The sequence below is a fragment of the Nocardioides carbamazepini genome (assembly GCF_024614185.1).
Lineage (GTDB): Bacteria > Actinomycetota > Actinomycetes > Propionibacteriales > Nocardioidaceae > Nocardioides > Nocardioides carbamazepini.
The window spans coordinates 192,439-248,105 of sequence record NZ_JAHTLF010000018.1 but is presented as its reverse complement, the minus strand read 5'-3'; the positions used below and the strand labels follow the sequence as shown (position 1 = coordinate 248,105).

The window sequence follows — 55,667 nt, the reverse complement described above, 5'->3', positions numbered from 1 at the left end:
AAGACCGACGTACCCGGCGACGGCGTGGAGGTTCGGAAAGCGCTCCTCCACCGCCGGCATCCCTCGGTGGCTCGTCGACCGATCGTGGCTCCTGCCCGGGCCGGCGAGCCGATCCCCGAGCAGCACCGGGACGGCGTCACGAACGTGGTCGAGATAGTCAGGCTCCCCGAACGCCAACGAGCTGAGGAGCCGTGGGTGGCCGCAGATCCACGCGGTCGTGCCCGTGATCCGTCCCAGCTCCTCCCAGTCCGCCAGCTCGAGAACCTCGCCGAGACACCGGCCCACGACCGTCGCGAGGACGCCGGGGTCCAGGTCGTCCCGCCACGGCTGCGTGGGCGACCGTCCCCGGCGGCCGCCGGCGACGACGGTCATGGCCGGATGCGGTCGAGGACGCGCAGGAAGGACTCGTTCGCCTTGGCCAGGATCTCGTCCTGGTCGAGGTTCAGCAGCCGACGCTCGCGCATCACGACCTGGCCGTCGATGATGCTGGAGTTGACGCAGCTCCCGTTGGCGCTGAAGACCAGGTGGGAGTAGATGTGGTCCGGGTCGCCGTGGATCAGCGGGGTGAACATCTCGTTGCGCAGGTCGAGGGTGATCACGTCGGCCTTGCGTCCCACGGCCAGCTGGCCGGTGTCGTGCTTGAGCGCGGCCGCGCCGTTGCGGGTCGCCATCCGCACCACGTCGGGGGCCTGCTGGAGGCTGGGGTCGACGCGGGCGGCGCGGTGGATGAGCGAGGCGAACTTCATCACCTCGAACGGATCCCGGCTGTTGTTGCACTCGGCGGCGTCGTGGCCCAGACCGACGTTGATGCCGGCGTTGAGCATCTCGGGCAGCCGCGCGATCCCGTTGCCCAGCTTGGCGTTCGAGCTGGGGTTGTGGGAGATGTGCGTGCCGGTCTCACGCATCAGCGCGATCTCTACGTCGGACAGCCAGACGCAGTGCGCGGCGATGCAGTCCGGTCCGAGCAGCCCGGCCTCGTAGGCCACCTCCGTCGGCCGCTTGCCGAACCGCTTGACGCTGTCCTGGACCTCGGTGAGCGACTCGTTGAGATGGATGTGGATGCCGGTGTCCAGCTCGTTGGCCAGTGCCCGTGCGTCCCGCAGCAGACCCGGGTCGGCGAGCGGGAGCCACTCGATCCCGACGTAGACCTGGATCCTCCCGTCCCCCCAGCCGTCGACCTCCCGGTGGGCGGCGAGGTTGTCCTCGAGGGTGTCCAGGTCGTGCTCGGCGAGGGCGACGTCATTGGAGAGCACGGCCCGGATGCCGATGTCGCGCGCGGCGCGGGCGAGATCGGGCAGCCGCCGGTACATGTCGTTCACCGTGGTCACGCCGCACCGGATCGACTCGAGGTAGCTCGCGGCCGCGGCCCAGTAGGCCGCCTCGGCGTCGAGGTTGCGGATCAGCGGGTACCAGCAGGTGTCGAGGTACTCCCACAACGGCAGGTGATCGCTGTATCCCTTGCCGATGGCGGTGTGGTAGTGCAGGTCGACCAGGCCCGGCATCACCAGCTGCCCGGACGTGTCGATCACGACGTCACCGGACTGGGCCGGAGCGTCGCCGGCGCCCACGTGGACGATGCGGTCCTGCTCGATGACGACGTGGCCCTCGGGGTGCACGGACGCGTCGTCGTCCATGGTGAGGACGGTGCCGCCGTTGAGGACGATTCTGCTCATCGGAGCCTCCTAGGGGTGTGGGGGTGGGGGATGTCTCTCACCAGACGAGGACGTTGCGGCCGTTGACCTCGCGCCGACGCAGGCGCTCCAGTCCGGTCCCGATCTCGTCGATGGCGTACCTGGTGTCGATCTGGGCCGAGAGCTGTCCCCGGGCGGCCAGGGCGATTGCCGTCTCCAGATCCTGCTTGGCCGCGGCCACGGACCCCATCACCCGGACCTCCGAGAGGATGAGCTCGACCGGGTTGATCACCAGGTCCTCGCCGGTGTAGCCGATGATGACGGCGCTCCCGTGCCGGCCGAGTCCCCGGATCCCCGCCAGCATGCTGGCGCTCGTGCCGACCAGCTCGAAGAAGTGGTCCGCGCCGAGCCCGTCCGTGGCCTCCTTGATGCGGTCGGCGACCGGCTCGTAGCCCGCGTCGTCGAGGACGATGACCTCGCTCGCCCCGGCCTCCCGAGCGAGCTCCGCCTTGGCCTCGGAGTCGGCGATCGCGATGACCCGGGCACCCGCGGCACGGGCGACCTGGATCACCATGAGGCCCACGCCGCCGACGCCGTCGACGACGACCGAGTCGTCGAGGGCGACCTCCGAGAGGCGCAGCGCGTGCACGGCGGTCATCCCGCTGCAGCTGAGCAGGGCCGCGTCCTCGAAGGTCACGTTGTCCGGCAGCTTGATCAGGTTGGCCGCCGGTACCGGGATCACGTCGCGGAAGGTGCCGTCCTGGGTGAAGCCGATCTGGCCGCCGGGGTCCGCGCACACCTCCTCGCGCCCGGTGCGGCACCACAGGCACTGTCCGCAGCCGATGAAGTTGTAGATGGCGACGCGATCACCGACAGCGACCCCCGTGGTGCCCGGGGGAACGTAGCGGACCACACCCGCGCCCTCGTGACCGAGGATGAAGGGGTAGCCGGGCGGCTCGAGCATGCGGTCGAGGATGTGGAGCTCGGTGCCGCAGATGCCGGCGGCACGCGCCTCGACGAGGACGAGATCACTCTCGTCCGGCTCCGCCACCTGCTCGACGTCGAATGACCCGTCGGCGCTCATCACTACGGCTTTCATGGCTGTCCTTTCGCAAGCAAGAGTGTTGGGGGTCAGTCGAGATTGACCCAGACCGTCTTGGTCTGGAGGTAGTGGTCGAGGGCCTCCTGGCCGAGCTCCTTGCCGAAGCCGCTCATCTTGAAGCCCCCGAAGGGGACGGCCGGGTCGAAGTAGCCGTAGGTGTTGGCATAGACGGTCCCCGCGTGGATCGCGGCCGCGATCCGGTGCACCCGGGCCACATCGCGCGTCCAGACGCCCGAGCAGAGTCCGTACGACGTGTCGTTGGCCGCTGCGACCGCCTCCTCCTCGGTGGAGAACCTGCCGACCATCGCGACCGGGCCGAAGATCTCCTCCCGCATGATCCGCATGTCGGGGCGCACGTCGGTGAAGACGGTCGGGCGGACGAAGCTGCCGACCTCGGGGACCGCGGAGGCGGCGTCCGAGACGATGCTGGCGCCCTCCGCGAGGCCGGAACTGATGTACCCGTTGACCCGCGCCTGCTGCTCCTCGCTCACGAGCGGCCCCATCGTGGTGCTCGGGTCGAGGCCGGAGCCGAGGCGGACCTCGCCGACCCGCTCGACGAGGCGCTTGGTGAACTCGTCGTAGACGTCGTCGTGGACGTACACCCGCGCACCGGCGATGCAGCACTGGCCCTGGTTGAAGAAGACCGCGCCGAAGGTGCCCTCGACGGCGGCGTCGAGATCGGCGTCGGCGAACACCAGGCTCGGCGACTTGCCGCCGAGCTCCAGCGACACCTTCTTCATGTTGCCCTTCGCGGCCTCCATGATCCTCTGGCCGGTCGAGGTCTCGCCGGTGAAGGTGACCTTGTCGACGTCGCCGTGCGCGGCCAGGGGGGCGCCGGCCGAGGGGCCGAGGCCGGTGACGATGTTGACCACGCCCGGCGGGAACCCGACCTCGTCGAGCACCTCGGCCAGTCGCAGCGCCGAGAGCGGCGTCTGCTCGGCGGGCTTGAGCACGACGGTGTTGCCCGCGGCCAGGGAGGGGCCTAGCTTGTAGCCGCACATCAGCAGCGGGAAGTTCCACGGGATGATGGCGCCGACGACGCCCACCGGCTCCCGGCGGGTGTAGACGTGGAAGTTCGCTCCTCCCATGGGCGCGATGGTGCGTCCCTCGATCCTGCTCACCGCGCCCGCGTAGTACTTGAACAGCCCCGCGGTGAGCGGTACGTCAACGGCCAGCGACTCCGAGGTGGGCTTGCCGTTGTCGATGGCCTCCAGCTGGGCGAACTCCTCGGCGAGCTCCTCCAGGCGCGCACCGAGCCGCCACAGCAGCTCGCCGCGCCGGGCGGCCGGCAGCGCCGCCCACCCCGGCAGTGCCGCGCGGGCGGCCGCGACGGCCGCGTCGACGTCCTCGGCGTTGGCCGAGGCGACCGTCGTCAGCAGGCCCCCCGTCGCGGGGTTGTGCACGTCGATGCGTTCGCCTCCTCGCGACGCGACGAACTCTCCCCCGATGAAGAGCTGGTGCTCCCGGGCCGAGAAGGCCTCTACTGACTCGAGCAGTGCAACCATGGCGCATCCTCACATGTAATATCTGAGATCTGACATCCACCTTAGGTGGGCCATGAGATCTGCGTCAACGAATTGCGGCGAGCAGTCCCGCCCTTCCTCCGCCCGGCCCCGGGTACGCCGACGCGCCCGCCCGCCGCTCGGATCCGACAGATCCGCGTGGCGGGCGAGCGACAGGCGTCGGCACCTTCGCGAGGCCCGGCTCAGGCCTCCTCGACGCGGAAGCTCCGCAACTGGTCGGTCATGACCGACCGCACGTGGGCACGCATCCGCTTCTCCGCCGCGGCGGCGTCGCGCTTGAGGATGGCGGCGCAGATCTTCTCGTGCTCACTCAAGGAATGCTCGATCCGGCCCGGGATGCCCACGGTGAGTCGTCCGATCCGCCGCTGGTGCCCGTCGAGGTCGTGGATGATGTCGTTGATCCACTTGTTGTCGGACCCGGAGTAGATCAGGCGGTCGAAGTTCTCGAAGAGCTCGATGACCCTCTCGAGCCGGTCCTCCTCCACCGCCCGGCGGGTCTCCTCGACATTGCGCTGGAGGTCGGCGTGCAGCTGGTCGTCGTCGGCCTCGGCGGCCCGCGCGGCACAGCGCCCCTCGAGCAGCTCGCGCACCTCGTACATCTCACGGAGGTCACGCTTGCTGTAGCCGGCCACCACCGCGCCACGGTAGGGGATCAGATCGACGAAGCGGTCCTTCTGCAGGCGGACGAAGGCCTCCCGCACGGGGGTCTTGCTGACCCCCAGGGACGTCGAGATGTCGACCTCGCGCAAGGCCGCGCCGATGGCGTAGTCGCCACCGATGATCGCGTTGCGGAGGTGCTCGTACACCCGGTCCTTGAGCTGGAGGTGGCGCAGCTCCCCACCCACCCGTTCAGTCGTGCTCATCGTCGGCACCTCCTCGAGATCCTCGTGATCCGGACCGGCCACGGAGGGCCGTTACGATCTCACATTGGAGATACAATATTCTACTTGCCGCTCACCAGGACGCCGTCGACCATCACCGGCCGGTCATCGAGCTCCAGCGTGGCGCGCTGCATCACGCAGTCCAGGTGCGCCGCCGCGTCCACGGTCCCGCCGTAGGCGATCGAGTTGCCGAGCGCGACGTGCGCGCTCCCCAGCGTCGACTCGGTCTCCATCGGTACGCCGCAGACCCGGCCGTTGGGGTTCAGACCGAGGGAGACCTCGGCCAGGTTCTCCATCCGGCCGTCGGCACACCGCTCGATCATCGCGGTCAGCCGCTCGCCCTCGGCGCCCTCGACCTGCCGCAGCGCACCGTCCGCGAAGTGCAGCGCCACCGGCTCCGCGACCGGCCCGCGTCCCATGAACAGGAAGTCACCGTCGACCACCACGACACCCGTCGAGCTGCCCTCCACCGGTGCTGTTCCCGACTCGACGTCCGGCGGGCACATGTAGGCGCCCGGCTCACGGGCGATCCCGTACAACGCCCGTCCGCCCCGGCCCCGCACCGAGCCGCGGAGGTCGGTTCCCGCGGGGGTGGTCAACCGGTAGGTGTCGGCCGAGGCCCACGCCTCGGCCAGGCGCTCGGTGACCGTGCGGAGCTCGTCGAAGTCCACGTCGAGGGGACCGCCCAGGCGGAAGGTGTCGGCCACGACCCCGGGCATGCACAGGTAGCGAGTGCCGCCCGCCGTCGCCTGCTGACGAGCCCGGCTGGACCCGATGAACGTCGAGGTCAGCTCGATCGCCGCCGAGGCGCCGTCGAGGATCCGCGCCACGGCGTCCGGAGGCTCGCTCCCCGGCACGGCGTAGCGGGGCATCCGGGCCACCACCGCGACACAGCCGCGGTGGTCGAGGCCCCCCACCAGCGCCTCGACCACGACGGGATCGGTCTCGTCGTCGACGAGGAGCACCACCTCCTCGCGCGCCCCGACGCCCAGGCACTGGTCGAGGACGGTCGCGAGGGTCCGCTCGGGCACCGGGTCAGGAGACACGGGTCGCACCCACGACCTGGTCGAAGACCCCCTTGAAGCTGCGCATCGTCGCGAACCGGTCCTCGCCGAGCGGGAAGACCGTGATGCAGTCGATGCCGAGGTCGAGCATGTTCTCGATGTGCGCGCGGGCGCGGTCCTCACCACCGGCGAGGGCCATCCGGTGCACGAACTCGTCCGGCAGCAGACGCGCGGCCTCCTCCGCCTCCTGGAACTCGCCGCCGACGTACATCGTGCGCACCTTGTCGATCAGCTCCCGCGAGAGACCGGCCATCTCGCAGTAGCCCGGGGCCGTCTGCGGGAACCAGGCGGCGATGGTCCGGCCGGCGGCCAGGGCCGCCTCCTCGTCCTCGTCGACGGCGCCGTAGGCGAACACCGTGATCTTCGGTCGCTTCGAGCGACCGGCCGCGTCGACACCCCGGTCGATGTGGTCCAGCGCCCACTGCAGTCCCTCCGGGTGCAGACCCGCCAGCAGGATGACCCCATCGGCCACCCGGCCGGCGAGCTCGAGCGTCTTGGGGCCGCTGCAGGAGATGTAGATCGGGATGTCACGGTCGGCGGCGACCCGCATGTGTGCGTCGTCGAGGCTGAAGCCCGCACCCTCGAGGGTGACGTGCTCACCGGTCCAGAGCTGACGGATCGCGTCGATGGAGGACTCCAGGCGGGCGAGCGTCGCCGGCTTGGACCCCAGTGCCAGGAGCGGCCGGTCGCCGGCGCCGATCCCCAGCGAGAAGCGGCCCTCGCTGATCTCGTCGATCGTCGCGGCAGCCGTCGCCGTCACTGCAGGATGCCGGGTCACCGGGTTGGTCACCGCGGTGCCCAGGCGCAGGGTCGAGCTGTGCCGCGAGGCGAGCGCCAGGTAGGCGTAGACGTTGCGTGCGTGCAGGGAGGAGTCGGTCAGCCAGAGCTCGTCGAACCCCGCCCGTTCGATGTCCTCGACCGCGCCCTCGAACTCCCGAGGCGGGTCCACCGGCTGAAGAGCGACACCACTGAGCATTTGTTCCGTCCTTTCGAGGTCAAGCTGACCGTTCGGTGATGGTACGAGCGAGTGCGTGCAGACCGAGCCGGATCGCGTCGGGATCGATCCACTCGTCCTCGGTGTGGGTGCCGTCGCCGTAGGTGATCCCCAGCGTCACGGCTGCGATCCCGGCCGCGTAGGCGACATTGGCGTCGGTGCTGGCAGCGGTGAGGTGTGCGGTGATGCCGACCTCGGCCAGGGCGCGCACCGCCGTCCGCACCAGAGGGTGCTCCGGATCGATCCGACCGGCGGGGCGGTTGCCGAGGGGCTCGACCGCGACGTCGACGCCCTCGTGTCCCCGGCCGATGATCTCGTCGACCGCGGCGTCCAGCTCGGTGAGCGCCGTAGGGTCCTCCGCACGGAGATCGACGTCGAAGCTCGCCTGGATGGCGCGGGAGTTGATGGACTCCCCGCCCTGCAGCAGCCCGACGTTGCGCGACGACCGGACACCCCGCGGCTCCGGCAGCTGCGCGATGGCATGCACCATCGCGGCGGCGGCGTGGACCGCGCTCGGCGCGTCGGCGTCCTCCCACGCGTGACCGCCCCGACCGGAGACCCGCACCCGCTTGCGCACCGAGCCGACCCCCACGACGTTCACCCGGCCGAGGTAGTTGCCCTCGAGGGCGACGAACGTCTCGACGGGCTCCGGCGGGTGCTGCAGGGCGGCACGGGCACCGGCCAGGTCGCCCAGCCCTTCCTCGCCCACCGTCGCCAGCACCCAGACCGACGCCGCGGTCCGGGCCGGCAGCAGCACGTCGAGGACCGACAGCGCGGCCACGGCGACGGTGTCGTCGCCGCACCCCGGTCCGACGACCCGGCCGGCGTCGCGGCGCAGCCCGTGGCGCACGTCGCGGCTGAAGACGGTGTCGAGATGGGCGGCCACGACCACGGCACCCCGCCCCGGATCGGCCCCGACCCGTAGGCGGGCCCAGAGGTTGCCGACCGGCTGACGCTCGACGTCGAGCCCGTCGGCGCGCCACCAGTCGGCGACGCGTGCGGCCCGGTCGCGCTCGTCGAGCGGCGGCGCGGGGATCAGGGCGAGCTCGAAGGTGCGCTCCAGCACCCGGACCGCCTCCTCCGCGCAGTGCGACAGTGGCACACCCGGGTCGGCGTCCACGTCCCGGTCGGTGCCGCTCACCGGACACCCGGCCCGGTGCGCAGCTCGGCGAGGATCTCCTCGGTGTGCTCGCCCAGCCGCGGCCACCGCCCCCCGCTCGGGAGCGGCCCGTCGACCTGGAGCGGAACGCCCAGGACGGGCGTCATCCCCGGCGCTCCCGGATCGGCCCGGACGAGCTCGAGGTGGCGCACCTGCGCCGAGTCGAGGACCTGACCGAGATCGCGCACCTCGGCCGCGGGAACCTTCGCCGCATCGAGCAGGCTCAGCCAGTGCGCCCGGTCGCAGCGCCCCAGCCGGGCTTCGAGCTCCTCGGTCAGGGTCGCGCGGTTCCGGACCCGTGCCGCGTTGTCGGCGAAGCGTGGGTCCTCCACGAGCTCCGGCGCGCCCAGCGCCTCGCACAGCCGCCGCCACAGGGCCTCGCTCCCGGCGCCCGCGATCACGAGGTGGCCGTCCCGGGCCCGGAACGCACCGTAGGGCGCGAAGGTCGGCGAATGGCTGCCGATCCGGCCCGGCACCTCCCCGTCGACGAAGTACGACGGCGCCACGCTGGTGAAGGTCGCCACGGCGAACTCGAGCAGCGACGCGGCGACCCGCGCTCCCCTGCCGGTGCGGTTGCGCGCATAGAGCGCAGCCACGACGCCGAGAGCACAGGAGACGGCACTGCCGATGTCGAGGGCCGGCACGCCCACCTTGACCGGTCCGCTGTCGGGCTCGCCGGTCACGCTCATCAACCCTCCCTCGGCCTGGAGGATGAGGTCGAAGCCGCCACGCCCGGCGTCCGGACCGCTCTGGCCGTAGCCGGAGATCGACCCGTAGACGACGTGCGGGAAGCGGGCGGCGACGCTCTCCGCGTCGAGGCCGAGCTTGACCAGCGCTCCGGGCCGGCCGTTCTCCAGGAGCACGTCGGCGGTCTCCAGGAGCGCGTCCAGGTCTGCCCGGCCCTCGTCGGCGGCGAGATCGAGGAGCATCGACCGCTTGCCGCAGTTGAGTGCGCCGAAGAGGGCGCTCTCGCCGTCCACGAACGCCGTGCCCTGCTGGCGGTAGGGGTCGCCCGTCTCCGCCAGCTCCACCTTGATGACGTCCGCCCCGAGTGCGGCCAGCAGCCTCCCGGCGTACGCGCCGGACACGAACCGGGTCAGGTCCACGACCCGGACGCCGACCAGCGGCAGGTCGCCGCTCACCACGGCTGTGGCTCCCGGTAGACGCCGAAGACCTCACGCATCGTGTCGGCGATCTCGCCGAGCGTGGCGCCCACGCGGCCGGCCTGCATGATGTGGGGCATGCTGTTGGTCCCCTCGACCAGCGCCGTCCGCAAGGTCGCCAGTGCTGCGGCGACCACGTCGCCGTCACGGTCGGCGAGACGCGCGGCCAGTCGCTCGCGCTGCCGCGCTGCGCTCGCTGCGTCGACCTCGAAGAGCGGCGGCACGACCCCGTCGTCGTCGACGTACTTGTTGACGCCGACCTTGACCCGCTCGCCGGAGCGGACCTCCTGCTCGTAGCGGTACGCCGACTCGGCCACCCATCGCTGGGGAACACCTTGCGCGAGCAGCTCGACGAGGCCCCCTCCCTCCTCCACCCGACGGACGAGCTCCCAGGCCCGCGCCTCGATCTCGTCGGTGAGGTGCTCCACGAAGTAGGAGCCCGCCAGCGGGTCGATGACCTTCGCCACCCCGGACTCGTGGGCGATGATCTGCTGGGTCCGCAGAGCCAGGCGCACCGACTCCTCGGTGGGGATCTCCAGCGCCTCGTCGTAGCCCATGACATGGATGGACTGCGCGCCACCGAGCACCGCGGCGAGGCACTGCAACGTGGAGCGGACGACGTTGTTGAGGGGCTGCTGCGCCGTCAGCGTCGCGCCCGAGCAGCCGGAGAAGAAGCGGAGGCGGGCGGAGGTCTCCTTCTTCGCCCCGAACCTCTCCAGGGCCAGGCTGCTCCACATCCGGCGCGCCGCGCGGACCTTCGACGCCTCCTCGAACAGGTCGAGCTGACTGGAGAAGTGGAAGGAGAGCCGCGGCGCGAACGCGTCGAAGTCCAGGCCGCGCGCGAGGAACGCCTCCGTGTAGGCGATCGCCGAGGCCATCGTGAGGCCGATCTCCTGGATCGCGTCGCATCCCGCCTCCCGCGCGTGATAGCCCGTGATCGAGATGCCGTTGAACCGCGGCAGGTGCTCCGAGCAGTACTCCACGACGTCGGCCACCAGGCGGATGGAGTGGTCCGGCGGGAAGATGAACGTCTTGCGCGCCAGGAACTCCTTGAGGATGTCGTTCTGCAGCGTGCCGGCCACCTGCGCCATGTCGGCGCCCTGCCGCTCGGCGGCCACCAGGTAGAACGCCAGGATGATCGGGGCGGTCCCGTTGATGGTGAAGTTCACCGACAGCTGGTCGATGGGCAGGCCCGCGAACACGGCCTCCATGTCCTCGACCGAGTCGATCGCCACACCGACGCGGCCGACCTCGGAGAGGACCAGCTCGTCGTCGGAGTCGTAGCCGAGCTGGGTCGGCAGGTCGAACGCGACCGAGAGCGCCGTCTGGCCCTGGTCGAGCAGGTAGCGGAAGCGCGCGTTGGTGTCGTCCGCCGAGCCGTAGCCGGCGTACTGGCGCATGCTCCACAGTCGCTCGCGGTACATCGTCCGGTAGGGACCGCGGGTGAACGGCGGCTCCCCCGGCCGCCCGAGGCGGCCCTCCAGGTCCTCGGCGACGGACGCGGCGTCGTAGATCGGGTCGAGCGGGATGCCGGAGTCGGTCACGACGGCCCGGGGCTCACTGCTCATCGGACACCTCCTCGGCGGCGATGGCGAAGATGCGCGCGACCAGGTCATCGAGCGGCGTCCCGACCGGGAAGACGTCGCGGACACCGAGCTCGCGCAGACGGGTGACGTCCGCGGGCGGGATGGTGCCGCCCACCACCAGGGGTACGTCGCCGAGGTCCTCGCCCGCGCAGGCGGCCAGGACCTGGCGGGCCACGTCGACGTGGACGCCGGAGAGCACGGAGAGCCCGATCACGTCGGCGTCCTCGGCGGCCGCCGCGCGAGCGATCTGGGCGGCCGTCTGCTGGAGCCCGAGATAGACGACCTCGGCGCCGGCGTCCCGCAGTGCCATGCCGACCACCTTGACCCCTCGGTCGTGCCCGTCGAGACCGGGCTTGGCCAGCACCACCCGGGGGTGCGGACGCACCCCCGTGCTCACGCCGATTCCCGAGGCGTGAGCGCGCGGACGGCGAACTCGGTGTAGACCCGGGTGGCCTCCACGATGTCGGCGACGGAGAGGTGCTCGTCGGGGCAGTAGACCGGCTCCCCACCGGGCCCGAAGATGACGGTCGGGACCTTGTCACCGAAGCTCGCGGTGTCACCCAGCCAGCCGGCCGCCTGCAGCGGGGGCTCGGCACCGCCCCGCACCGACCGCACGGAGTCACGCATCAGCTCGACGACCTCGTCGCCGGGCTTGGCGAGATAGCCATTCTTGACGTCGACGAGCTCGACCTCGGCGCGGAAGCGGCTGTCCCGCTCGCGTGCGGAGGCCAGGCACTGCTCGATCTCCGCCCGGACCTGCTCGACCGTCACACCGGGCTGCGGGCGGCAGTCCACCCGGATCACGCACTCGTCGGGGATCATCGACGGACCGCCGGGCGGCAGTCCGCCGTAGACGCGCCCGGGCGCCATGTAGGTCTCGGCTCCGAACAGGTCGACCACCCAGTCCTCGAGAGCCGGGGTCAGACGCGACTGGTCCAGCTCGATGATCGCGTGCGCGGCGAGGAGGTTCGCGTTGACCGCGAGCGGCTTGTGGCAGGTGTGCGCGGAGCGCCCCTGCACGGTGATGTCGAAGTAGTAGCGGCCCCGGTGGCCGAGGAAGATCTCGTTGCCGGAGAGCTCGCCGAGGACGGCGAGGTCCGCGGCGTACTCGTCGAAGTAGCGGATCGAGCCGAGCTGGTCGCCCATGTGGTCGGACACCGCTGCCATGGCGACCGTGCCGGCGAGGCCGACCCCGGAGTCGCGCAGCGCCTCCATGGCCACGATCTGGCACACCAGCGCCGCCTTCATGTCCATGATCCCGTGCCCGTAGATGGCACCGTCGATGATCTCCCCGGAGAACGGCGAGGTCTTCTCCCACCCGATGGACACGGGCTTGGTGTCCATGTGACCGGTGAACACGATCCGCTTGCCGGCGCCGAAGCCGAGCTCCCCGATCGCGTTCGGCCGCTCGCCGACGACGTCCTGCAGGCCCACGCCCTCGAAGCCGGAGTTCTTCATGTAGTCCGCGAGGAAGCTCGCCAGCGGTCCCTCGTCGCCGAGGATGCTCGGGATCCGGCACACCTCCTGGACGAGCTCGTTCAGGCGCTGGTAGTCGATCGCCTCGACAGCCTTCTGGGCCGCGGCATCGATCAGGTCGGTCATGGAGGGGTCCCTTCTACCCGGGCGAGGTGCACATATCTCGCGCTTGAGATCTGATATTCAATGTAGCGGTACGGACGGCAGCGCGCCAGCCCCGGACGACAACTGCCGGGCACAGGACTGGAGGGCACCGGACGACGACGTACGACGGCTCCCGCGCGTGCGATGCGCACGACGGACGGCAGGTCGGACGCTCCCGGCTCCCGGGAGGAGGAGAGCGCGCGGGCTCAGCGCGGCGCCGCGCCACCCCGGACCGAGCGGGACGGGCGGGACGAGCGCGACCGGGGCGACCACACCCGCCAGCAGGCGATCGCGCAGCCGACGGTCGCGAGCACCGCGATGCCCGGCGCCAGCCAGGCCGGCGGCGCGGCCTCCTGGAGGAGCACGAAGCTGCCGACCACCAGCACGAACCAGCCGAAGCTGCGGCGCAGCCTGGTCTCGGACATGCCGCCGGCGAGCCGGCTGCCGAGGACACTGCCCGCGACAGCGGCGACGGTGACGCCCGCCGCGAGGCCCCAGGGGACTGACACCTGGGTGACGTAGCCGGCGAAGCCGGCGAGCGACTTCATGACGATGACGACCAGTGACGTGCCGACGGCCGCCGACATGGGGATGCCGCCGCGCAGGACCAGGGCCGGCACGACGAGGAAGCCGCCCCCGGCGCCGACCAGGCCGGTCACGGCCCCCACCACGACGCCGTCGACGAGTGCTCCCACGACCTGGGGCTCGTCGGCCGCCTCGATCTCGCGGGCCTCGCGCAGCATCGCCACGGCGGTGGCCAGCATCATCAGCGCGAAGCCGACGAGCAGCACGTGGCCGGGGACGCGTGCGCCGAGAACCCCGCCACCCAGCGCGCCGACGGTCCCACCCGCTCCGAACAGCAGCCCGGTGCGCCAGCGGATCCTCCTGGCTCGCGCGTGGGCCAGCGCACCGACCGCCGAGGTGACGCCGACGACCAGCAGGGAGGTGGCGATCGCCTGCTTCGGATCCAGGCCCGCGACGTAGACCAGCAACGGGACCGTGAGGATCGACCCGCCGCCCCCCAGGGCACCGAGGGCCACCCCCACCAGGAGTGCCAGCGCGAGGACGACGGCGAGCGTCACCCGCTCGCGACCGTGACGGGAAGGCCGGCCGCACCGGCCGCGCTGAAGTGGTCGTCGACCGCGACGACGCGCCGCCCGGGCGCGACCAGGAAGGACGCCGCGATCGACGCCCGGTAGCCGCTCTGGCAGTGGACCCACACCTCGTCGTCGGCGACCTCGGCGATCCGGGACCTCAGCTCGTGGAGCGGGATGTTGCGCGCTCCGACGACGTGCCCGGCCGCGAACTCGTCCGCGCGCCGTACGTCGAGCACGGGCACCTCGCGAACCGCCGACTCCGCGGCGAGCGCGGCGAAGCCGGCCTGCTCGAAGCGCGCCGGCTCGCGGTCGCTCCACTGCCGTGGCTCACCGGTGGCGGCGCCCGAGGGACGGTCGACGCCGATGCGGACCAGCTCACGCTGGGCGTGAGCCAGGTCGTCGGGCGTGGCCGCGAGCAGCGTGAGCGGGGCGTTCCAGTCGATGAGCCAGCCCAGGTTGGTCGCGAACGCCCCGTCGGTGCCGAAGTTGTAGCTGCCCGGGACATGTCCCCCGGCGAACTGCGAGCGGTGCCTCAGGTCGACCACCCACTCCCCCGCCTCGATCCGACGGCGGATCTCCTCGGCGCCCACCTGCCTCGGCGGGCTGAGGTCCGCCGCCGCGGGACCGGCGGTGTTCAGCGGCGCGATGTGCGCGTAGTAGTCGGGCCACGGCCCCAGACCGGCCAGCAGGTCGCGGACGTAGCTGGCCTCGTCCTGGACGAGGACCGCGTTGCTCGCCCGTTCCTCGCCGATCGTCGACCGTGAGGCGCGTGATTGTGAAGCCGCGCAGAACGACCCGAACCCGTGCGTCGGGTACAGCGCCGCGTCGCCGGGGAGCGCGGCGCCGAGACGGCGGGCCGAGGCGTGCTGGAGACGCGCGAGGCGGTCGGTGTGCTCGGCGCCGAGCAGGTCGGGACGCCCGGTCGAGCCGTAGAGCAGGGATCCGCCGGAGAAGACGGCGACGCCCGGCACCGCGTCGCCGTCGCGCAGGACGTAGGAGAGGTGGTGGAAGGTGTGCCCGGGGGTGGCGAGCGCCTCGACCCGGATCCGGTCGCCCACCGCCAGCACGTCCCCGTCCTCGACCGGGTGGCGAGCGAAGGCGACCTCCTCCCGCGCGCTGACGACGTAGTCCGCGCCGGTCGCCCGCGACAGCGCCAGTCCGCCGGTCACGTAGTCGTTGTGGACGTGCGTCTCCAGGACGTGGGTCAGCGTGAGGCGCTCACGCTCGAGCACCTCGAGCACCCGGTCGATGTCCCGCTGCGGGTCGACGACGAACGCCGCCGAGCCGTCGTGGACGAGATAGCTGCGATCGCCCAGGCTCGGGGTGTCGATCGGTACGACGTGCAGGCCGTCTCCGGTGCCGCTCACGACTGGGCCCTCTCGTCGATGCAGGCGCGCACCCGCTCGGCGAGCATGGGCAGCGTCGTCGGGCGTACGCCGACGGCGTCCTCGATGGCACTCGCGATCGTGGCGGCGCACGGACCGATCGGCGGCTCGCCGATGCCACGTGCGTTGAACGGCCCCACACCCTCGCCGGACTCCAGGACGACCACCTCGATCTCCGGGCAGTCGGCAGCGGTCGGCACGGCGTACTGGTAGAACGCCCCGGTCAGGTTGACGCCCTCGTCGTAGACGATGCGCTCGGACAGCGCGTAGCCGAGCCCCTGCACCACCGCCCCCTCGATCTGGCCGCGCACACTGGCCGGATTGATGGCGCGGCCCACGTCATGAGCCGCCACATAGCGCAGCGGACGGACGGCACCGGTGCGGGTGTCGACCTCGACGTACGCGGCATGCGCGCCGAAGGTGAAGTCGGGGACGATCCGCTCGGCGTCGATCCGCTGGGCGACCGGTGGCCCGGTCGGCGCGAAGTAGGTCTCCATGGCATTGATCGCGACGCCGTTGGCCAGGCACATCATCACGACCTCGGCGAGGGGGACCACGCCGTCCGGCGTGATCACCCCACCCTCGGCGAGGGTCAGTGCGGACTCGGCGTGACCGGAGCCCCGGGCCACGCCCTCGACCAGCCGGGCACGGAGCACCCGGGCGGCCGCGAGCACCGCGTTGCCGGACATGTAGAGCTGACGGGTGGCGGTGGTCCGCCCCGCGAGCGGGGTCCGGGCGGAGTCGCCGAAGTGGACGGTCACCTTGTCCATCGGGACGTGGAGGACCTCAGCCGCGATCTGCGCCAGGGAGGACACCTGGCCGCCACCGACGTCCGGGACGCCGCAGCGCACCACCACGTCGCCGTTGCGCTCGCAGCCGACCCAGGCCGAGGCGGAGTCGTTCATCCAGGCCACCCGGCCGTAGGGCTGGACGTTGCAGGCCAGGCCCAGGCCGACCCGGTGGTCGGGCGACGACGGCTCGGGACGGGGCCCGATCCGCTCGAGCACCGCGTCGATGCACTGCGGCAGCCACACCGCGGTGTCGATCCGCTGCCCGGCGGGGATCCGGTCGCCGGCCGTGAAGGCGTTGCGCTTGCGGACCTCCACCCGGTCCCGGCCGGTGGCGTCGGCGACCTTGTCGATCTGGGCCTCGTAGCCCAGTACGGGCTGCATGCCTCCGAAGCCACGGAAGGCCGAACCGGGGGTGTTGTTGGTGTAGGCCGCGCGGGAGCGCACCCGGACGTTGTCGCACCGATACGGTCCGGCGGCGTTGAGGGTGATGTAGAGCAGCACGAACCCGCTCAGCAGCGGGTAGGCGCCGGCATCGGAGACGACCTCGATGTCGTGGGCCAGCAGCCGGCCGTCCGCCGTCGCGGCGGTGCGGTAGGACATCCGGACCGGGTGTCGCTTGGCCCGCGCGGTGAGCGACTCCTGGCGCGTCCAGGTCATCTTCACCGGTCGGCCCGTGCGCTGGACCGCGAGCGCGATGTACGGCTCGACCGTCATGTCCTCCTTGCCGCCGAAGCCGCCGCCCAGGTACGGCGCCTGCACCCTCACCTTGGAGTCGGTGAGCCCGACCACGTGGGCGATCCGGCGATAGTGCTCGATCTCCTGGGTCGAGACGCGGATGTTGATCACCCCCTCGTCGTCGAGCCAGCCGACTCCCGTCTCGGGCTCCAGGTAGGCGTGGTCGACGACCTGGGCCTCGTAGCGTCCCTCGACCACCACATCGGCGTCGGCGAAGGCGGCGTCGACGTCGCCTCGGTCGATCTCCCACTGGCTGAGCAGGTTGCCGCCCTCGTGCACCTCCGGTCCGTCCGGTTCGAGCGCGCGCTCGGGATCGGAGACCACCGGCAGCAGGTCGTACTCCACCTCGACAGCCGCCTCGCCGGCGGCCAGGGCACGGAGGTTCGCGGCGACCACGAGGGCGACCGGCTCCCCGTGGTAGCGGACCCGGTCCGTGGCCAGGACCCACGACGGAGGCAGCGGCCGCCCCTTGATGCCGGCGGTGTTGGTGGGGATCTCGTTGTTCGGCACGTCCTCACCGAAGAGGACGGCGACGACGCCGGGGATCGCCAGGGCGGCACTCGCGTCCTTGGCGACGATCCGAGCCGAAGGGACGGGCGAGCGGACCAGCCGGGCATGGAGCTGGCCGGCGACGTCGAGGTCGCCGGCGTAGCGGGTGCGACCGAGCAGCTTCTCCCGGGCGTCGTTGCGCAGGACCGAGGTGTTGACCACCCGGGTCGGGCGTCGTACGTGATCGCGGACGGTGTCCGTCATCGGGTCGCCCCCTCCTCGGCCGCGCGGACCACGGCATCGACGATGGCCTGGTAGCCCGTGCAGCGGCACAGGTTGCCGTGTAGGTGCTCACGCACCGTGGTGGGCGTGACCTCGTCACCCGAGCGCAACAGCTCCACGGCTGACATCAACATGCCCTGGGTGCAGAATCCGCACTGCGCGGCGCCCGCCTCCCAGAAGCGGGTCTGCAGCGGACTCAGCTCGTCGCCGTCGGACAGCGAGACGCTGGTCTCCACCTCGCCGCCGGCGACCTGGACCGCGAGGGTCGTGCAGCCGGTCGTGGCGCGGCCGTCGACGAGGACGGTGCAGGTGCCGCAGGTCCCCTCGTTGCAGCCCTCCTTGACCTCGTAGGCGTGTGCCTGCTCGCGCAGCCACCGCAGCAACGTCGTGTCGGCCGGCGCGTGACCGGTGACCTGCGCCCCGTTCAGGCTGATCGTCGTCTCCACGCTTCCCATCGCCTCGGTCACGGCCGGTCCTTCCTCACGTCGGCGCAGGCGTCGCGCACGGCCCGCTCCACCATCACCTCGATCAACCGGGCGCGGTCCGCGCCGGCGCAGTAGGGGTCGTCGGCCACCGTGAGCTCGGCGGCCAGGCCCGCGACCGAGCGCACGGCCGATGCCACGCTCTGCCCGGTCAGACTCCGCTCCAGCTCGCCCAGGCGGACCGGCCGGTCGGCCGCTCCGGTCACCGCGATCGCCACCTCGGCGATCCGGTCGCCCTCCAATCGGACGCCCGCGGCGGCCGAGGCCAGCGCGAAGTCACCGGCCCGCCGGGAGTACTCCTGGAAGCCCCATCCGTGCCGGGGCCGCAGCGGCACCCGGATCGCGGTCACCAGCTCTCCCGGTGCCAGGTCGGTCTGGTAGTAGCCCAGCGAGAACGGGCCCGCGGCCCGCAGCTCGGTGCCGGTCGCGCTCTCGATCCGGTAGTCCGCCTCGAGCACGTGACAGCTCACCGGAAGCTCGGCCGCGGCGTCTCCGTGGGCGACCGAGCCGCCGATGGTGCCGCGGTTGCGGATCCGCTGGCTGCCGATCTGGCGGGCGGCGCGGGCCAGCAGGGGAGCATGCTCGGCCACGAGGGGGTCGCTGGTGAGCTCGGCGTGGGTGACCGCGGCGCCGATGACCAGGTGCTCGCCCTCGACCGCGATGGTGCGCAGGCCCGGAACGGCCGATACGTCGACGAGGAAGGCCGGCGCGGCGAGACCGAGGTTCATCATCGGCACCAGGCTCTGGCCCCCCGAGATCGGACGAGCGTCCTCGCCGCCCTCGGCGAGCAGGACGAGTGCCTCGGGCACGCTGCGCGCCCGCTCGTAGGCCATCGTGGTGAGGACGTCGGACATCAGCGACTCCCGACCGTGCGCAGCCGCCGTCCGAGCAACAGGCAGAGCACGACCACCACCAGCGCGGCGACGCCACCGGCGAGCGCCCGGGTCGGGACGAGGGACGAGTCGAGCAGGTTGATCGGCTCGACCGGCGCGGGTGCGGCCGCCTCGGGACGGGGCGCGGCGGCCACCTCGGGCAGGTCGATCCGGGTCGCCAGACAGTCCGCGAACTGGCCCATCAGCTTGGTGCTGAGATCCTTGATCGGTCCCTGGCCCAGCTGGGCGACCCGGCCCGTGAGCGCGAGCTCGGTCGACAGGCTCACCTCCGACCCCCCGGGGACCTCGACCAGCGCGGCCTTGATCGTCGCCGTCACCGCGCCGCCGCCACGGCCGTCGCGACCTCCCGCGCGGATGGTGGCGATCCGGTTCGCGTCGTCCTTGACCACGAAGGCCGCCTCGCCGGCGTAGTTCATGCTCATCGGGCCGATGCGGAGCGCGACACGACCGCTGAGCACGTCGTCCGCGACGGAGTCCACCGTGGCACCGGGTAGGCACGGCGCGACCCGGGCGAGGTCGGTGAGGAACGCCCATGCCCGCTCCGGGCTGGCGGGGACGGTGAACCTGTTGTCGATGCGCACGCTTGCTCCTGGCTAGTCCTGGTCGCGGGTCACGGCGATCGCCTGGACCTCGAGGCGCCACGCCGGGTCGAGGAGGCCGGAGACCTCCACGACCGTGCTGGTCGGCCGGTGGTCCCCGAAGAACCGGCCGCGTACCGACGAGACCGTGGGTCCGTCGGCGATGTCGCGCAGGAAGGTCGTGATGGACACGACGTCGGCCATGGTGAGGGCCTCGTCTGCCAGACAGGCCGCCAGGTTGGCGAACACCTGCTCGGCCTGTCCGGTCACGTCCTCGCTGTGCCTGCCGGCGTCGTCGACCGGCACCTGGCCCGAGACGAAGCACAGTCCGGCGGCGGTGATCGTCTGCGCGTAGGCACCGAGCGGAGCCGGTCCACGGGTCGTGCTCATGCGTGCTCCTCCACGGGGTTCTCCTCGTGCCGCGACCACTCGGACCACGATCCGTCGTACAGCGACAGGTTGTCGAAGCCGGCCTCACGCAGCGCCACGAGCACCGCGGCCGCCGAGACGCCGCCGCCGCAGTAGAGAAGGGTCGGGCCGTCGCGGTCGACCCCGGCGGCAGCGGCCAGCGCGGCCACCTCCTCGCCCCGCCTGAACCGACCGTCGTCGCCGACCAGCGTCGGCGCCGGGAGGCGCGTGGCCCCCGGGATCCGCCCCGCCGAGGCCGAGAAGGTCTCCTCCATACGGCAGTCGACCAGACGTACGTCGCCGCGGTCCACCAGCGCGCGGACCTCGGCCATCGAGCGGCGCAGTCCCGCTCCTGGACGGGCGCTGAAGGCGGCCGGCTCCGGGACATCGGTCTCGTCGGTCGTCCGCATCCCGGCCCGCTCCCAGGCGGGGAGGCCACCGTCCAGGACGGCGACCCGCTCGTGGCCGTGGTGCAGCAGCGCCCAGGCCAGGCGTGAGGCGGTGAAGAGCGCGTTGTCGTCGTAGGCGACGACCAGCGTGTCGTCGCCGATGCCCAGCCGCGACATCGCCGTCGCGAACTCCTCCGCCTCGGGCAGCATCCCCTCGACGCCGTCGACGGTCGTGCCCCAGTCGTCGAGCCAGTCGGCGTGGACCGCACCCGGGATGTGCCCGGCCGCCCACAGGTCCCGGCCGCGCGGCCCGTCGGCCAGGGACGCCCGGGTGTCGACGACCCGGATGTCACGGACATCGGGCCGGTCGAGGAGCGCCGCCAGCGCGGTCGGGTCGAGATACAGGTCCACGTCATGCTCCCAGGTAGATGGCTCGGACACGTGCGGAGTCGGCCAGGTCGGCGGCGACACCGTCCTCGACGACACGGCCGGTCTCGAGGATGTAGGCGTGGTCGGCGAGCTCGAGCGCCAGGTTGGCGTTCTGCTCGGAGAGGAGGATGGTGAAGCCCTGGTCACGCAGCGCGACCAGTGCCTCGTAGATCCGGTTGACCAGCACGGGGCTCAGGCCCATCGAGGGCTCGTCGAGGACCAGCATCTCGGGACGCGCCATCATCGCCCGGCCCATGGCCAGCATCTGCTGCTGACCACCGGACAGCAGACCCGCTCGACTCTCACCGCGCTCGCTCAGCTCGGGGAACAGCTCGTAGACCTCGCCCAGGGTCGTGGTGTCGCGCCACCCCCCGCTGCGGCGGACCGCCCCCATCCGCAGGTTCTCCAGCACGGTGAGGTCGGCGAAGACCCGCCGGCCCTCGGGCACCAGCGCGATGCCGCGCCGGGCGACGGCGTGCGGCGGCATCCCGCTCAGGTTGTGCCCGTCGAAGGTGACCCGTCGGGCCCGGCTGGACTGGAGCCCGAGGACCCCGCGGATCGTCGTGGTCTTTCCGGCCCCGTTGTTGCCGACCAGGCAGGTGACCTGACCGGGCAGCGCGCGGAAGTCCACCCCGTGCACGACCTCGACCCGGCCGTAGCGCACGGCGAGGCCCTCGACGACCAGTCCCTCACTGCCGCTCATCGCGTGAGCTCCTCGGTGGTCATGGGCCCGGGCCCCAGATAGGCCTCGATGACGCGTGCGTCCTGCTGCACCTGCGTCGGCGTGCCCTCGGTGAGCACCTGACCCTGATCGAGGACCACCACGTGCTCGGAGATGCTCATCACGAGCTTCATGTTGTGCTCGATGAGGAGGACGCCGATGCCGTCGGCCGCCATGCCCGCGATCGTCTGCGCCAGCGGCAGCGCACTCGCCGGCGGCAGGCCGGCCGCCGGCTCGTCGAGCACCACGACCTCCGGCTCCATCGCCAGGACGCGCACCATCTCGACCAGCTTGGCCTCGCCGAACGGCAGTGACTCCACCAGCGAGTCGGCCCGTCCCTCGAGCCCGAACCTGTCGAGCAGCGCCCGCGCCGCCTCGTGGACCTCCCGCTCGTCGCGCCGGGACCGCGGTCCGCGGACGAGATCGGCCAGATGACCTCCGCGCTGACGTGAGTACGCGCCCATCGCGACGTTCTGCAGCACGGTCATCCCGGTGAAGACCTCGAGATTCTGGAAGGTCCGGCCGAGCCGACGCGCCGCCCGGGTCATCGCGCGCCCCGGTGGCAGCGTCGCGCCGTTGACCACGACCGTCCCCGCGTCCTGGGTGACGAACCCGGAGATCACGTTCGCCAGCGTGCTCTTGCCCGCCCCGTTGGGTCCGATCACCGCGGTGATCGACCCGGCGGGAGCCCGCAGGGTGACGTCACGGAGCACCTGCAGGCCTCCGTAGGCCTTGCTGACGCCGCTGATCTGCAGGCCGGCGCTCATCGCCCCACCTCCTCGATCATCGCCGGGGCGCCGTCCGTCCCCGTCGTCCTCGTCGTCCTCGCCGTTTCCGCAGTCTCCGCCGGCCCCGCCGCCTCCCCGGTCCGCTGGGCACGCTCGCGACGCTCCTCCCAGCGGACCGCCAGCTCGCCGGCGACGCCGCGCGGGAACAGCTGCACCGCGACCAGGAAGATCACGCCCATGATCAGCGGCTCGTAGTCGGCGTAGTCGGCGGCGAAGACCTCGATGCCGGTGAGCAGCAGGGCCCCGAGGATGGGCCCGACCATCCGGCCGGCGCCGGAGACCACCAGGGCGACGACCAGCAGCACCGCCGTCATGAAGTCGAACGTCGAGGGACTGATGAAGCGGGAGTCGAACGCCTCGAGCGCGCCGGCGACGCCGGCGTAGAAGCCGCTCAGCCCGAACGCCAGCAGGCGCAGCCGGAACGGGCTGGCACCGACGGCCAGTGCGGCTGGCTCCGAGGCGCCGTAGGCCCGCAGCGCCCGCCCGGTCCGGGAGACCAGGAGGTTGTGCGCCACCACGGCGCCGAGGGCCGCCAGGACCGCGACCAGTGCGTACCTCATGATCGGCTCGGTGAACTCCAGCCCCCCGATCGAGAAGGGCGGGATGCCGACCAGCCCGTTGGGGCCGCCGGTCAGCTCGACCATCCGCCCGAACAGCAGGAAGAGCACGAATCCGGCGCCGAGGGTCGCCATCGTGAAGTAGATCTCCTTGAGGCGCATCGAGAGCACGCCCACCAGCAGCGCGACCAGCGTCACGACCACCGGGGCGACGACGAGCGCCACGAGCGGCGGCAGGTCGTAGCGCACGGCGGAGATCCCCGCGGCGTACGCACCGAGACCGAAGAAGCCCGCCTGGGCCAGGGAGGTCATCCCGGCGACGCCCTGGATCAGGTTCAGACCGGTCAGCAGGATGAGGAAGATCGCCATCCGGGTCCAGATGTGCAGGGAGTAGTCGGTGGCGGCGAGCAGCGGAAGCACGACCAGCAGGCCGATCGTGACCCACAGCTCCCAGGCGGTACGTCGGCGCCGGGTCCCATCGGACGCGCCGCGACGGCCCCTCAAGTCCGCACCGCCTGGGCCGTGCCGAACATGCCGGTGGGCCGCAGCGTGAGGATCGCCAGCAGCACGACGAAGGCCACCACGTCGGCGTACGCCGCCGCGCCGTAGCCCGACATGACGGCCTCGGCGATCCCCAGCATCAGGCCGCCGGCGAGGGCGCCCCGCGGGTTGCCGAGTCCACCGAGCATCGCGGCGGCGAAGCCCTTGAGGCCGAGCAGGGTGCCCGAGTCGAAGGACATGACCGTCAGCGGCGCCAGCCCGGCTCCGGCCACGGCACCCAGCGCCGCGGCGATGACGAACGCCCAGCGCGCGGTGGTGCGGTAGGAGACGCCGAAGGTCTGGAGGGTCTCCGAGTCACCGGCCGCCGCGCGCAGGGTCGTGCCCAGCTTGGTGCGCTGGAAGAACAGTGCGAGTGCCACCACGGCCACGACCGCGAGGAGCAGGTTCAGCACCGTCTGGCGGCTCGTCGAGGCGCCCCACACCTGCAGTGAGCCGGCTCCGAGGACCGACGGCAGGGCATACGTGTCGCGATCGGAGATGAGCATGGCCGCGCCCTTGATGATGACGGCGATCGCGATGGTCGCGATGGTGATGCTCGCGGGGGTGCGCAGCCGGCCGAAGCCGAGCAGCCCGAACTCGGTGAGCACCCCGAGCAGGACCGTCAGCGCGACCGCGGCCACGATGGCGACGAGGACGGGCACGTCCCAGGCCTCGTAGAGCATCGCCGCGCTCAGACCCCCGACCATGACGTACTCGCCCTGGACGAAGTTGATCGCGCCGGTGGCGTTGAAGATCACGCCGAACCCCACCGCCACGAGCGCATAGATCGCGCCGACGCTGAGCCCGGACAGGATGACCTGGATGAGCAGACCGGTGTCCACGGGTCACTCCACGGGGACGAAGCGGGAGCCGTCCCACTGGATCACGGCGACATCGTCCACCGTGAGGCCGCTGTGGTCGTCAGCGGTGAACTTGAAGGCGCCGGTGACGCCGACGTGGGTGCCCAGAGCCTCGACGGCATCGGCGATCTTCTCGCCGTCGGTGTCTCCTCCGGTCGCGCGCAGCGCCGCCACGGCGACCATCATCGCGTCGTAGGCCTGGCCCGCGTAGACGTTGGGCTGCTCACCGCCGTACTCCTCGGCGTAAGCCGTGGCGAAGTCCTCCATCACCGGCTGCTGCGGGTCGCTCGCGTCGATCCGGTCCCAGACGGGCAGCTTCGGCGAGACCAGGATCGTGCCGGTCGACGCGGCCCCGGCCTGCTGCATGTACCGGTCGTCCACGAAGCCGAATCCGTGCATGACCATCACGTCGCTGTCGCCGAGCACGCTGCGCAGGTTCTTGAGGAAGGTCACGCCCGCTGGGGTGATCGTCCAGGCCAGGTAGGCCTGCGGATCGTTGCCGGCCAGCCGCTTCACCTGCGGGGTGAGGTCGTTGGCCGCCGGGTCGAACGCGGCGGTGAAGACCTTGATCCCAGCCTCGGGGGCGAGCCGCTCGAGCTCCTCCTGCGCCGACTGTCCGAAGCTCGAGGTGTCCGGCATGAAGGCCACCCGGGTGATGTCGTGGGCCTTCCAGAAGGCGATCAGCCGCTCCACCATGACGGTGTCGTTGAAGGTGGTCTTGAACGTCAGCGGGTGCGCCTCGGCAGCGGGCTCGACGATCTGGCGGGCGCCCTCGGTGGCGATGAACGCGACACCTCGACCGCTGGTGATCGGGTCCATCGCCAAGGCGATGCCCGAGGAGCCGCCGCCACCGACGATCAGCTCGACGCCGTCACTGTCCAGCATCCGGTTGGTCTGCTGCACGGCGGTGGAGGTGTCGCCCGCGGGATCGTAGAAGACCCAGTCGATCTTCTTGCCGTCGATGCCGCCGTCGGCGTTGACCTGCTTGACGGCCAGCTCGGCGCCCTTGCGCATCTTGTCGCCGAGGTTGGCTCCCGCTCCCGAGACCGAGAAGAGGGTGCCGATCTTGATCGTGTCGTCGCTGTCGGTGTCGGAGCCCGAGCTGCCGAGGCCGCAGGCGGACAGGGCCAAGAGGACCGAGCAGGTCAGGAGCGTGGAGATCTTCTTCCGCATGTGTCTCCTCCGTGGAGTCGTCGCGCACATCACGTGAGTTCGGGTCGCCGGGTTCGGGCGGGGTGACGGATCGGGAGAGGGGGTAGGAGAGGGATGGGGAGGGTGGGTCAGTCGGGCAGGGTTCCGATCTGGCCGAGGTCGAAGGCCTCGGTCATGTGCAGCGGCAGCACGTTGTCGCCGCCCAGCTCCTTGAGGCGCACCATCTGGTCGTAGGCCTGGAAGAGGTCGGTGTGGCCTCCGGGAGGGATGACCTGGAAGTGCTCGGCCTCCTCCTCGGAGGGATAGAAGTTCTCCTTGAGCACGCACATGCCGGCGATGACGTAGGTGCCCTCCGAGGTCTTGACCACCGCCGACTGGCCGCCGTGGGTGTGTCCCGGGGTGAGCAGGAGGTCGAAGCCGTCGGCGATCTGGTGGTCGCCGTCGAGCTGGGTCAGGCCCATCTCCTCGATGCGCTGGTAGTGCTCGGTCGGGGCGAACGACGTCGCGAACATCTCGTGCGAGGGCGTGCGCTGCCACTCCTCGCGCTGCACCAGGATCTCGCTGTTGCCGAACGGCTCCATCGTCATGCAGTGGTCCCAGTCGAGGTGGGTCAGGACGGTGACGTCGATGTCGGAGGGCTTCATCCCGCGCTCACGCAGGTGGGACTCGATGGGCTTGACGTCGACGACGTCGGCGAACACCTGGCCGACGTGCACCAGCTCACGGTCGACGGGACGGATGTGCTGGTTGTAGTCGTCCGCGCTGCACCCGACGTCGACCAGCGCGGCGAACCCCTGCCCCCGCACCAGCCAGGCGACATAGGGGATGTCGATGGGCACGCCGGCGTTGTGCATGTACGTGAACCGGCTCTTCTCGCGGTGCGGGCCATAGGCCACGACCAGCGGCTCGATGGTGAACAAGGGGCGATCCTCCTCCGGCGCCGATGCGGCGCCTCGTGGGCCTCTGCCGGACCCGGGTCCGACCCGAGCCTTAACTGAATGTTCGTACAGCAAGTGATGGCGACCACTAAGACTGGCCTTCTTTCCCGCTGTGGTTCGGGACACTAGCCCACAAAGCAGGGCCTGTGAAGTACTAACTGCATGCACAAATAGTTAGGAAGAACCACGCACCGTGCCCGGTTTGTGCCGTACTCTGCGGGTGCACACGACCGAGACTGGGGGGCAGGAACCGATGGACGAGCAGGTGGAGCCGGTGCCGGCGGGCAAGCGCGCCGGGCGGAGCCGCGACGCGGACCGGTCGCGGGCCGCGATCCTCGACGCGGCCGAGCAGCTCTTCGCCGACCTCGGCTTCCAGGGCGCCTCGCTGGCCGCGATCGCGGACCGCGCCACCGTCTCGGTCGGGCTGCCGGGCTACTTCTTCGGCTCCAAGGAGGAGTTGCACGACGCCGTGCTGCAGCGTGTGTTCGACCGGCGCAACGCGGCGCTCGACGAAGTGGCCACCCAGGCCGAGCAGGTCCTGGAGCGAGCACCCGAGGCGGGCGAGGAGGCACTGCGCCTGCTCATCCGCGGCTACGTGGACTTCCTCCTCGCCAACCCCACCTTCGTGTGGCTGCTGACCCGCGACGCGCTGGAGCATGCCGGCCAGCGCGAGGAGCTCCCTCGTCATGACCAGCGCTTCGCGGACCGCATGGTCGCGGTGATGACCCGCGCAGGCGTCGCCGAGGCGACCGCCGCCCCCGACCAGCTCTTCTTGAGCCTCATCGGCATGTGCTACTTCCCTCTCGAGCACGACGCCACGATCGTCGCCGGCATGGGCCAGCGGGGATGGAGCCGAGCGTTCCAGGATCGACGCGTGGACCACATCGTGCGGCTGCTCCTGCACCAGATCCCGTCCTAGCGAGGACCGGCCCGACGGCTCGGTCCCATCTCAGGAGGTCCCCATGGAGAACAGGCGGTGGACCGCCCTCTACACCGAGGCGGTCACCCAGGCGGAGCCCACCTCCGCGCCGTCCCTGGTCGACGCGTGGCGGGCCCGGGTCGCGCGCGACCCGGACGCGCCGGCGATCGCCTACTTCGACGCGATCCTGACCGCACGTGAGGTCGACGAGCTCACCGACGCGCTGGCCGCCGGCTTCCACTCGCTCGGCACCCGCCGCGGGGACCGGGTCGGGATCCACCTGCAGAACATCCCCCCGTTCGCGCTGTGCCTGCTCGCCCTCTGGAAGCTCGGCGCGACCGGCCTGGTGCTGAACCCGATGTACCGCGGCCAGGAGCTGCGCCGCCTGGTCGACGATGCGGGCGCCGTCGGCATCGTGTGCGCCGACACCGACGTGCCGGACACGGCGCGGACCCTGGTCGGCAGCTCCGTGGAGTGGATGGCCAGCACCAGTGCGCTCGCCTTCCAGAGCCGCGACGATCCCCGCGTGTTCCCCGACGGGAGCCGGCGACCCACCCCCGCGGAGTACGACCTCGAGGAGCTGATCGCCGAGTTCCGCGGCACCGGACCGCTCCCGGCGGCGCTGCGCGGCGACGACGTCGCCCTGTTGACCTACACCTCGGGGACCACCGGCCCCCCCAAGGGCGCCATGAACACCCACGCGAACCTGCTGGCGGTCACCGGCACCTATGCGCCCTGGATCGAGCTGCGGCCGGGCGATGCGGTGTACGCCATGGCCCCGCTGTTCCACATCACCGGCGCGGTCATCAACGCGACGATCGCTTTGCTGCACGACGCCCTGCTGGTGATGACGAACCGGTTCGACCCGGCCGTCGCGATCGACGCCTTCGTGGAGCACCGGGTGACCTTCACGATCGGCTCGATCACGGCGTTCAACGCCATCGCGCAGCTTCCGCACGCGTCCCGCGAGCACTTCGCCTCGCTGCGGTCGGTCTACAGCGGCGGAGCACCGATCCCACCCTCGACCGTCAGCCGCTTCCGCGAGCGCTTCGGCGTCTACATCCACAACATCTACGGGATGACCGAGACGTCCTCGGGTGTCATCGCCGTCCCCCTGGGTGCACAGGCGCCCGTCGACGAGGCCAGCGGCACGCTGTCGGTGGGAGTTCCCCTCCCCGGCCTCGACGCCCGGGTGGTGGACGGCTCCGGCCGTCCCCTGCCGCCGGGCGAGCAGGGCGAGCTGGTGCTCCGCGGCCCGCAGGTCGTTCCGGGCTACTGGCGCAGGCCCGAGGAGACCGCCGCGGCGATGCCGGAGGGCTGGCTGCACACCGGCGACGGGGCGATCATCGACGCCGAGGGCTGGGTCTACCTCGTCGACCGGCTCAAGGACCAGATCAACACCTCGGGCTACAAGGTCTGGCCCCGCGAGGTGGAGGACACCCTCTACGCGCACCCCGCGGCGCACGAGGTCGCCGTCGTCGGCCTCCCGGACGACTACCGGGGCGAGGTGGTGGTGGCCTACGTGTCGCTCAAGGCCGGAGCCGCGGCCACCCCGGAGGAGCTCGTCGCGTTCGCCCGTGACCGGCTCGCGGCGTACAAGTGTCCCCGGGTCGTGCACGTCGTCACCGACCTGCCGAAGACGCAGACCGGGAAGATCCGCCGCAACGTGCTGCGCGAGCAGGAGGCGAGCCGCGCCACGCCCTCGACCACGCTCTAGATGAGTGACTCCAAGGGATCGTGCAAGCGAGCGGCGCTCAACGCGTGCGATGGCAAAGGCCACTTCGTTCAGACCTAGGCGCGAAGGCATGCTGGGCGCACGTCGAGCGTCTGCAACGCCGCCAGCGCGCGCGGTGAGCGTCGCGGAGCGTGCGAGCCCTTGGAGTTACTCATCTAGGAGGGCACGGACGGGGACGCCTCGACGAGCTCGACCAGGATCCCGCCGAAGGACCGCGGGTGGGCGAAGGCGATCAGGTGACCGCCCCCACCTCGTCGTGGCTGCCGGTCGATCAGCTCGACGCCGTTGTCCTCGAGGTGCCGGAGCACCGCCGCGAGGTCGTCGACCTCGAACGCGACATGGTGCAGTCCGGGGCCGCGGCGCGCGAGCGAGCTGCGCACCACCCCCTCGCCGGTCGCCTCGAGTGCCTGCAGGTGGCACTCGCCCACCGGGAGCATCCGCTCGACGAACCCGAGCGCCGACTCCTCGCTGTCCACCTCGAGGCCGAACAGCTCCCGGAGGCGACCCACCAGCACCGCGCCCTCCTCCTCGGCGAAGGCGACGTGGTGGATCCGCCGCAGCACCGGCACCGCCGCGTCAGCCATGACGGAGGAGGACGTGCTTGACGAAGGTGTACTCCTCCAGCGCGTAGCTGGACAGGTCCTTGCCGTAGCCCGACTGCTTGCAGCCACCGAAGGGCATCTCCGGGGTCACCGGGAAGTGGTCGTTCACCCAGACGGTCCCGAACCTCAGTGCCTTCGTCATCCGCATCGCCCGACCGACGTCGTGGGTCCAGACCGAGGCGACCAGGCCGTACGGCGTCGCGTTGGCGGCGCGCACCGCCTCCTCCTCGTCGGCCACCCGCTGGATCGTCACGACCGGCCCGAAGATCTCCTGCTGGATCAGGTCGTCGGCGTCGGTGGCGCCCGTGACGACCGTCGGCTCGAAGTAGAAGCCCGGCCGCTCGGGGGCCTCGCCACCGGTGAGCACCTCGACACCGCGCCCGCGCCCCTCGACCAGACCCGCGACCCGCGCGCGCTGGGACGCGCTGATGAGCGGACCGAGGGTCGTCGCCGGGTCCGACGGGTCGCCGATCACCAGCGCACGCGCACCCCGGACGACCTCCTCGACCAGCTCGTCATAGCGTGCGGGCGTCACCAGGACCCGCGTGGCGGCGGTGCAGTCCTGCCCGGCGTTCCAGAAGCCACCGCCGACGATGGCGGCGGCGGCAGCCGGGATGTCGGCGTCGTCGAAGACCACCACCGGCGCCTTCCCGCCCAGCTCGAGGTGCACCCGCTTCAGGGTGTCCGCCGCCGCCCGGGCGATCGCCCGGCCGGTCGCGACCGAGCCGGTCAGCGCGACCATCGCGACATCCGGATGCTCCACGATCGCGGCGCCGACGTCGTTGCCGCCGGCGACCACGTTCAGCACACCCGGAGGCAGCACCTCGGCAGCCACCGCCGCCAGGCGCAGCGTCGACACCGGGGTCAGCGGGGCCGGCTTGAGCACGACGGTGTTCCCGGCCGCCAGCGCCGGCCCGATCTTCCACAGCGCCATCATCAGCGGGTAGTTCCACGGGGCGATCTGACCGACCACGCCGACCGGCTCCCGGCGCACCAGCGAGGTCGCGCCCGACAGGTACTCCCCCGCGCTCCTGCCCTCCAGGACCCGTGCCGCGCCCGCGAAGTAGCGCAGGCTGTCGAGTCCGCCGTCGACCTCGTCGCCGACCGTGCCGATCGGCTTCCCGGCGTTCTGCGAGTCATCGGCCACGAACGCGTCGCGGTGCTCGGCGATGGCGTCGGCCAGCGCGAGCAGTACGCCGGACCGCCGGGCCGGCGTCGTGTCCCCCCAGCTGCGGGCCGCCCTGGTCGCCGCGGCGACGGCACGGTCGACATCCGCACGTCCCGAGTCGGGAGCCGTCGTGAAGGCCTCCCCCGTCGAGGGGTCCACGACCGGCAGCCATGCACCGGACTCGGCCTCGGCCTGCTGCCCGTCGACGAGGTTGGCGAAGGGGGCGGGTGCGATGGTCATCGGGCGGCTCCGGATCCGATCGGCCCGAGCAGGCGCTCGAGGTAGGGGTTGGTGAAGGTGCCGCCGGGGTCGAAGGCGGCCCGGACGGCGCGGAAGCCGTCCCACTCCGGGTAGAGGCGGGACAGGTCGGCGGCGTCGTACGGATGCCACTTGCCCCAGTGCGGCCGGCCGTCGAACTGCGCGAACACCCGCTCACAGTCGGCGAAGACCGCGGCGTTGTCCTCGCCCATCACCCCCGACACCGAGATCGCGCACGATGCCCGCGCGGCGAACGGACTGAGGTGGGCGTCGTCCGCCGCGACGAACCGCACCTCGAGGGGCAGCGGGTGCTCGGGGTGGCGCGAGCGGAGCATCGTGCGCACCTCGCCGAGCGCGTCGATGGCCTGGTCGACGGGCACCATGAACTCGAGCTCGTGGAAGGTCGGCTCGCAGGGATCGGCGAAGACCCGGTACGCGCGGTCGACCCGTCGCGGCGTCTCCTGCGCGGCCGCGTCCGCGGGGACCTGGTCCATCGTCTTGATCAGGACCGTGTCGTCGCCCAGAGGCGGGTCGAAGGTGAACCACGCCGACGCCGCGGCCGGGCTCGGGAACCAGTAGCAGAGGAAGTGCCGGTGGCGCGCCAGGCGCTCGCGCCAGGAGCCGGCCAGCTCGGAGAAGGTGCAGGGCTCCAGCTCGGCGGCCAGGCCGTAGGCGTCGGAGACCTGGAGGGTCAGCTCGGTCAGCACACCGAGAGCACCCAGCGAGGTCCGGACGGCGCGCAGCCACTCCGGAGTCGATGCGTCGACCGACGCCACACTGCCGTCGGCCCGCACCACGCGGGCACCGAGGACGGCGCTCGACAACGACCCGAGGTGCTGCCCCGTGCCGTGGGTGCCGGTCGCGATCGCGCCCGCGATCTGCTGTCCGTCGATGTCTCCCTGGTTGGCCAGGCTCAGGCCGTGCTCCCACAGCAGCGGGCCCAGGTCCTGGATACGGGTGCCCGCGCGCACCGTCACCTGCCGGGCCTCCCGGTCGACGTCGACCAGCCCGGACATCGCGCGCAGGTCGATGACCTGTCCGTCGGTCGGCACCAGCGCGACGTTGGAGTGGCCGGAGCCGGCCGCCCGCACCACCCGTCCGTCACGGACCGCCCGCTCGACGGCCGCGACCACCTCGTCCTCGGTGCGGGGCAGCAGCACCTCCGCCGGTGAGCACGTCTGGTTGCCGTACCAGTTGGACCATCGCATGGCCGAGCTCCTGTCGTACGTCGTGGGTGAGTGCGGGGCGTGACCCGGATCAGCCGGGAGCCACCGCGAGGTCCGGCCACTGGCGGCAGTCGTAGGCCATGTCCCAGAAGGCGACCTCGAGACGGCTCGCGGTGGCGAACTCCTCGCGCAGCACCTCCCGCCGGCTCGGGTCCGCCCGCTCGGCGAGCTCGTCGAGGTTCGCCTGCATCCGGGTCAGCCGAGCGCCGTAGAAGTCCCCGACGAAGAAGTCCATCCAGGCCGTGTAGAGCGAGTCGGGGGCGATCTGGTCGACGAGCTCGAGCGCGATCTCGCGATAGCTCACCGCGCACGGGAGGATCACCGTCATCACGTCGAGGGCATCGCCACGGTAGGCGGTCGAGGTGAGGTACGACGTGTAGGCCAGTGTCGTGGGCGCCATGCCCCTCGACCCGCCGCGGTCGGCGGCCCCGAGGTCGATCACCCGCTGCAGCAGCTCCCTGTTCCGGGGCAGCTCGTTGTCCACGATGTTGTCCATGGAGTCGCGCAGCCAGGCCACCTCGTCGACCGATCGGCCTCGCGCGGCGCCCAGGGCCATGCACTTGGCGTACTCGCCCAGGTACATCGTGTCCTGCTCGAGGTAGAACCGGAAGCGCTCCAGGCTCAACGTGCCGGCGGCCATGTCGCTCAGGAACGGATGCCCGTGCAACGAGCTCCAGACCTCGGGGCACGATGCGCGCAGCCACTGTGCGGTCGACTCAGTCATTCCCGATCCCACTCTCTCCCCGCACTGGTCCCGCCGGTCCCGTCGGTCCCGCCGGTCCCGCCGGCCGCGCCGTCCATCGCCGCATCTCAGCCGACCAGCCGCATGATCCGCGCGAAGTTGTCGCCCACGATGCCGTCGAGCTTGGCCTGCGGGATCTCGGGCATGTCCAGGCGGCGCGCGATGTCGTTCACGCCCAGCACCTTGTCCCGCAGCCGCACCGGGTCGTAGGTGAAGCCCGGGTAGTCCGACCCGAAGACGACCTTCTCCAGCGGCACGAACATCTGCTCCAGGTGCAGCAGCCACCGATACAGCTCCTCGGAGGTCACGGTGGACACGTGGTAGCTCAGCTCGGCGAAGAAGTTCGGGTGCTTCGTGCACATGAACATGGCCTCCTCGACCCACGGCGTCCCGCAGTGCGCGATGAGGAGGCGCACGCTGGGGAAGTGTCGACCGACGTCGTCGAGGAGCGCGGGGCGGGCGAACTCCATCCGCGCGTCGACCCGCGTCGACCCCGCTTGGTGCACCAGCACCGGGATGTCGAGCTCGGCCGCCTTCTCGAAGATCGGGAAGGACAGGATCGGGTCGGCCGGCGACCAGTGCTGGTACATGGGGTACAGCTTCAGCCCCTGGAGGCCGAGCTCGACCACGGACCTCTCGAGCTCGGCGACAGCGGCCTTCACGCCCCGGTGGTTGGGGTTGACCGAGCCGAATCCGATGAACACATCCGGGTGCTGGGCCTGCAGGTCGGCGATGTAGTCGTTGCACTTCTCCGGCGTCGGCGGTCCGGCGACCGACGTGACACCGAGGTTGTCGACCGTGCCGATCAGCCGGCCGTCGAGGAACTGCGGCGACATGGCCAGCAGGACGATCCGGTCGAATCCGGGGTGCGCGGCGATCATCTCCTCCGGACCGATCTCCAAGAACCCGTCGTGCGCCAGCCCGCAGGCGCCGTACTCCGCCTCGGTGGGCATCCGGTGGCTCGGCAGCTCGCCCCGGGCCCGGTAGATGCACAGGGCGCCCTCGCGCCCGTACCTCGCGGTGAACTCGGGATCGGCGGCCAGGCCGAGGATGTGGGTGTGGGCGTCGATGATCACGGGTCGGGTCCTTCGGATCAGGGCCAGGAAGTCAGATCATGTTTTACATGTGAGATCTGAAATCGTAGTCGCTTCGGGCGCGCGCCACAACGGTTGAGCCCCCCTTGTTCCGGGCGCACGAGAGGACGGCCGCCGGCTCGGCGACCGAGGGCGTCCGGGTCGGGCGCCCGGGTACGCCCGAGCTCACCTCGCCCGGGGTCGCGGTCCACACGAGGACCGGGGAGGGCGCGCGACCGCCTCGGGCGGTCGATGGACACGGACGCTCAGGAGGCGCGGACGAACGCCTTCAGCCGGTCGTCCATGACGCTGGCGATGTGGGACTGCATCGCGCGCTCGGCGCGACGCTCGTCGTGGTTGCGGATCGCGTCGAGGATCCGCTGGTGCTGCTCGACCGACTTCTCCAGCCGGCCGGGGATGTCGACGGTCAGCCGCCCGATCCGGCGCTGATGGCCCTCCAGGTTCTCCACGAGCTCGTCGAGCCACTTGTTGCGGGAGTGCCGGTACATGAGCTGGTCGAAGGCGTCGAGGAGCTGGGCGACCCGGTCCACCCGGCCCTTCTCCAGTGCTTCGCGGGAGAGCTCGATGTTGCGCTCGATCTCCGCGATGTCCTGCTCGGTCGCATGACGGGCCGCGGACCGCGCACACGCACCCTCGACGAGCTGGCGGACCTGGGAGATCTCCTCGAGGTCGGCCGCGGTGTAGCCGGCGACCACGGCGCCGCGGTACGGGATCAGCTCGACGAGACGATCCTTCTCGAGGCGGACGAAGGCCTCACGGACGGGGGTCTTGCTGACACCGAGCCGCGAGGCGATCTCGACCTCGCGCAGCGCGGCACCCACGTCGTAGGAGCCGTCGATGATCCCGTCCCGCAGGTGGTGGTAGACACGGTCCTTCAGCTGCATGTGCTCCAGTCGACCCTGGTCGTCCACGCCCATGTGACTCCCTCGAGTGATGTCGATGTGGTGGAGCGAGACTACTGCACCTGGCACCGCCGACCCGACATCGTGCGTCCTCCCCACAGCACCCGTCGTGCCACACCGATCGGCTCGCGCACCGCGGCGGAGGCCGGCGCGCGGCCGGCCCCCGCCGTGGGATCAGGGAAGCGCGGGCCACTGCTCCCCGGCATAGGCCGCGTCCCAGAACATCCATTCGTAGCGCGTCGCCGTCAGCGCGATCTCGGCCGCGCGCGCCCGCTCCTGGGCGCCGACGACCTGCGCCAGGGCGTCGACGTCGTCGAGGATCCGGTCGACCTCGTCGAGGTAGCCGGAGCCGGCGTAGTTGTCGATCCAGCGCTGGTACGCCGGGTGCGAGGACCCGTGCGCCACCAGGTGCACGCCCACCTCGGCGTAGACCCACATGCACGGCAGCACGGCCGCCAGCCCGGAGAAGAACGATCCCGTGTGCACGCGTGCGGTCACGAAGTCGACGTACGCCGCCGCGGTGGGGCTGGGCTCCACCCGCGCGAGGAGGTCGGACGGCGCACCCAGCATGGCGACCAGCTCGGCGTGCAGGGTCGACTCCGCGGCGACCGCGCCCGATGCGTGCTCGAGCAGCGAGCGGGTCAGTGCCATCGTGGGCGCGGTCGAGCTGAGGGCGGCGAGCGAGCGGGCGTACTCGTTGACGTAGTACGTGTCCTGGGCCAGGAAGCGGAGGAAGGCGTCGGGCGCCAGCTCGCCGGTCGTCAGCCCGGTGATGAACGGATGCTCGAGGATGCGCAGGTGGGTGGGCTCGATCGCCTCCCACAGCTCACCTGTCCAGCCCTGGCGTCGCCGCTGGGCGACCTGGACCGTCATTGCGTGTCACCGCCCTCCGGCAGGAAGTCGGTGTTGACGACGTCGGCGGCGTCGACCTCCTTGTCCAGCTGTCCGTTCGCGAGCAGCCAGTCGGCCAGCGCCTGCCACTCGGCGACGTCCATCTGGCCGAAGCCGTCCGGGTTGTCCAGCAGGGGCGCGGTCAGGTCGACCATCTCGCGCAGGCTCTCCTCGCTGTAGCCCTTGGCGACCGGCTTGATCGCGTCGAGTGCCGCCGCGGGATCCTCCTGCGCCCGAGCAGCGCCCTTCGCGGCTCCGGCCAGGAACCGCTTGACGACGTCCTGGTAGTCCTTGTCCTTGGCCAGCTTGGTGCGGTTGGCGATGAGCACGAGCTCGTCGTAGGTCGGCACGCCGACGTCACCCACCGCGTAGGAGACCGGGTCGAGCCCGTTCTCCTTGAGCTCCACGCTCTCGATGTTGGGATAGGCACCGATGATCGCGCTGACCTGGCCGGAGATCATCGCCGGCGAGTAGCCCTGGTTGATCGCGACGAACTTGATGTCCGCGTCCTTGAACCCGTTCTCCTTCAGCGCGTAGGCCCACATGGCCTCCGACACCGGGTCGCCCGAGGAGCCGATCGGCTTGCCCTTGAGGTCCGCGATCTCCTGCACATCGTCGGTGCGGTTGAGGATCAGGGAGTTGAGCGTGGTCGGGATCAGAGCCGCCACGGCCACGACGTCGAGGCCCTGCGCCTCGGCGTTGATCACCGCGTTGGCGTAGGAGATCGCCAGCGGCATCTGTCCCAGGCTGACCATCTTCAGGGAGTCGGTGTTGTTGGACGGCGGCTGGAACTTGACCGTCAGGTCCTCGTCCTCGAAGGCGCCGATGTCCTGGGCGGTGTAGAGCGAGATGTGGTCGGGGTTGGGGAACCACTCCAACAGCACGCTGACCTTGCCGTCGGCTCCCGAGCCGACGCCGTCGTCGCCGCACGCCGTCATGATGCCGGCAGCGAGCAGCAGACTGGTCCCGAGAAGAGTCGCCCTCCGGCGAACGCTGAGATTCCTCATCGGCGATCTTCCTTTCTTGCCCAAGGGCACACGAGCCGTTCGACGATCGATACGGCCAAGAAGAGTGAGATGGACATGAACGTGAGGATGAAGATCGCCACGAACACCATGTCCGTCTGCAGTTGGGACGTCGCCTGGATCATCACGTAGCCCAGTCCGTCCAAGGACCCGGCGAACTCGCCGAAGACCGCGCCCACGGAGGCGTAGGTCGCCGAGATCCGCAGACCCGTGAAGAACGACGGGAGCGCCGCCGGGATCTCCACCCGCCGCAGGATCGCCCACCGGCTCGCGTCGAGGGTGCGCATCACCTTGATCAGCTCGGGGTCGACCGACGAGAGGCCGTGCATGGTGTTCACCACGATCGAGAAGAAGCAGATCAGGGCCACCACGATCACCTTCGGCATCAAGGTGTAGCCGAAGATGATGGCCAGGACGGGCGCGATGACGACGATGGGCACGGCCTGCGAGCCGATGAGCAGCGGCATGAAGGCGGTCCGCAACGTGGCGGACAGGTGGAGCGCCAGCGCGATGACGACGCCCACGACGATCGCGAAGGCGAAGCCGATCAGCACCTCCTGCAGGGTCACCCGGGTCGCGCTGGAGAAGGTGTCGGACCAGCGCTCGCTGGCCGAGGTCCAGATGTCGCTCAGCGAGGGCAGGATGTACTTCGGGACGCCGAAGGAGTCGCTGGCCACCTGCCAGAGGACGCCCACGAGCAGGAGGATCCCGGTCGGCGGCAGGATCCGCTTCACCACCGCGGTCAGCCGCTGCTGACGACGGGTCTGTCGCTCGCCGGGTGTCGGCGCCTTGGTCCGGGACGACCGGATGGTCTCGGCGAGGGTCATTCGGCCACCTCCAGCAGGGACAGGAGCTCGTCGCGCAGCTCGGCGAAGGCCGGGTGGCGGATCAGCTCACGTCGGTTCTCCGTCTGCGGAAGCTCCACGTCGACGGTCTGCACGATGCGGCCGGGCCGCGCGCTCATCACGACGACGGTGTCGCCCAGGAGCAGCGCCTCCTCGACGTCATGGGTGACCAGCACCGTCGTGCGCGGCGTCTCCTCGAGGGTGCGCCGCAGCCACTGCTGGAGGTCCGCACGGGTGATGGAGTCGAGCGCACCGAACGGCTCGTCGAACAGGAGCACGTCCTTGCCCGCCGCCATCGTGCGCAGGAACGAGACCCGCTGACGCATGCCGCCCGAGAGCTGGTGCGGGAACTTCCGCTCGAAGCCGGACAGGCCGAACCGGTCGATCAGCTCGAGCACCCGCCCGCGAGCCTCCTTCTTGGAGATCCCGTGGTTCTCCAGCGCGAGCGCGGCGTTGCCCGCGACATCGCGCCACGGGAGGAGGAGGTCGCGCTGCGGCATCCACGCGCACCGCGCGAGCCGCTCCTTCATCGTCGTCGCGCCCTCGACCCGAACGACGCCCTCGGTGGGGTCGAGCAGGCCGGAGATCATCGACAGGATCGTCGACTTCCCGCACCCGCTGGGGCCGATGATCGACATGCGACCGTGGCGAGGCAGGGAGAGGTCGGCGCCCGAGACGGCGACGGTCTCCCCGAACCGTTTCACGACGTTCACGAGATCGATGCCGTCGCCCGAGCGGCTCTGTGCGGAGGGGAGCTGGCTCCCGGTTTGTGAGCGCATGTCACTCCAAGGTTCGGATGTGAGATCTGACATATGATGTCCACAGCAGCATAGAGGTGGACCTGCGGGTTGACTACCCCGAAATCGCGGGAGGGTCAGCGGCGTCCATCGCCATGTCCCAGAACTCCCCCTCGAGCCGGGTGGCGTCGGCGAAGATGCGGCTCAGGCGTTGGACGTCGGCCGGCGGCAGCGGCGCCACATCGGCATCCAGGCGCTCCCGCATCCCGGCCACCAGCGCGGCGTACTCCGGCGTGGCGAAGAAGCGGACCCACTCGGCGTAGACGGGGTGCTCGACCACCCCGGAGGCGTGCCGCCGCGCGATCTCCCCGTAGCTCCACGCGCACGGCAGGATCGCCGCACCGATCGCCACGACGTCGCAGCGCCCCGCGACGCCGAGCAGGTACGACGTGTAGTTGCGCGTCCCGGCCGCCATCGCGACAGCGCCCTCGCCGCCCTCGTCGCCCTCGTCGCACAGGTCGCGGACCCGGTCGAGCAGTCGCCGGTTCTGTGGGATCTCGACGTCGACGATATTGGCGAGCGCGTCGGCGTAGCGCCGGAGCTCGGCGTCATCGCGCGCCTTCGCGACGGCCATGGCGATCGCACGCGCGTAGTGCGGCAGGTACAGGAGGTTCTGGGTGACGTAGTGCCGATAGACGCGCGGCGGAAGCGTGCCATCGGCCATCCCCCGCACGAACGGGTGCTCGGGGAGGGCATCCCACACCTGCGCCACCTCGCGCCGGGCGGACTCACTGAAACCGGCGTCGAGCGCCTGTGCGGTCATCTCATCACCTTTCGCATATCAGATATAAGATGACAGTAGCCGCGGCCCCGCGGGAGGTCAACGGTCTCGGCGCCGGGGTTGACGCGGTGCCGGAAATCGCATCAGATATGCGATATGGGTACTCTTCGCACCCTCGTCCTGGGCGATCCGGTCGTGGCTCTCGACCGCGCCGCGACCATCGAGGACGGAGCGGTCATCGTCACGGGCACCACCATCGAGGCCGTCGGGAGCCGTGAGGAGCTCGCCGCCCGCGGCCCGTTCGACCGCGTCATCGGCGGCCCCGAGCACATCGTGATGCCGGGCCTCGTCAACGGGCACTTCCACTCCGAGCTCTCGGTGGGCCCCGGGCACTACCAGTACGTCTTCGAGCAGGCGAACGTGCACGTGCACGGCGGCTACGGCCCGGCCCTGGAACGCGACCTCTACCTCATCGCCCAGCACTCGATCGCCGCGATGATCAGAGGCGGACAGACCGCGGCGGTCGACATGTACTACGGGCGGCCGTCCCTGCCGAGGTTCGGCACCGAGCCGGTGCTGCAGGCCTACGCCGACAGTGGCTTCCGAGTGGCCTTCGGACTGGTGGCACGCGACCAGCACATCTACGCCCACGAGTCCGACGAGTGCTTCCTCGAACGCCTCCCGCCCGCGCTCGCGGCCGAGGTCCGGGCCTCACCCATGGGCTACGCCTGGCCCCTCGACGAGGTCTTCGCCACCTACGACCACCTGGCCCGCACGTGGGACGGGTACGACGGCCGGATCCGCACCGTGCTCGCACCCGACTGGACCCCGGCCTGCTCCGACGAGCTCTACCTGCGCTGCCGCCGGCTGGCCGACGACTACGGCACCGGCATCACCTCGCACGTGCTGGAGACCCGGGCCGAGATGCACTTCAGCCACGACCACTACGGGATGTCGGCCGTCGAGCGCCTGCACCGGCTCGGCGTGCTCGGTCCCGACATGGTCTGCGCCCACTTCGTGTGGGTGACCGACGAGGAGCTGCGGATCTTCGCCGACAGCGGGGCGGTCGCCTCGAACAACCCCGGGTCGAACCTGCGGCTGTCGGCCGGCATCGCCCGCACCCGCGACATCATGGCGTCCGGCGGCCGGGTCGCCTTCGGCACCGACGGCATCTCCTTCAACGACGACGAGGACATGTTCGCCGAGCTGCGCCTGGCGTCGTACCTGTATCGGGATCCGCGCGACTTCGAGCACGTACGTGCGGACAGCGCGACCCTGCTGCGGGCGGCCGGGGAGAACGGCGCCCGCGCCGTCCGCCACGACGACCGGATCGGACGCCTCGCGCCAGGGCTGCTCGCCGATCTCCTCGTCCTCGACCGCACCCGCATCACCGCTCCCGCGGGCCGCTACGACGCGACGCCGTTCCTCGACGTCCTCGTCGACCGCGCCCAGCGCCACGACCTGCGCACCGTGATGATCAACGGCCAGGTCGTGATGGACGACGGCGTCCTGACGACGATCGACGAGGCAGCGCTGGCGACCGAGCTGGAGTCCGCCCTGCGCTCCCGTGTCTATCGGCCGGACGCGCGCACGCGACGACACCAGGAGCTGGGCCACCTCGTCAGCGGCGTGCTGCCCGACATCTACCGCGATCCCTACGCCCGCGACGTCGTCGGAGGCACCCTCTTCAACGCGCGGGCCGTTCCGGGCCGCGCGTTCGCACCCGACGTTACCGGCGGGTAGCATCGGGGTCATGAGCACCCGCGACGGTCACGTCAGCTGCACGATCACCGACGGCATCGCCCACGTCCGACTGGACCGTCCCGACAAGCTCAACGCACTGACGCTCGACATCCTCGACGACCTCGTCTCGACCGCACACGCTCTGCGACGCGACAAGACGCTGCGCGCGGTCGTCGTCAGCGGCGAGGGCGACGCGTTCTGCGCCGGTCTCGACTTCGCGTCGGTCATGCGCAACCCGGCCGGGATCGCCAAGGCGTTCGTCCCCCGCCCGCTGCGCGGCACCAACACCTTCCAGGAGGCCCCCTGGGCCTTCCGCCGGATCCCCGTCCCGGTGATCGCGGCGGTCCACGGTCACTGCCTCGGCGGTGGCCTCCAGATCGCGCTCGCCGCGGACTTCCGGATCGCCACCCCCGACTCGCGCTGGTCGGTGCTCGAGGGCAAGTGGGGCCTGATCCCCGACATGTCCGGCATCCAGGCCCTCAAGGAGCTCATCGGCATCGACCAGGCCAAGCTCCTCACCATGACCGCCGAGGTCTTCGACGGCTCCCGCGCCCACGAGCTCGGCCTGGTCACCCGCCTCGACAACGACCCGCTCTCCGGCGCCCTCCGCCTCGCCAACGAGCTCTCCCGCCGCTCCCCCGACGCCCTCGCCGCCACCAAGCGCCTGTTCAACGACACCTGGACGTCCTCGCCCCGCCGCACCTTCGCCCGCGAGCGGATCGAGCAGGCCTACCTCCTCGCCGCCCGCAACACGAAGGCCGCCCGCGAAGCCGCCTTCAAGAAGGCCGACGCGAGCTACGGCCCGCGCGGGCGCTGAGCCTGACCCGGTCGGACCAGGCCCTGGTCCTTCCGGACCACCGCGGCTCGACCCCGAACGGCCGATGAGTCGGGTGCCCCTGTCGGGTCATCCTGGTCGGACCGGCGCGAACAGCGCGCCGACCGCGCCGAGAGGGGGCAGCCATGGCCCGCACCGAGCACCTCAGCCACGACCTGCCCTGCCTCGCCTGCGGGCACGCCGCGCACACCTTCCTCGCCTGCAGCGACAGCTGTGACTGCGCGCCCACCGTGATGCCGGGCTCGCCGGCCTTCGCCGTCGCCTGACCGGCGGCCCGCCGCGCGTCCGGTTCCGGCAACCGGGGATCTCTGCAAGATTCCCGGGGCCGACGTGTCGTATCCGTGTGGCCGGCTTCGTCGTCCTTGTAGAAGCAGGCACCGATCACGAAGGAGACGCGGCCATGTGGAACACCACCCCGAACCCCCAGCACCAGCACCTCAGCCACGACCTGCCGTGCCCCGCGTGCGGCCACGCCGTGCACACCTTCCTCGCCTGCAGCGACAGCTGCGACTGCGCGCCGACCCTGCTCCCGGGCTCCGTCGCCCTGGCCGCCTGAGGCGGCCCATCAGTCCTCGCCGGGCCCCTCCGCGTTCGCGTCGCTCCGCTGCGCGCGGTCCCCGGCCGACGGTGTCGTCTGCTGCTGGCGCCGCCGACGGACCTCGGCGCGCGCGAGCACGAACGCGACGATGACCGGTACGACGAACTGGGCGTTGTCGAGGATGAACTCGATCCAGCCCGGCACCGTGACGGCCGGAAGATCGACGTGGGGCCACGGGATGCTCGGCAGGTCGATGTCCGGCCACGGGATGCTCGGCAGGCTGATGTCGGGCCACGGGACGTCCGGCCACGGGATCTTCGTCGCCAGACGCGCCAGCAGTGCGATGACCACGATCGGCACGATGACACCGGCGGCCGCCCCGAGCGTGGTGATCGCGGTGTAGCGGCGCGGATGCGCGAGCACCTTGTCGTGGTGGACCGCGGCCGGCGACCCCGGCGCCGGCGTGAGATCGGTCCCGCCGATCAGCTCCTCCGGCCCCAGGACGCTCGCGCGCCGGGGCTTGGTCGACAGCCGGGTCGTCCGTACGACGAGCCGCCCACCGCCACCCTCACCATCGGTGGTCTCGGTGAGCGTGATCTTCGCGTCGGTCACCTTCTTGGTCGCGACCGGCTCGCCGTCGATGGTCCACGTGATGAGCGGAAGCAGCCCGCCGCTCATCTCGACGCGGTGGTGGCGCTCGTCGACGACGCCCTCCCAGACCTGCACCGGGGGCTTCTCGCTCATGATGCTCCACGGTAGGTGGGCGAGGTGAGCGCCCACATCCTCCGACGGTCCCGTCGTCCCCGACTTTGGTCGGGGATAGCCGGTACGTCGACCGGACTCGCCTCAGACCTCCGTGCGACGAGTCACCTCGGCGAGGAGGGCATCGACCTCCGACCGGTCGTAACCCTCCCGCCACCGGGTGGTCCGGAGGGCGGCCGCATCGATGAGGGGCCGAACCGGGCGCCCGGCCTCCACCTCCTCCACCAGCCGGTCGAGCAGTGCGTCGACATCGCCCATGTGGTAGCCGTGCACCACACGCACCGGCTTGAAGCGTGCGGCGCGGATGAAGGCCGGCAGGCCGGCGTGCCGGTCCGGAAAGTACCGGTTCATCCCGTCCACCATCACGGATACCGCAGGTCCACGGTCTCCTCGCTGATCTCCCACAGCCTCCGCGCGTGGCCGGCGTTCCGGGCGAGCTTGCTGCGCCCGACCGTGCGGGGATGGCCGGTGAGCTGCCGGAAGCCGCTGGGCCCGACGAAGGTGTTGCCGGGCAGGTCGGCGGTCGCCGCCATGAGGGACGGCCAGGCGCCCGCCTCCGCGGACTGCGAGACGGCCTTGACGCCGGCGTCGAGGATGGCGGCGATGCCGCCGGAGGAGCGGCCGTACTGCCCGTTGGCGGCGAGGTGGGTGCCGGCGAAGCCGGGATGGGCGGCGAGCGCGCGGACCGGGAGGTCGGCGTCACGGAGACGGCGGTCGAGCTCGGCGGTGAAGTAGAGGTTGGCGAGCTTCGACTGCCCGTAGACGCGCCACGTGTGGTAGCGACCGGTCTGCTCGCGCGGGTCCCCGAGCGGTGCCTTGCCGGCGAAGTTGTGGAACAGCGAGGCCACGGTGACCACGCGCCCGTCGGCGCTCTGGACGAGCTGCGGCAGCAGCAGGCCGGTCAGCAGGAAGGGGCCGAAGTGGTTCGTGGCCATCTGCAGCTCGAGACCGTCGGCGGTGCGGGAGTACTTCGTGCCCATCACGCCGGCGTTGTTGACGAGGACGTCGATCGCACCGACCTGCGCCACCGCCGCGGCCGCGGTGCGGACCGAGCTGAGGCTCGCGAGGTCGAGGTGCAGGGCCTCGAGCTGGGCGTCGGCGACGTCCGCCCTGATCGCGGCGACCGTCTCCTCCACCTTCGCCGGGTTGCGCCCGGCGAGGATCACCCGGGCGCCGCGGCGGGCCAGCTCGAGCGCGGTGTGGTGCCCGAGTCCGCCGAGGGTCGGCCCCGTCACCACGACGGTGCGGCCGGTCTGGTCGGGCAGGTCGGCGACATTCCAGCTGTCGGTCATCGTCTTCCTTCTGCGGCTGCTACGGCGTGGTGGCGAGCCCGGCGACGATCCGCTCGCCGAGCTCCTGGTCCCCCGAGATGATGACGGCGCCGGGCGCGGCCGCGCGGCGACCGCCGGCGAGCACGATGAAGCTCTCCCGGTCCATGGCGAGCGACACCGTCGGCTCGTCCGGTACGCCGTCCAGCCGGTGCGCGCGGCCGTCGTCGCCCACCCGCACGGCGGTGGGCGCGCTGCCCTCGACGGCGAGCACGGCCGTCGTACCGGCCGGCGGGGCGGCCCGCTTGCCGACGACGAAGCCGAACGCCTCGACGAGGTAGTCGGCCGTGTGCCGGGCGCCCGGCGTGTCGAGACCGCCGGGGCGACCGACCGCGCGGCGGATGTCCTGCTCGTGCATCCACAGGTCCAGCGGACGGTTGCGCAGCAGGGTGCGGGTGTTCCAGCCGATCAGGCCGAAGATCCCGTCGGCGGCGGCGGCCGGGTCCTCCGGCGGCGCCGCGGCGAGCGCGGCGCGACGGGCTCCGGTCGACGTACGGATCTCCTCGACGATCGATGCCGGGTCGCGGTCGCGGCGGGTGACCACGCCGATCTCGGTGAACTGTCCCATCGGCCCGGTGACGTGCGACGGGGCGCCGATGTCGGCGGTCTCCTCCGGCCCGCCGGCCAGGATCGACTCCAGGTGGGCGGTGTGTGAGGCGACCGCCTTCACGTCCCATCCGGGGAGGTCGGTCGGCGCGCTCCAGTCGTCGGGGCCGAGCTCGTCGAGCAGTGCCACGAGGTCACCGACGCTGCTCCACCAGTTCTCGACGTAGCCGGCCAGGAGGTCGCGGTCGCTCATGTCTCCGACCCTACCGACCCGGGCAGCGACCAGCGGCGGGAACGCCGGTCGAGGAGGCGCCGGGAGCGAGGAACGAGCGACGCGCTCGCGCTCTCAAGCTCCGCCGCCGGCCGTCGCGGGAAGCGACGCCGACGGAGTGGAGAGAGCGAGGAACGAGCGACCGGAGCGGAGGAGGCGAGCCCTTCCGCGAGCCGGCTGTCTTGCCGCCAGGCGGACCCGGGCGCCTACGTAGCTCGACTGCGTGCGCGGCAGCGCGGCGCGAGGAACGAGCGACCGGAGCGGAGGAGGCGAGCCCTTCCGCGAGCCGGCTGTCTTGCCGCCAGGCGGACCCGGGCGCCTACGCAGCTCGACTGCGTGCGCGGCAGCGCGGCGCGAGGAACGAGCGACGCGCTCGCGCCATCCCACTCAGTAGGGCGTGGGAACGCGCGCCGGGACACCCTTGCGGGTGAGGTACTTCCTCACGGTCGGTACGCCGGCCGGGAACGTCAGCCGCGCGGCGTACATCGCCCGCCGGCCGAACCGCTCGCCGCCGTTCCACGCCCAGTAGCTCGCGCCCTTGGGCTTGGAGGAGTGCAGTCGCACCCAGCCGTGGAAGTAGAGCGTGGTGCGGCCCTTGTGCTTGAGCACGTCGCCGCCGGCCGGACCGCAGAGACCCTCGGTGATGGTCCGGTCGAGCAGGATCGCCGGCACCGAGGCGGACCAGTCCGTCAGGGACGGGGACTGGCGCCAGGTCTGCTGGTAGGAGCAGCGGGCGAAGTCGCCCTCGGAGGCGAAGAGGTAGTAGCCGCCGGCGTTGCGCAGCAGCACCGGGTTCTCGATGACGCCCTCGGCCCGCACCAGCTCCACGCTCGGGTTGGCCGGGTCCTGGCCGGTACGCACCCGACGCCCGTTCCTGCTCAGCGGCAGCAGCCGGATCGACGAGGGCCTGCCGTCGGTCTTGTAGACCAGGTAGTTCTGCTTGCCCTCGGTGTAGAGCGACGGGTCGATCACCCCACGGCTGGGCAGGTCCGGGGTCGCGACCGGGTCCTGGGCGGTCGGCACCAGCGCTCGGGACGGGCAGACCAACGGCCGCTTGCCGACCGGCTTGAACGGGTCGAGCGCCTTCTTCGCCACCGCGACGCCGATGCAGCGCCCGAACTCACCGAGCCCCGCGACCGGGACGGCGAAGTACAGCACCCACCTGCGCCCGACCTTCGCGATGTCCGCGGCCCAGATGCCGCCCTGCTCGGCGGCCCACGCCGGCCGCCGGGTGAGCACCGGCTGCTCGTAGCGCCAGGTCCGGCCGGGATCCTTGTACGCGCGGTTGATCTGCGGCCCGGTCGCCACCACGACCATCCGCTTGCCGACCATCGCGACGCTGGGATCGCCCACGTTTCCGTTGAAGAACGGCTCGGGGTAGCGCTCCTGCCTGTCGTCGGCCCGGGCCGGCGTACCGCACAGGGTGAGGACCAGCGCGGCGAGGACGGCGAGGACGCAGGCGAGGCGTGGAGCAGGTCGAGACACCCGCAGACCATAGGCCACACCGCCCCGCCGGCGTACGACGACGGCCGCCCCGGTTGCCCGGAGCGGCCGTCGTACGTGGTGGGTCAGCTCGCGATCAGAACGCGGCCTCGTCGAGGTCCATCACGTCCAGGCCGGTGGCCTGGGCGATCTTGAGCTCGGCCGAGATGCGCGGCAGGTTGAGCTGCGCGAACCACTGGGCCGCGGCGACCTTGCCCTCGTAGAAGGACCTGTCGGAACCGGCGTCGCCGCCGAGCTTCTCGAGCGCGACCTCGGCGCCCCGCAGCAGCAGCCAGGCGCAGACCACGTCGCCGAGCGCCATGAGGACGCGGGTGGTGTTGAGGCCGACCTTGTAGATGTTGCGGATCTCGTCCTGGGCGGACATGAGGTCGTTGATCATCAGGCTCACGATCGCCTCGGCGTCGGCAAGGGCGGTCGCGAGCAGCTCGCGCTCGTTCTTCAGCCGGCCATCGACAACACCGTCCGCCTCGGCCCCGCTCTCGATGAACGTCTTGATCTCCGTCGCGAGGTGGCCCAGTGCCTTGCCCTGGTCCTTGACGATCTTGCGGAAGAAGAAGTCCTGGCCCTGGATCGCGGTGGTGCCCTCGTAGAGGGTGTCGATCTTGGCGTCGCGGACGTACTGCTCGATCGGGTACTCCTGCAGGAAGCCCGAGCCACCGAAGGTCTGCAGCGACTCGGTGCCGAGGAGCACCCACGAGCGCTCCGAGCCGTAGCCCTTGACGATCGGCAGCAGCAGGTCGTTGACGGCCTCGGCCAGCTCGTCGCGCTCGCCGGCGGCCTTGGCCCGGTAGACCGTGTCCTGCCAGGTCGCGGTGTAGAGGACGAGCGAGCGCATCGCCTCGGCGAACGACTTCTGGGTCATCAGCGAGCGGCGTACGTCGGGGTGGTGGGTGATCGTCACGCGCGGCGCGGTCTTGTCGGAGGCCTGCGTGAGGTCGGCGCCCTGGACCCGCTCCTTGGCGTAGTCGAGCGCGTTGAGGTAGCCGGTCGACAGGGTCGCGATGGCCTTGGTGCCCACCATCATCCGGGCGTTCTCGATGACGTCGAACATCTGGCGGATGCCGTCGTGGACCTCGCCGAGCAGCCAGCCCTGGGCGGGCTCGCCGCCGCCGACCTGCGGGTCGCCGAAGGTGAGCTCGCAGGTGTTGGACACCTTGATGCCCATCTTGTGCTCGACGTTGGTGACGTAGACGCCGTTGCGCTCGCCGGTCAGCTCACCGGTCTGGTGGTCGAAGTGGTACTTCGGCACGAGGAAGAGGGAGAGCCCCTTGGTGCCCGGGCCACCGATGCCCTCGACGCCCTTCGGGCGGGCGAGGACGAGGTGCATGATGTTCTCCTGCAGGTCCGACTCGGCGCTGGTGATGAAGCGCTTGACGCCGGAGATGTTCCAGGAGCCGTCCTCGTTGGGCGTGGCGTAGGTCTTGCCGGCACCCACGTCGGAGCCCGCGTCGGGCTCGGTCAGCACCATGGTGGCGCCCCACAGGCGCTCGACCATGATCTCGGCGATGCGGATGTCGCGCGCGACGCCGTTGGCGTTCTTGAAGACGACCGAGCCCATCGACGGGCCGGTGCAGTACATCCAGATCGGCGCATGCGCACCGAGCACCATCTCGGCGCTGCCCCAGACCAACGACGGCGGCGCGGTGGTGCCGCCGATCTCCTCCGGCAGGCCCAGGCCCCAGAAGCCGGACTCCATCCAGGTGTCGTACGACTTCTTGAACGACGCCGGCACGGGTGCCGTGTTGGTCGTGGGGTCGAACACCGGCGGGTTCCGGTCCGAGTCGACGAAGGAGGCCGCGAGGTCCTCGCGGGCGATGCGCTCCACCTCGGAGAGGATCTCGCGCGCGGTGTCGGCGTCCATCTCCTCGTAGAGGCCGGTGCCGAGGTACTCCTGCACGTTGAAGAGCTCGAAGAGGTTGAACTCGATGTCGCGCAGGTTGCTCTTGTAGTGGCTCACAGTTCCCACCATTTCCAGGGTTCGGAGAGGGTTCTCATTGGCTGCTACTCGCCAGTAACTTCATCATACGGGGGGTGCTAGCTGCGGGCAAGCACGGGGGTGGCGTCGTCGCTCACACCGCGCCGGAGGGCGCCGTCGCGTGGCACCGCGGCCGCGAACCACGCCTAGGTCGACTGAGTCGATCGAGCAATCTGACAGACTGTGCTCATGCGCGTCTCCGCCAAGTCCGACTACGCACTGCGGGCCCTGATCGCCATGGCGAGCCGGTCCGACGGTCGAGCGGTGAGCGCCGAGGAGCTGGGCCGGCTCCAGGACATCCCGCACGGCTTCCTCCAGGCGATCCTCGCCGACCTGCGCCGCGCGGGCATCGTGATGTCCCAGCGCGGCCAGTCCGGCGGCTGGCGGATGGCCCGCGAGGCCACCACGGTCTCGGTCGCCGACGTGATCCGCGCCGTCGACGGCCCCCTCGTGTCCGTCTACGGGCTGCGCCCCGAGGCCGTCAACTACAACGCGGCCGCCGAGGTCCTCCAGCACGTCTGGATCGCCGCCCGCCGCGCCCTGCGCGAGGTGTTCGAGGACGTCTCGATCCAGCAGCTCGCCGACGGCGAGCTTCCCGACACCGTCACGTCGCGCACGGCCGACGACGACGCCTGGGCCCCGCACTGACGACTCCCGGGCCTCGGCTCAGGCCGCGCTGTTCAGCTTCCGCTTGAGCTTGCGCCGCCTGCGGTCCAGCTCCTCGAGCCGGACCTCGAGCGACGCGTTGCGCCGGGCCAGCCGCTCGACCTCACGCAGCGCCGCAGGGAGGGTCTGCAGGGTCGCGGACGCGCGCGGCACGCCGTCGAGCCGCAGCGACGCCGTGCCGAAGCCGACGAGCCTGCCGAACGCGGTCCAGACCTGACCGGGCTCGAGGCCGTCGGTCTCGATGACGTGCAGGCGCTCGGGCTTGCGGCAGGCGACCTGCCAGCTCGCGGCCGCGACGCTCTCGTCATCGAGACCCGTGGTGAGGACGACATGGATCTGGTGGCCGGCGAGTGCGTCGACGAGGAGCGCGACCTGCTCGGGGCCGGCGGCGGCGAGGAGCGACTGGCTGAAGACGAGGTCGCAACGGCTCTTGCGGGCGCGGCGGACCAGGCGGGTCCACTGCCCCTCGACGTCGGCCCGCTTGAGCCCCCAGTCCTTGTGGGTGCGGGTCATCTCGACGGCGGCCCGGAAGCTCTCCGCGGTCGACTGGGCGAGGGAGGCGACGCCGAGCTCGACGAGCGCCGCGTGGTGGTGGGCGAGGGCGGACTCGACGACATCGCCCGCACCGGGCATGCCCACGTGGATCCAGGCCTTCTGCTTCTTCGCCATGCTCGCACCGTGGCAGGCCCCGATGAGCGGTCCGTGAACGGCCGGCGACGCGCAGCGGTCAGGCAGGCGGGCAGACGGCAGGGGTAGAACACGTTCTAGATTCGCCCTACGATGGCCGCATGATCACCTCCGACGCGATCGTCTGGAACGCCCCCAACGACCCGCACCCGGCGCGCGCGGCGTCCCAGCGGTCCTACTCCGCCGTCGCGAAGGGCGACCTCGCCGAGTGGCTCACCGTGTACGCCGAGGACGCCGTGCTCGAGGACCCGGTCGGCCCGTCGATGTTCGACCCCGAGGGCAAGGGGCACCACGGGCACGCCGGCATCTCGGCGTTCTGGGAGAAGGCGATCGCGCCCATCGCGACCTTCGAGTTCCAGATCAACGACTCGTTCGCCAATCCCGGCGGCAACACCTGCGCCAACATCGGCCGGATCAAGACGTCCTTCCCGGACGGCTCGCACACCACGACCGACCTGATCATGGTCTACGTCGTCGACGACGACGGCCGCGTGAAGTCGATGAAGGCGTTCTGGGAGCCCGACCGCACGATGGCGAGCTTCACCTCGGCGTGAGCCGCCCGCCGCGGACGAAAATAGGTGGCGCGGGCTCCTAGGGTGGATCGACGTGGAACCCCTCACCGAGCAACAGATCCGCGCGTCCTTCGTGAACTGCTCGAAGGGCGAGGCGAAGCGGCTCAACGTGCCGCGCGACCTGTCCGCACAGCCATGGGAGCACCTGGACTTCCTCGGCTGGCGCGACCCGCAGTCCCGGGTGCGGGGGTACGTCGTCGCGGAGGTCGACGGGGCGCCGTACGGCATCGTGCTCCGCACGACCGACGGCAGCGCCGGGATGCCGCGCAAGAACCTCTGCGCGCTGTGCCTGACGCCGCACGGCTCCGGCGGGGTGACCTTGATGGTGGCCCCGCGGTCCGGGAAGGCGGGGCAGAAGGGCGACTCCGTCGGCACCTACATCTGCGCCGACCTGCAGTGCTCGCTGTACGTCCGCGGCAAGCGGGTCAGCGACCAGGGACGACTGCCGGAGTCGCTCACCCCCGAGCAGCAGGTCGAGCGGCTGACGGACAACCTGGCGGCCTTCCTGCGCCGCGTGCGGGGCTGATCACTCCGCGATCGCGTCGGCGACCCAGGTGACGAGCGGGCGCAGCCGGCGCCAGTCCTCGCGGACCCGGTCGAGCAGCTCGGCGGTGTGCACGAACGGCTCGAATCCGTAGGACCGCATCCCCAGCACGGTCTTCATCTTGAGCAGCTCGATGCGCGGGTGCTCCTTGTCGTAGCCGCGAGGCACGGTCTTGAGCCGCTCGCCGGCCACCTCGAAGCCACCGCGCTCCAGGTCGCGCAGGATCCGCTGCAGGACCTTGCCGGTCCTCTCCTCGGCCATCGCCTCGCGCAGCCGGGCCAGATGGGCCCCGGAGGCCTCGTAGATGCCGCCGCCCACCCGGACACCAGGCGCCGCCACCTCGACGTACCAGCCGGTCGCCGGGCCGACGCCCACGAACGCGCCCTGGTGGGTCTTGTACGGCGTCTTGTCCTTCGCGAAGCGGACGTCGTCAGGGCAACGGAAATCGTTGACACCATCATATCCCGCATGCCAACATGGCGTATCGCTTGATGTGAATGATGTCCTTCAAGCGGTCGAGATGTAGATCGACGGTCCCGGTGATGCCGAGTGCCCCGGTGGCCGACCTTTCTGCTGACGTATCCAATCGTTCGATGCACGCCATGAATCGCGCGTGACGGACGCTACGTCAGAGAGGAGTCGATCCGAATACATCATCATCTGTTGCGACTCATCCCCTATGGGTCGCACCCGCCACTCAGCAACAGGACCTCGTCGGCCGTTGCTGAAACCGCGACACCCCGTCTCTGATACGACGTCGTTCCCGCGACGTCAATTCGTGACCCTCTGATTCTGGGCGCGAGCCTTTTTGGCGACCTCCCAGCAAATCCAATCGCTGCCTACAAGTGAGGAACTATGAAGACCATTTCAAAGTTTGCGCTCAGCGGATTGACCGTTGTTCTCGGATTGACCATAAGTGCGTGTGGCTCGGGCTCGAACGCTGCCGACAAGTCGGCCCGTCAACCAGTGGAAGGCGCTACCGACACCGCGGGCTACGCCCCGGACGACGCGGCATGTCAGCGGAACAAGGACGCAGGGAAGATCACCTACATCTCGTCCTACAGCTACGCCGCCAGCGGCTCGATCATGGACGTCTTCATGGCGCGGGACCTGGGCTACTACGACGCCCTGTGCCTCAACGTCGAGATGAACACCGCCGGCGCGTCGGGCCAGCAACTGGTCAACGCCAACAAGGCCCAGTTCACCTCCGTGGGGTCGGCGCCCAGCGTCCTGGACACCGTGGTGAACGCCGACAACATCACCGCAGTGGCGACCTACGGCACCACCGACCCCCACTGCATCCTGGCCAACAAGGACATCAAGACCCTCAAGGACCTGGAGGGCAAGCGGCTCGGCTACTTCACTCAGGTCGCCCCGGTCGCCCGGGCACAGCTCGCCAAGGCCGGCGTCGACCTGGACAAGGTGAAGTTCATCAAGATCACCAACTACGACCCGACCATCGTCACCCGCGGCACGATCGACGCCGAGATCGCCTACGCGTCGAGTCAGTGCGCCAGCCTCAAGGACCAGGGCATCGAGTTCAGCGAGTTCCTGCCGGCCGACGCAGGCGTCGAGAGCACCTACAGCGTGATGGAGGTGAACTCGACCTTCCTGGAGGAGCACCGGGACACCGCCGCCGACTTCATGCGGGCCACGTTGAAGGCGCTCCAGTACTGCCTGGACAACGAGGACAAGTGCGTGGAGCACGTGACCGAGCTGGCCGCCGAGGACAACCAGGGCGACTCGTTCCCGTTGGACCAGCAGAAGCGAACCTGGGCCGTGGAGTCGCAGTGGATCCGGGACAGCACGGTCAAGCCGCTGGGTGCCCACACCCGTGAGGAGTGGGAGGCAGCCGCTGCGCTGACCCGGGAATTCAGCGACGTGAAGGAGATCCCGGATCTTGACACCGTGGTCGACTTCGACCTGGTGACGGACTTGTACGACGCCGACGGCGTGCTGATCTGGCCCGGCGAATGAACGCGGCACTGACCACCGCGGGCGCCGAGGTCACGGCACGAGGAGTCACCAAGAGGTTCGGCGTCCGGGGCCAACCGGTCACGGTCCTCGATGACGTCGATCTGCGCATCGCCCCGGGCGAGTTCGTCTCGGTGATCGGTCCCAGCGGCTGCGGCAAGTCCACGCTGCTCCGCATCATCGCCGGCCTCCTGGACGCCGACGAGGGCTCGGTCGCGATCAACGGCGAGACAGTTCCTCAGGCGATCCGCCACAAGACGATGGGACTGGTGCCGCAGACCCCGGCCCTGCTGCCGTGGCGCTCGGTGCGCGACAACGTCCTGTTGCCCACTCAGGTGAACACCGCTGCCAACGCGGGCCGCAACCTGTTGGACGTCGACGAGCTGCTCACCTCCTTCGGCTTGGGCAACGACCTGCGCAAGTACCCGCGGCAGCTGTCTGGTGGCATGCAGCAGCGCGTCGCGATCGCACGCGCCTTCGTGTTCGACCCGCCCGTCCTGCTCATGGACGAGCCGTTCTCGGCCCTGGACGAGATCACGCGCGACCAGCAACGACTGGGGCTCCTGGACTTCTGGCAGTCCAACCGGCGGTCGGTCATGTTCATCACGCACTCGGTTCCCGAGGCGATCCTGCTCTCGGACCGCGTGGTGCTGATGGCGGCTCGACCGGGACGCATCGCCGAGGTCACCGAGATCGACCTGCCCCGACCCCGGGACGAATCGGTGTTCCTGAGTCCGCAATTCCGTGAGTACGAGATCCGCATCCGCGAGGGGCTGAGGAGGGTGATGAAGAATGTCGAGCACTGAGAAGGTAGCCAGCGCGATCGTGGAGCTGGAGCAGGCTCGTCAACCAGGTGCCGAGAAGGCCGCCGGAAAGTCCGTGACGAGGGCGGTGCCCAAGGTCTCTGCCTGGACGCGCTGGCGTTTCGGTCTCTGGATTCCCCCGCTGGTCACCTTTGTGCTGCTGGGCATCGCCTGGGAGTACGTGGCCCACTCGAATCCCTTCGTCATCCCGCCTTTGGGAAATATCGCCGAGAGCATCGCCAACGACCCGAGCGCCTATTGGAACAATCTCCTGGTCACCCTGAAAGAGGTGGCTGTGGGAGGCGGCGCTGCCATCGTCCTGGGTTATCTTCTGGCCGTTCTGATGTGCGAGTTCAAGATTCTGGAACGCGCTCTGATGCCGGTCGTGATGGTCATCATGGTGACCCCGGTCATCGCGATTGCTCCGGCCCTGGTGGTGGCCTTCGGATTCGGCATGCTGCCCAAGTACATCGTCACCATCATCGTGGCGATCTTCCCGATCCTGATCAACTCGCTGGCCGGGCTCAGGGCGGTGGACCCGGGCACGCTGGACGTGCTCCGCGTGGTCGACGCGAGCAGGTGGGAGATCTTCTGGAGGCTACGGCTCCCGGGGAGCATGCCGTACTTCTTCGCCGGCCTGAGGATCGCCATCCCCTTCGCCATCATCGGGGCCGCGGTCGCCGAGTTCGTGGCTGCCGGCGAGGCCGCAGGGTTGGGAGCCATGATCTCCATCGCCGCATCCCAGGCGAACCTCGAAGTGACCTGGGCCGGAATCTCGATGTTCTGCGTGCTGGGCCTGCTCTTCGTCGCTGTGTTGACGCTCCTGCGCCGACGGGTCCTGTGGTGGGACAACCACGGCCGCGCCCCCAAGTAGTGCCGGAGCCGGCCAGAGGACCGCGCGGACGGGCGGCCGGCAGTGACGTTCAAGAGTCCACAGATGAGTGAGAGAAGAAGGTGTTTCGTTGTGAGTTCTGGAGTCAAGTTCACCAGCATGATCGAGTCCACGAAGGAGGACTGGGACCTCATCACGCCGGGCTGGGCGACCGAGCAGAGCAAGGTGCCCGAGCACGCCCTGCAGATGTTGCGGACCCTGGGGGACGCCAAGGGTGAGTTCCCGATCACTCGGCTCGAGCACTCCCTGCAGACGGCCACCCGCGCCGAGGAAGATGGTCGGGACGAGGAGTACATCCTCTGCGCGCTGCTGCACGACATCGGGGACGTGATGGCTCCGGCCAACCACCCCGACATCGCCGCGGCGATCCTGAAGCCGTTCGTCTCCGAGGCGAACCACTGGATGGTCGCCAACCATGACGTCTTCCAGGGGTACTACTTCTGGCACCACCTGGGGTGGGACCGCAACACCCGGGAGAAGTTCCGCGGCTCCGAGTACTTCGAGTACACCGAGGAGTTCTGCTTCAAGTACGACCAGGCCGCGTTCGACCCGGACTACGTGAGTGCCCCGCTGGAGCACTTCGAGCCGTTGGTGCACAAGATCCTGTCCCGCAGGAACTCGTTCTGACCGGTGGGGGGTCGGGGGCGGCGCGGGGCCGCCCCCCCCCCCCCCGCGGGGGCCCCGGCCCGGGGGGCCGGGGGGGTGGGTGGTATAGGGAGACCCGGGGGGGGGGGTAGGGGGGTGTGGGGGGGGGGGGGGGGGGGGGTGGGGGGTGGGGGGGGGGGGGGGGGGGGGGGGGGGGGGGGGGGGGGGGGGGGGGGGGGGGGGGGGGGGGGGGGGGGGGGGGGGGGGGGGGGGGGGGGGGG

General features: G+C 70.8%; 57 protein-coding genes and 1 pseudogene (1 of these 58 running past the window's edge). 13 read left to right on the top strand and 45 right to left on the bottom strand.

Features of this window, described 5'->3' with window-relative positions:
- The 26 genes from KVF89_RS19915 to KVF89_RS19790 all read right to left on the bottom strand — a co-directional run.
- On the bottom strand, positions 1-372 hold the 5' portion of the coding sequence (locus tag KVF89_RS19915) for a hypothetical protein (protein ID WP_257427987.1). Its footprint begins 108 nt before the window's first position; only the first 372 of its 480 coding nucleotides appear in the window; its start codon is at positions 370-372; its stop codon lies beyond the left edge, outside the window.
- The gene (locus KVF89_RS19910; RefSeq protein ID WP_257427986.1) at positions 369-1,673 is read right to left on the bottom strand and encodes an amidohydrolase family protein; all 1,305 of its coding nucleotides are present in this window, start codon (positions 1,671-1,673) and stop codon (positions 369-371) included. The genes KVF89_RS19915 and KVF89_RS19910 overlap by 4 nt, the downstream gene beginning before the upstream one ends.
- 37 nt (positions 1,674-1,710) lie before the next feature.
- Entirely contained in the window at positions 1,711-2,730 is a 1,020-nt protein-coding gene (locus tag KVF89_RS19905; protein WP_257427985.1) for an alcohol dehydrogenase catalytic domain-containing protein, read from the bottom strand.
- A 32-nt stretch (positions 2,731-2,762) separates the two neighbouring features.
- A complete protein-coding gene (locus KVF89_RS19900) occupies positions 2,763-4,238 on the bottom strand; it encodes an aldehyde dehydrogenase family protein (RefSeq protein WP_257427982.1) in 1,476 nt (491 codons plus the stop codon).
- Between the two features lie 200 nt (positions 4,239-4,438).
- Entirely contained in the window at positions 4,439-5,119 is a 681-nt protein-coding gene (locus tag KVF89_RS19895) for a GntR family transcriptional regulator (RefSeq protein ID WP_257427980.1), read from the bottom strand.
- An 80-nt stretch (positions 5,120-5,199) separates the two neighbouring features.
- Positions 5,200-6,168, bottom strand: a complete 969-nt coding sequence (locus KVF89_RS19890; protein ID WP_257427978.1) for a 2,5-dihydroxypyridine 5,6-dioxygenase NicX family protein — start codon at positions 6,166-6,168, stop codon at positions 5,200-5,202.
- 4 nt (positions 6,169-6,172) lie between these two features.
- Positions 6,173-7,177, bottom strand: coding sequence for an LLM class flavin-dependent oxidoreductase (locus KVF89_RS19885; RefSeq protein ID WP_257427976.1), 1,005 nt, complete (start codon positions 7,175-7,177; stop codon positions 6,173-6,175).
- 19 nt (positions 7,178-7,196) lie between these two features.
- The gene (locus KVF89_RS19880) at positions 7,197-8,336 is read right to left on the bottom strand and encodes a M20/M25/M40 family metallo-hydrolase (RefSeq protein WP_257427975.1); all 1,140 of its coding nucleotides are present in this window, start codon (positions 8,334-8,336) and stop codon (positions 7,197-7,199) included.
- A complete protein-coding gene (locus KVF89_RS19875; RefSeq protein ID WP_257427974.1) occupies positions 8,333-9,496 on the bottom strand; it encodes a CaiB/BaiF CoA transferase family protein in 1,164 nt (387 codons plus the stop codon). Before KVF89_RS19875 ends, KVF89_RS19880 begins: the two co-directional genes overlap by 4 nt.
- Positions 9,493-11,085 (bottom strand): acyl-CoA mutase large subunit family protein, encoded by a 1,593-nt coding sequence (locus KVF89_RS19870; RefSeq protein ID WP_257427972.1) that lies wholly within the window; start codon positions 11,083-11,085, stop codon positions 9,493-9,495. Before KVF89_RS19870 ends, KVF89_RS19875 begins: the two co-directional genes overlap by 4 nt.
- Positions 11,075-11,500: a cobalamin B12-binding domain-containing protein gene (locus KVF89_RS19865; protein WP_257427970.1), complete on the bottom strand. Its 426-nt coding sequence runs from the start codon at positions 11,498-11,500 to the stop codon at positions 11,075-11,077. The genes KVF89_RS19870 and KVF89_RS19865 overlap by 11 nt, the downstream gene beginning before the upstream one ends.
- On the bottom strand, positions 11,497-12,705 hold the full coding sequence (locus tag KVF89_RS19860) for a M20 family metallopeptidase (protein ID WP_257427968.1): 1,209 nt from the start codon (positions 12,703-12,705) through the stop codon (positions 11,497-11,499). Before KVF89_RS19860 ends, KVF89_RS19865 begins: the two co-directional genes overlap by 4 nt.
- 224 nt (positions 12,706-12,929) lie before the next feature.
- Positions 12,930-13,805: a sulfite exporter TauE/SafE family protein gene (locus KVF89_RS19855; protein WP_257427966.1), complete on the bottom strand. Its 876-nt coding sequence runs from the start codon at positions 13,803-13,805 to the stop codon at positions 12,930-12,932.
- Entirely contained in the window at positions 13,802-15,187 is a 1,386-nt protein-coding gene (locus KVF89_RS19850; protein ID WP_257427964.1) for a rhodanese-like domain-containing protein, read from the bottom strand. Before KVF89_RS19850 ends, KVF89_RS19855 begins: the two co-directional genes overlap by 4 nt.
- A complete protein-coding gene (locus KVF89_RS19845) occupies positions 15,184-17,484 on the bottom strand; it encodes a xanthine dehydrogenase family protein molybdopterin-binding subunit (protein ID WP_257427962.1) in 2,301 nt (766 codons plus the stop codon). The genes KVF89_RS19850 and KVF89_RS19845 overlap by 4 nt, the downstream gene beginning before the upstream one ends.
- Entirely contained in the window at positions 17,481-17,969 is a 489-nt protein-coding gene (locus KVF89_RS19840) for a (2Fe-2S)-binding protein (protein ID WP_257427960.1), read from the bottom strand. The genes KVF89_RS19845 and KVF89_RS19840 overlap by 4 nt, the downstream gene beginning before the upstream one ends.
- Positions 17,966-18,838 carry an FAD binding domain-containing protein gene (locus tag KVF89_RS19835; RefSeq protein ID WP_257427959.1) on the bottom strand — a complete coding sequence of 291 codons (873 nt, stop codon included), beginning with the start codon at positions 18,836-18,838 and terminating at the stop codon, positions 17,966-17,968. The genes KVF89_RS19840 and KVF89_RS19835 overlap by 4 nt, the downstream gene beginning before the upstream one ends.
- On the bottom strand, positions 18,838-19,458 hold the full coding sequence (locus tag KVF89_RS19830; RefSeq protein ID WP_257427958.1) for an SRPBCC family protein: 621 nt from the start codon (positions 19,456-19,458) through the stop codon (positions 18,838-18,840). The genes KVF89_RS19835 and KVF89_RS19830 overlap by 1 nt, the downstream gene beginning before the upstream one ends.
- A gap of 12 nt (positions 19,459-19,470) precedes the next feature.
- Complete coding sequence (locus tag KVF89_RS19825) at positions 19,471-19,845, bottom strand: RidA family protein (RefSeq protein ID WP_257427957.1); 375 nt, start codon at positions 19,843-19,845, stop codon at positions 19,471-19,473.
- Complete coding sequence (locus KVF89_RS19820) at positions 19,842-20,663, bottom strand: sulfurtransferase (RefSeq protein ID WP_257427956.1); 822 nt, start codon at positions 20,661-20,663, stop codon at positions 19,842-19,844. Before KVF89_RS19820 ends, KVF89_RS19825 begins: the two co-directional genes overlap by 4 nt.
- Before the next feature lies 1 nt (position 20,664).
- Positions 20,665-21,384: an ABC transporter ATP-binding protein gene (locus tag KVF89_RS19815; protein ID WP_257427955.1), complete on the bottom strand. Its 720-nt coding sequence runs from the start codon at positions 21,382-21,384 to the stop codon at positions 20,665-20,667.
- Positions 21,381-22,169: an ABC transporter ATP-binding protein gene (locus KVF89_RS19810; protein ID WP_257427953.1), complete on the bottom strand. Its 789-nt coding sequence runs from the start codon at positions 22,167-22,169 to the stop codon at positions 21,381-21,383. The genes KVF89_RS19815 and KVF89_RS19810 overlap by 4 nt, the downstream gene beginning before the upstream one ends.
- Complete coding sequence (locus tag KVF89_RS19805; protein ID WP_257427952.1) at positions 22,166-23,251, bottom strand: branched-chain amino acid ABC transporter permease; 1,086 nt, start codon at positions 23,249-23,251, stop codon at positions 22,166-22,168. Before KVF89_RS19805 ends, KVF89_RS19810 begins: the two co-directional genes overlap by 4 nt.
- Positions 23,248-24,129: a branched-chain amino acid ABC transporter permease gene (locus tag KVF89_RS19800; protein ID WP_257427951.1), complete on the bottom strand. Its 882-nt coding sequence runs from the start codon at positions 24,127-24,129 to the stop codon at positions 23,248-23,250. The genes KVF89_RS19805 and KVF89_RS19800 overlap by 4 nt, the downstream gene beginning before the upstream one ends.
- Positions 24,130-24,132: 3 nt before the next feature.
- A complete protein-coding gene (locus KVF89_RS19795) occupies positions 24,133-25,320 on the bottom strand; it encodes an ABC transporter substrate-binding protein (protein WP_257427950.1) in 1,188 nt (395 codons plus the stop codon).
- Between the two features lie 107 nt (positions 25,321-25,427).
- A complete protein-coding gene (locus KVF89_RS19790) occupies positions 25,428-26,219 on the bottom strand; it encodes an MBL fold metallo-hydrolase (protein WP_257427949.1) in 792 nt (263 codons plus the stop codon).
- A 271-nt stretch (positions 26,220-26,490) separates the two neighbouring features.
- Between KVF89_RS19790 and KVF89_RS19785 the strand changes: the two genes are divergently transcribed.
- Complete coding sequence (locus KVF89_RS19785) at positions 26,491-27,156, top strand: TetR/AcrR family transcriptional regulator (protein ID WP_257427947.1); 666 nt, start codon at positions 26,491-26,493, stop codon at positions 27,154-27,156.
- 43 nt (positions 27,157-27,199) lie between these two features.
- Complete coding sequence (locus KVF89_RS19780) at positions 27,200-28,873, top strand: class I adenylate-forming enzyme family protein (RefSeq protein ID WP_257427946.1); 1,674 nt, start codon at positions 27,200-27,202, stop codon at positions 28,871-28,873.
- A gap of 173 nt (positions 28,874-29,046) precedes the next feature.
- Here KVF89_RS19780 and KVF89_RS19775 read toward each other — a convergent pair whose 3' ends face one another.
- The 11 genes from KVF89_RS19775 to tenA (KVF89_RS19725) all read right to left on the bottom strand — a co-directional run bounded on the left by KVF89_RS19775 (position 29,047) and on the right by tenA (KVF89_RS19725) (position 39,204).
- On the bottom strand, positions 29,047-29,475 hold the full coding sequence (locus KVF89_RS19775; RefSeq protein ID WP_257427945.1) for a VOC family protein: 429 nt from the start codon (positions 29,473-29,475) through the stop codon (positions 29,047-29,049).
- Positions 29,468-30,901 (bottom strand): aminobutyraldehyde dehydrogenase, encoded by a 1,434-nt coding sequence (locus tag KVF89_RS19770; RefSeq protein ID WP_257427944.1) that lies wholly within the window; start codon positions 30,899-30,901, stop codon positions 29,468-29,470. Before KVF89_RS19770 ends, KVF89_RS19775 begins: the two co-directional genes overlap by 8 nt.
- On the bottom strand, positions 30,898-32,127 hold the full coding sequence (locus tag KVF89_RS19765) for a D-arabinono-1,4-lactone oxidase (protein WP_257427943.1): 1,230 nt from the start codon (positions 32,125-32,127) through the stop codon (positions 30,898-30,900). Before KVF89_RS19765 ends, KVF89_RS19770 begins: the two co-directional genes overlap by 4 nt.
- A 49-nt stretch (positions 32,128-32,176) precedes the next feature.
- Positions 32,177-32,869: a thiaminase II gene (gene tenA, locus KVF89_RS19760; protein ID WP_257427942.1), complete on the bottom strand. Its 693-nt coding sequence runs from the start codon at positions 32,867-32,869 to the stop codon at positions 32,177-32,179.
- Positions 32,870-32,955: 86 nt separating this feature from the next.
- Positions 32,956-33,963, bottom strand: coding sequence for an amidohydrolase family protein (locus tag KVF89_RS19755; RefSeq protein WP_257427939.1), 1,008 nt, complete (start codon positions 33,961-33,963; stop codon positions 32,956-32,958).
- 263 nt (positions 33,964-34,226) lie between these two features.
- On the bottom strand, positions 34,227-34,898 hold the full coding sequence (locus KVF89_RS19750; RefSeq protein WP_257427938.1) for a GntR family transcriptional regulator: 672 nt from the start codon (positions 34,896-34,898) through the stop codon (positions 34,227-34,229).
- Positions 34,899-35,057: 159 nt separating this feature from the next.
- On the bottom strand, positions 35,058-35,756 hold the full coding sequence (gene tenA / locus KVF89_RS19745; RefSeq protein ID WP_257427937.1) for a thiaminase II: 699 nt from the start codon (positions 35,754-35,756) through the stop codon (positions 35,058-35,060).
- Complete coding sequence (locus KVF89_RS19740; RefSeq protein WP_257427935.1) at positions 35,753-36,781, bottom strand: ABC transporter substrate-binding protein; 1,029 nt, start codon at positions 36,779-36,781, stop codon at positions 35,753-35,755. The genes tenA (KVF89_RS19745) and KVF89_RS19740 overlap by 4 nt, the downstream gene beginning before the upstream one ends.
- Positions 36,778-37,626 (bottom strand): ABC transporter permease, encoded by an 849-nt coding sequence (locus tag KVF89_RS19735; RefSeq protein WP_257427933.1) that lies wholly within the window; start codon positions 37,624-37,626, stop codon positions 36,778-36,780. The genes KVF89_RS19740 and KVF89_RS19735 overlap by 4 nt, the downstream gene beginning before the upstream one ends.
- Positions 37,623-38,423 (bottom strand): ABC transporter ATP-binding protein, encoded by an 801-nt coding sequence (locus KVF89_RS19730; protein WP_257427932.1) that lies wholly within the window; start codon positions 38,421-38,423, stop codon positions 37,623-37,625. Before KVF89_RS19730 ends, KVF89_RS19735 begins: the two co-directional genes overlap by 4 nt.
- A 73-nt stretch (positions 38,424-38,496) precedes the next feature.
- Entirely contained in the window at positions 38,497-39,204 is a 708-nt protein-coding gene (gene tenA / locus KVF89_RS19725; protein WP_257427931.1) for a thiaminase II, read from the bottom strand.
- Positions 39,205-39,318: 114 nt separating this feature from the next.
- Here tenA (KVF89_RS19725) and KVF89_RS19720 point away from each other — a divergent pair, with 114 nt between their 5' ends.
- The 4 genes from KVF89_RS19720 to KVF89_RS19705 all read left to right on the top strand — a co-directional run bounded on the left by KVF89_RS19720 (position 39,319) and on the right by KVF89_RS19705 (position 42,296).
- Positions 39,319-40,905, top strand: coding sequence for an amidohydrolase family protein (locus KVF89_RS19720; protein WP_257427930.1), 1,587 nt, complete (start codon positions 39,319-39,321; stop codon positions 40,903-40,905).
- A gap of 10 nt (positions 40,906-40,915) precedes the next feature.
- The gene (locus tag KVF89_RS19715) at positions 40,916-41,722 is read left to right on the top strand and encodes a crotonase/enoyl-CoA hydratase family protein (protein ID WP_257427929.1); all 807 of its coding nucleotides are present in this window, start codon (positions 40,916-40,918) and stop codon (positions 41,720-41,722) included.
- A 143-nt stretch (positions 41,723-41,865) separates the two neighbouring features.
- Positions 41,866-42,006: a hypothetical protein gene (locus KVF89_RS19710; protein WP_257427928.1), complete on the top strand. Its 141-nt coding sequence runs from the start codon at positions 41,866-41,868 to the stop codon at positions 42,004-42,006.
- A 134-nt stretch (positions 42,007-42,140) separates the two neighbouring features.
- The gene (locus tag KVF89_RS19705) at positions 42,141-42,296 is read left to right on the top strand and encodes a hypothetical protein (RefSeq protein ID WP_257427926.1); all 156 of its coding nucleotides are present in this window, start codon (positions 42,141-42,143) and stop codon (positions 42,294-42,296) included.
- A gap of 9 nt (positions 42,297-42,305) precedes the next feature.
- Here KVF89_RS19705 and KVF89_RS19700 read toward each other — a convergent pair whose 3' ends face one another.
- The 6 genes from KVF89_RS19700 to KVF89_RS19675 all read right to left on the bottom strand — a co-directional run bounded on the left by KVF89_RS19700 (position 42,306) and on the right by KVF89_RS19675 (position 48,645).
- Positions 42,306-43,022 carry a hypothetical protein gene (locus KVF89_RS19700; protein ID WP_257427924.1) on the bottom strand — a complete coding sequence of 239 codons (717 nt, stop codon included), beginning with the start codon at positions 43,020-43,022 and terminating at the stop codon, positions 42,306-42,308.
- Between the two features lie 102 nt (positions 43,023-43,124).
- On the bottom strand, positions 43,125-43,391 hold the full coding sequence (locus tag KVF89_RS19695; RefSeq protein WP_257427922.1) for a DivIVA domain-containing protein: 267 nt from the start codon (positions 43,389-43,391) through the stop codon (positions 43,125-43,127).
- 11 nt (positions 43,392-43,402) lie between these two features.
- On the bottom strand, positions 43,403-44,332 hold the full coding sequence (locus tag KVF89_RS19690; RefSeq protein ID WP_257427921.1) for an oxidoreductase: 930 nt from the start codon (positions 44,330-44,332) through the stop codon (positions 43,403-43,405).
- A gap of 19 nt (positions 44,333-44,351) precedes the next feature.
- Positions 44,352-45,167 (bottom strand): maleylpyruvate isomerase family mycothiol-dependent enzyme, encoded by an 816-nt coding sequence (locus tag KVF89_RS19685; protein ID WP_257427920.1) that lies wholly within the window; start codon positions 45,165-45,167, stop codon positions 44,352-44,354.
- A gap of 405 nt (positions 45,168-45,572) precedes the next feature.
- Positions 45,573-46,670, bottom strand: a complete 1,098-nt coding sequence (locus tag KVF89_RS19680) for a family 43 glycosylhydrolase (protein ID WP_257427919.1) — start codon at positions 46,668-46,670, stop codon at positions 45,573-45,575.
- A gap of 94 nt (positions 46,671-46,764) precedes the next feature.
- Positions 46,765-48,645, bottom strand: coding sequence for an acyl-CoA dehydrogenase (locus KVF89_RS19675; RefSeq protein ID WP_257427918.1), 1,881 nt, complete (start codon positions 48,643-48,645; stop codon positions 46,765-46,767).
- 207 nt (positions 48,646-48,852) lie between these two features.
- Between KVF89_RS19675 and KVF89_RS19670 the strand changes: the two genes are divergently transcribed.
- Complete coding sequence (locus KVF89_RS19670; RefSeq protein WP_257427916.1) at positions 48,853-49,311, top strand: RrF2 family transcriptional regulator; 459 nt, start codon at positions 48,853-48,855, stop codon at positions 49,309-49,311.
- A gap of 18 nt (positions 49,312-49,329) precedes the next feature.
- Here the strand turns inward: KVF89_RS19670 and KVF89_RS19665 are convergent, their stop codons facing one another.
- Positions 49,330-49,998, bottom strand: a complete 669-nt coding sequence (locus tag KVF89_RS19665; protein ID WP_257427914.1) for a hypothetical protein — start codon at positions 49,996-49,998, stop codon at positions 49,330-49,332.
- Positions 49,999-50,117: 119 nt separating this feature from the next.
- On the opposite strand from KVF89_RS19665, the gene KVF89_RS19660 reads away from it, so the two are divergent.
- Together KVF89_RS19660 and KVF89_RS19655 are read left to right on the top strand one after the other, a co-directional pair.
- Complete coding sequence (locus KVF89_RS19660; protein WP_257427913.1) at positions 50,118-50,570, top strand: nuclear transport factor 2 family protein; 453 nt, start codon at positions 50,118-50,120, stop codon at positions 50,568-50,570.
- 52 nt (positions 50,571-50,622) lie between these two features.
- Positions 50,623-51,114, top strand: coding sequence for an FBP domain-containing protein (locus tag KVF89_RS19655; RefSeq protein WP_257427911.1), 492 nt, complete (start codon positions 50,623-50,625; stop codon positions 51,112-51,114).
- Here KVF89_RS19655 and KVF89_RS19650 read toward each other — a convergent pair.
- Positions 51,115-51,564, bottom strand: a pseudogene (locus tag KVF89_RS19650) (DUF2461 domain-containing protein); the annotation flags it as partial.
- A 534-nt stretch (positions 51,565-52,098) separates the two neighbouring features.
- On the opposite strand from KVF89_RS19650, the gene KVF89_RS19645 reads away from it, so the two are divergent.
- From KVF89_RS19645 to KVF89_RS19630, 4 genes are all read left to right on the top strand, one after another.
- Positions 52,099-53,109, top strand: a complete 1,011-nt coding sequence (locus KVF89_RS19645) for an ABC transporter substrate-binding protein (protein WP_257427909.1) — start codon at positions 52,099-52,101, stop codon at positions 53,107-53,109.
- On the top strand, positions 53,106-53,912 hold the full coding sequence (locus KVF89_RS19640) for an ABC transporter ATP-binding protein (RefSeq protein ID WP_257427908.1): 807 nt from the start codon (positions 53,106-53,108) through the stop codon (positions 53,910-53,912). The genes KVF89_RS19645 and KVF89_RS19640 overlap by 4 nt, the downstream gene beginning before the upstream one ends.
- Positions 53,899-54,783 carry an ABC transporter permease gene (locus KVF89_RS19635; protein ID WP_257427907.1) on the top strand — a complete coding sequence of 295 codons (885 nt, stop codon included), beginning with the start codon at positions 53,899-53,901 and terminating at the stop codon, positions 54,781-54,783. Before KVF89_RS19640 ends, KVF89_RS19635 begins: the two co-directional genes overlap by 14 nt.
- Positions 54,784-54,900: 117 nt before the next feature.
- The gene (locus KVF89_RS19630; protein ID WP_257427905.1) at positions 54,901-55,428 is read left to right on the top strand and encodes an HD domain-containing protein; all 528 of its coding nucleotides are present in this window, start codon (positions 54,901-54,903) and stop codon (positions 55,426-55,428) included.
- The last annotated feature ends 239 nt before the right edge of the window (positions 55,429-55,667 follow it).

What these genes read in the sequence shown, in the direction of transcription:
- KVF89_RS19750 (WP_257427938.1), bottom strand. Translation starts at nt 34,898, where the DNA reads ATGGGCGTGGACGACCAGGGTCGACTGGAGCACATGCAGCTGAAGGAC.
- KVF89_RS19630 (WP_257427905.1), top strand. Translation starts at nt 54,901, where the DNA reads ATGATCGAGTCCACGAAGGAGGACTGGGACCTCATCACGCCGGGCTGG.
- KVF89_RS19825 (WP_257427957.1), bottom strand. Translation starts at nt 19,845, where the DNA reads ATGAGCACGACCCGTGGACCGGCTCCGCTCGGTGCCTACGCGCAGACG.
- KVF89_RS19785 (WP_257427947.1), top strand. Translation starts at nt 26,491, where the DNA reads ATGGACGAGCAGGTGGAGCCGGTGCCGGCGGGCAAGCGCGCCGGGCGG.
- KVF89_RS19775 (WP_257427945.1), bottom strand. Translation starts at nt 29,475, where the DNA reads ATGGCTGACGCGGCGGTGCCGGTGCTGCGGCGGATCCACCACGTCGCC.
- tenA (WP_257427942.1), bottom strand. Translation starts at nt 32,869, where the DNA reads ATGACTGAGTCGACCGCACAGTGGCTGCGCGCATCGTGCCCCGAGGTC.
- KVF89_RS19835 (WP_257427959.1), bottom strand. Translation starts at nt 18,838, where the DNA reads ATGTCCGACGTCCTCACCACGATGGCCTACGAGCGGGCGCGCAGCGTG.
- KVF89_RS19730 (WP_257427932.1), bottom strand. Translation starts at nt 38,423, where the DNA reads ATGCGCTCACAAACCGGGAGCCAGCTCCCCTCCGCACAGAGCCGCTCG.
- KVF89_RS19845 (WP_257427962.1), bottom strand. Translation starts at nt 17,484, where the DNA reads ATGACGGACACCGTCCGCGATCACGTACGACGCCCGACCCGGGTGGTC.
- tenA (WP_257427937.1), bottom strand. Translation starts at nt 35,756, where the DNA reads ATGACGGTCCAGGTCGCCCAGCGGCGACGCCAGGGCTGGACAGGTGAG.
- KVF89_RS19815 (WP_257427955.1), bottom strand. Translation starts at nt 21,384, where the DNA reads ATGAGCGGCAGTGAGGGACTGGTCGTCGAGGGCCTCGCCGTGCGCTAC.
- KVF89_RS19715 (WP_257427929.1), top strand. Translation starts at nt 40,916, where the DNA reads ATGAGCACCCGCGACGGTCACGTCAGCTGCACGATCACCGACGGCATC.
- KVF89_RS19895 (WP_257427980.1), bottom strand. Translation starts at nt 5,119, where the DNA reads ATGAGCACGACTGAACGGGTGGGTGGGGAGCTGCGCCACCTCCAGCTC.
- KVF89_RS19905 (WP_257427985.1), bottom strand. Translation starts at nt 2,730, where the DNA reads ATGAAAGCCGTAGTGATGAGCGCCGACGGGTCATTCGACGTCGAGCAG.
- KVF89_RS19810 (WP_257427953.1), bottom strand. Translation starts at nt 22,169, where the DNA reads ATGAGCGCCGGCCTGCAGATCAGCGGCGTCAGCAAGGCCTACGGAGGC.
- KVF89_RS19670 (WP_257427916.1), top strand. Translation starts at nt 48,853, where the DNA reads ATGCGCGTCTCCGCCAAGTCCGACTACGCACTGCGGGCCCTGATCGCC.
- KVF89_RS19770 (WP_257427944.1), bottom strand. Translation starts at nt 30,901, where the DNA reads ATGACCATCGCACCCGCCCCCTTCGCCAACCTCGTCGACGGGCAGCAG.
- KVF89_RS19710 (WP_257427928.1), top strand. Translation starts at nt 41,866, where the DNA reads ATGGCCCGCACCGAGCACCTCAGCCACGACCTGCCCTGCCTCGCCTGC.
- KVF89_RS19700 (WP_257427924.1), bottom strand. Translation starts at nt 43,022, where the DNA reads ATGAGCGAGAAGCCCCCGGTGCAGGTCTGGGAGGGCGTCGTCGACGAG.
- KVF89_RS19900 (WP_257427982.1), bottom strand. Translation starts at nt 4,238, where the DNA reads ATGGTTGCACTGCTCGAGTCAGTAGAGGCCTTCTCGGCCCGGGAGCAC.
- KVF89_RS19685 (WP_257427920.1), bottom strand. Translation starts at nt 45,167, where the DNA reads ATGAGCGACCGCGACCTCCTGGCCGGCTACGTCGAGAACTGGTGGAGC.
- KVF89_RS19795 (WP_257427950.1), bottom strand. Translation starts at nt 25,320, where the DNA reads ATGCGGAAGAAGATCTCCACGCTCCTGACCTGCTCGGTCCTCTTGGCC.
- KVF89_RS19740 (WP_257427935.1), bottom strand. Translation starts at nt 36,781, where the DNA reads ATGAGGAATCTCAGCGTTCGCCGGAGGGCGACTCTTCTCGGGACCAGT.
- KVF89_RS19660 (WP_257427913.1), top strand. Translation starts at nt 50,118, where the DNA reads ATGATCACCTCCGACGCGATCGTCTGGAACGCCCCCAACGACCCGCAC.
- KVF89_RS19640 (WP_257427908.1), top strand. Translation starts at nt 53,106, where the DNA reads ATGAACGCGGCACTGACCACCGCGGGCGCCGAGGTCACGGCACGAGGA.
- KVF89_RS19720 (WP_257427930.1), top strand. Translation starts at nt 39,319, where the DNA reads ATGGGTACTCTTCGCACCCTCGTCCTGGGCGATCCGGTCGTGGCTCTC.
- KVF89_RS19765 (WP_257427943.1), bottom strand. Translation starts at nt 32,127, where the DNA reads ATGCGATGGTCCAACTGGTACGGCAACCAGACGTGCTCACCGGCGGAG.
- KVF89_RS19735 (WP_257427933.1), bottom strand. Translation starts at nt 37,626, where the DNA reads ATGACCCTCGCCGAGACCATCCGGTCGTCCCGGACCAAGGCGCCGACA.
- KVF89_RS19910 (WP_257427986.1), bottom strand. Translation starts at nt 1,673, where the DNA reads ATGAGCAGAATCGTCCTCAACGGCGGCACCGTCCTCACCATGGACGAC.
- KVF89_RS19885 (WP_257427976.1), bottom strand. Translation starts at nt 7,177, where the DNA reads ATGCTCAGTGGTGTCGCTCTTCAGCCGGTGGACCCGCCTCGGGAGTTC.
- KVF89_RS19665 (WP_257427914.1), bottom strand. Translation starts at nt 49,998, where the DNA reads ATGGCGAAGAAGCAGAAGGCCTGGATCCACGTGGGCATGCCCGGTGCG.
- KVF89_RS19690 (WP_257427921.1), bottom strand. Translation starts at nt 44,332, where the DNA reads ATGACCGACAGCTGGAATGTCGCCGACCTGCCCGACCAGACCGGCCGC.
- KVF89_RS19780 (WP_257427946.1), top strand. Translation starts at nt 27,200, where the DNA reads ATGGAGAACAGGCGGTGGACCGCCCTCTACACCGAGGCGGTCACCCAG.
- KVF89_RS19695 (WP_257427922.1), bottom strand. Translation starts at nt 43,391, where the DNA reads ATGAACCGGTACTTTCCGGACCGGCACGCCGGCCTGCCGGCCTTCATC.
- KVF89_RS19635 (WP_257427907.1), top strand. Translation starts at nt 53,899, where the DNA reads ATGTCGAGCACTGAGAAGGTAGCCAGCGCGATCGTGGAGCTGGAGCAG.
- tenA (WP_257427931.1), bottom strand. Translation starts at nt 39,204, where the DNA reads ATGACCGCACAGGCGCTCGACGCCGGTTTCAGTGAGTCCGCCCGGCGC.
- KVF89_RS19860 (WP_257427968.1), bottom strand. Translation starts at nt 12,705, where the DNA reads ATGACCGACCTGATCGATGCCGCGGCCCAGAAGGCTGTCGAGGCGATC.
- KVF89_RS19705 (WP_257427926.1), top strand. Translation starts at nt 42,141, where the DNA reads ATGTGGAACACCACCCCGAACCCCCAGCACCAGCACCTCAGCCACGAC.
- KVF89_RS19870 (WP_257427972.1), bottom strand. Translation starts at nt 11,085, where the DNA reads ATGAGCAGTGAGCCCCGGGCCGTCGTGACCGACTCCGGCATCCCGCTC.